We start from the raw sequence: 53864 nt of genomic DNA on the forward strand, positions 1-53864 counted from the left end.
CGGGTTCCGGCCCGCGATCAGGCGTTCGGCGACTTCCTCGGTCGCCCCGATCAGCTCGGGCACCGGTGGCTCGTGAGAGATGCCGCCGGACCCGACGACCAGCACGCGTTTGTCCGTCTGCGCAAAGAATCGCCCGATTGCGTCGCCAAGCAGACGGGCGCGGCGCAGTGGCGCCATCGGCGGCGCAACACAGTTGATGAAGACCGGCACCACAGGATAGGTATCGAGGCCGCCGGTGAGCACTTCGAGCGCATAGGCGAAACCATGATCCACCTGCATGCGATACGACATCGCAACGTCGATTTCCGACGACAGCACCCACTCGGCGAGCGCATGCGCGGTCTCCGAAGGCACGGGCAATGTGCCGGCCAGACTCTTGAAGTCGCCGATGGCCGTGGCCTGTGCGCCGATGCAGAACGGCGGCATGACGTCGTAGAAAAAGCCATTGAAGTGATCGGGCGCGAACACCACAACCAGTTCGGGATCGAACGCGCGTACTCGCGCTCGCGCGGCTTCCTGCACGCGTGCCACTTCGGCCACGACATCGTCGGCCGGATCGAAGTAGCCGTGCAGGGGGGTATGCGAAAGACACTCAAGATGAATGGGCATGCTCAGGCTCCAGCGACGGTCGCGATGGCCACCACGGCGTCGCTCGACACCGGTGCAGCAGCGGGTCGACAGGCCGGGCGATGCGCGGCCCCCTGCGTCAGTGCGAGCTTGTCGGCCAGCTCGATCAAGGCCTGTGAGACGTCTTGCGGCGAGCACGCGCCCGCAACGAAGCGATCCGGACGCAGCAGCACGACCGAGGAAGACAGACGGCCGAACCAGTCCTTCAGGCGGTTCGACGGATCGCCGATGGCAATGACGCCCTCGGGGACATCGTCGGTGTGTGGCAACTGCACGTCGGGCTTGGCAAGCACGAAGCACACGCCGAGCGCCGCGGCACACGTCCGTGCCTGTGCACTCAGGCCGAAGGTCGGATCGGTGCCCCAGCCGAGCACGGCGAAGCGGTTGCCGATGACGTCGTCAAGCCGCTTCATCTCGCCCGCACTCGTGCGAACCGTCGGTTGAATGAAAAGCCGCCCGACCGGAGAGCTCGCCAGCGGATCGCGGCCATACACAAGGCGACCGAGCCACGACTCCCGCTTTTGACTCATCAGACCCAACAGGCGCCCCGGTGCGGTGCTGCCCGAACGCTCCAGCAGGCGGGCCAGCCTGCCGCCGCGATTGCGCGGCGGCGGCAGCAGCACGGCACCGTCCTCATAGCGCGGCATGGGTTTGAAGCGCATTTCCACGAAATAGCGCTTGACCGACGGGAACAGGTTGAAACTACGCACCAAGGTGTCGCGAAAACGCACGCCGATGCGCGTGGTCGGGGCGAAGATGTCGCCCGCCACCTCCGACAGGTGGATCATCGAGCGGGCATGCGCGCGGCGCTCTGCTGTATACGTATCGAGCAAGCGGGCATCGCACGTGCCCTTGGCGACCATCGCAAGCTTCCAGCCGAGATTGTTGGCGTCGCGTATACCGCTGTTGTAGCCCTGCCCTTGCCAGACCGGCATGATGTGCGCGGCGTCGCCAGCCAACAGCACGCGATCGACCCGGAAGGTATCGGCCAAGCGCGCGTTATGTGTATAGACACGCTTACGAATGTAATCGACCTTCTCCGGATACGAAACCACCTTGCGAATCAGCGCTGCCATGTTCTCCGGCCTGGACAAGGCTTCCTCGGTCTCGCCCGGCATCACCATGAACTCGAAGCGCCGAATACCATGCGGTAATGCGGCAGATACGTACGGGCGCTCCGGATCGCAATGCATGTAGACGTGCGGCGAGCCGACCGGATCGTTGCGGACATCGACGACAATCCACTGGTTGGGCTTCGTGCGCCCTTCGAACGGGATTTGCAGTGCCCGGCGCACGAGGCTGTTGCCGCCGTCCGCGCCAACCATATAGCGCGCGCGAACGGTGCGTGTCCGCCCGTCGTTCGTCTTTACGCAGAGCGTGACGCCCTGAGCATCTTGCGTGAATGCGTCGACACCGTGGCCAAACAGCACCTGCACATGCCCGAAGCGCTTGAGGCCCTCGAACAACACCCGATCGGCGAGCGGCTGAATGAACGCGTTGCGGCGTGACCAACCGAACTCGTCCGTACGCGGTTCGATCGACGCGAAACACAGGCCGTCACGTGTCACGAAGCGCATCCAGTGATCGGGCGTCGTGTGGGGCAGCAGTGCGTCGGCCAAGCCCACGGCCTGGAACACACGCAACGCCTCGTCGTCGAGGCCGATGGCGCGCGGATAGTCGATGAGTTGATCGAGCTTCTCGAGCACGGTCACCTGTACGCCCTGCAGGCCGAGAATGTTGGCCATCATCAGCCCGACGGGGCCGGCGCCGACAATGACGACGTCAGTGGTGACGTCTGCTGCCGCGTTGGACGCATTGACGAATGCGCTCATGTGTCTCGCTCCTTTGCTGTTGTTGAGCGCGAGCACGCCCCCGCGTCGTTCGCGCGTATGTTTGGCGTGCTGCGTCGGTTGAATCGGTCGCGGATCGTGTCGTCCGCTCTGGATCGAGATCGGGCTCGGATCGGCCGCATGGCGACTTGCCCTTGGCAAAGTCTGCTCACGCGGTAAGGACGGTGTCTCCGTTAGCGCTCTGATTTGGTGTGGAGTCTAGGCACGTCGCACAATGCGCTCAACAATTTATCCAAAACGTGCATACAATGCACAACGTTGATTTATTTGGGAATTTCCGGTGAGCCAATACGTGAATGTCCGAGGCCTGTCGCGCGGCCTTCGGGTGCTGCAGGCATTGAATGCAATGGAGCGCGGGCGCGCGACGGCCCTGCAATTAAGCCAGGCGACGGGCCTTCACCGCACGACGGTGCGGCGGCTGTTGGAGACGTTGGTAGAGGACGGCTTCGTGCGACGCAGCACCTCGGATGACACGTTTCGTCTGGCGCTGGCCGTGCGCTCGCTCAGCGAAGGCTTCACCGACGACGAGCGCATCGCGACGGTCGCCCCGCCGATCATGGGGCAATTGATGCAGAGTGTGGTGTGGCCGTCGGACCTCACTACGCCCGACGGTGACGCGATGATCATCCGCGAGACGACGCACCGCTTCAGTCCGCTGTCGTTTCACCGCGCGATGGTCGGTCGTCGATTGCCCATGCTGTTTACGGCAGCGGGTCGCGCCTACTTCGGCACGTGTCCCGACGCCGAGCGCGAGGACATTCTCGAGCTGTTGCGCAGCGGCGCGGGGGGGCATTACAACAGCGCTTCGCCAACGACGATGCATTCATTCGCAATCTTGTGCGCCAGACGCGTGAAGACGGCTTTGGTTCGAACCATGGCGACTGGCTGGATCAGCGCAAGATTGGCGCGGTCGCCGTGGCGATACCGTCGGCGGGACGCGTGCTGGCGAGCCTGAACGTGATTTACCTCGATCAGGCGCTGAGTCCCGCCGAGGCCGTGCGCCGATTCGTGCCGCCGCTGCAGGAGGCCGCAGCGCGCATGGTTGCCGCCTTGCAGTGACCCGCCGCTATTCGAGCTTGAAGCTCAGCTTGGCGGTGATTCGATAATTGACGATCTTGCCGTTTTCCACTTCGGCGGAGAGATCCTTGATATAGACGGATCTGACGTCGCGCAGCGATTTTTGCGCGGCGGCGACCGCTTTGCTCGCTGCGTCCTCCCAGCTTTGCGGGGATTCGGCAAGAATTTCGATCACTTTGACAATATTTTTTGACATGACGACTCCCGCGAAGGCCAATGGCAGTTCATGGGAGGTATCCCGGCCGAGGTTTGTGGCTGCCATAAGCCAATCATGGTCGCTGGCCCGCCTGCCGTGTTGACCGATGTCAAACGAAGCCACCCGGCCGCCATCCTCACGGTTAGCGGGTGTGCGACACCTACAGCGAGACGTGTGGCGAGATGTACGGCGAGACGTTCTGCGAAGTCGGTCCGACTACGTGGAAGCTACTCAGCCGAGCCACTCGCCCCTGATGCGCGTCAATACGGAACGGCGCACCTGACGGGCACATGCGGCGCTTCGCTCAGCAATGGCACGCCGCGCGTGCTGTCGACGGCGGCAGCACCGACAACACGGCGTCGGCCAGCACGCGTGCGACGCGTCGGATACTGCATCGCGCCCGGCCGTCCCCGGCGCCAGATATCGATCCGCCAGGACGGCATCGCTCACGACGTACGTCGAATCCGGCATTGCCTGCGTGGCAACTCCTCGGGCGTCAGGATCGATGCCAGCGTACGTGCAACTCCGCTTCGGCGTGCGCGTAATCGATGTCCAGCTTCCCACCGTAGGCATGGTGAATCGCACTGCTGATGTCTCGCGCGATATGCATTCCGGTGGTCGTGATCGATGTGCCGTCCTCGCCCGACGTGATCGCCATCACGCGCTCCATGGGATGCTCTCGATGCAGTCTTTGCGCGCGGTGACGCACAAGCCCAAGAATTTCCTCCCGATGGGCTGCCTCGAAGGCGCCGTCCAACACCAGGCGCGCGGCGGGCACACCATCGGTGGTGCGATGGCACGCCGAACACATGAGGGACGCAGCACCTTCAGGCACTGCGCACCATTGCCAGTGGCCACGGAGGAAGACGGCATGACAGACGGGGCATGCCGCTGTGGAGGGTGCGGCGCTTGGTTGCTTGTAACTGTCGGGAACGTGCGTATCCGAGAATCGATTCCAACTGACGGGCCGGACCATGGCAGCCCTTGCTCTGATTTTCATGGTTGAGACTCCTCGAAACGATGGCGCAGGCTTGTGTCGAATACACGCCTGCCAGGCATTCGTCGGCGGCATGGGAACGGCCGGAATCGAGCGCAATGTGCCGCAACATGTCGCGTTGCGCCGTGCAGACCCACCCGATATTGATACAGTACGCGGTTGCGCTCGCCGCAGCTTGGCCTGGATCAAATCGCATGACATCTCGCATGGCGCATTTTGATCCTGGGCCGACGGCACTTCATCGCGGCTGGCCCGAGCGAACTGTGCGATTCGCCACGATCAGCGCGGCAAGGCCGCCGGATCGTAGCGGTTGCGTGGATTCCATAGCATCCATCCGTCGGTGCCCGCCGAGTCGGCGGCGTCGGTTTGTGCCCTAATCTCGGCGGCGCCGAAGTCGCGATGATCGAATGCATAGTCCCGGAATGCCTGTAGCCACGGCCGAAACCTTACGCCGGGCAATCCGGTGCGGCGCATGGCTTGCGCGAGGGAGCGCGACACGATTTCGTCGGCGTGCTGCGTCGGCCGCTCGCACCCCGGCAGGCCCCGGCTGAATCCCGACGGATACAGCATTGGGGAAATGTAATCGACAAGCTCTCCGAGGGTTTCGAGTTGCTGCCCAATGGCCGTATCGTTGAGATTCCAGCAGACGTAGCCGAAGATATCGACCGAGATGTAGACGTTGTAGCGTAGCAGGCGCTCGCGAGCGGCCGTCAGGAATCCGGTAATGGCGCCGACCCGGTTTTCGGCCGTGTCGGCCTCCTGAAATTGGAGACCTTGCGCGTCGGGGAATCTCAGATAGTCGAATTGAATCTCATCGAACCCCATGCGCGCGGCCTCCTCCGCGACGTCGATGTTATGCATCCATGCGGCGGAAATCGTCGGGTCGATCCACCTGAGTTGCTCTCGGTCGCGCCACACTGCGCCCTGTGCGTCGCGCACTGCCCACGCCGGATGGGCTTGCGCCAAGGGGTCGTCCTTGAACACCACGATACGGGCGATGAGGTACAAGCCGCGATCATGCAGCGATTTCACCAGCGCCGTGAGATTCTCGACCCGAGGCCCGTTGGAGGGAACATGCGCCTGTGCGCCGATCTGCTCGCGCGCCCGGCTTCGATATGGGGTGAGCCCGCGATCGCCTTTGACGTCGATCACGAACGCATTGACTGCGGTGCGTTCGGGCAACGCCAGCGCCGCGTCGCGCAACACACGGCTCGAAATGCCATAAGCGGAAAGGTAGACGGCTTTGGGCCGGAAGCGCGTCATCGCGATCGTCTCGCGCGCTGCGCGGAGGATCGATGTTTGCGCTCTGGCATATCCCGGCGCCCGCACCGAAACGGCAAGCGCCGTCCCCGGTGCCAGGTCGGGGACCAGGAACGATCCGTCGCGGTCACTGACCCAGACGCGCTCTGCACTGACGACGGTCGCGCCCGCGATCGGTTGTCCCGTCGTCGCGTCAACGACGCGCGCCGCCAAGCCGTCCGCTGCGGTTGACGTCAAGGGTTGCAGGAGCACCAGCGCGAGGCTCCAGAATAGCCATCGCCTAATCATGGTGTCCTCCCGCCCACGCCCGTCACTTGCCGTGATCGATCGCGTAAAGCTGCTCGTGGCGACGCTGACACGCGGTGCATCGCTTTGCCGTGGGATACGCTTTCAGCCGGGCATGCGGAATCGCCTCGTGACAATCGATGCAAACACCGTACTCGCCAGTGCGCATGCGCTCCCGTGCGGCTTCAATATCCGAGAGTTGTCCGCGATAGTGGTCCGCCAGGGCATCGTCCAGGCGTTCGGCGGTCTCCTCATTCGCCAGGTCGACTTCGTCGCCAGGCTCTGGCGCCGAAGTCTCACCCACTGGCGAATCGGCAGCGTCAAGGAGGGTGCGAATGCGCAGCTCTTCCTTGTCGATCAGCGTTGCCAGCGCCGCGAGTCCCGGCTTTGTCAGGGGATCCATCTTCGCACTCCGGTCAAAGACGCAGGTCGGAATCTTCCGCCGTATGCCGGCGTCGAGCGATCATGGGCGCCGTCATGGCGCCCGCTGCGGCGGCAAGGGCAGCAATCGACGCCGCTGCGGCAATGCTCCGCCAAGGGTGATCGTGCACGTAGTGATCGGTGGTCTGTGCCCACCCCGAGACGCGCTTCCGGCTCGTTTTGCGCAATGCGTCGAGCTGCGCGGTGAGTTGCTGTAGCCGGGCGCTGAGCGCGAGGTGCGTTTCATTGGACGCGGGACGCGCATCGTCGGCGACATCGCGCAGCAATGCCTTGATGTCCGCAAGGAGTGCGTCAGCGTCGTGGACCAGCGTCTGGCGATGATTCAAGTGTTCCCTACGGATGTCGTTCATTCTTCGCTCCCATCGAGTCCGACAATGCCCCGCCGTAATCGGCGCCAGCCACCTTCACTATAGGCATCCGGTGGTGGCACAACATGATTTGGAACAAGCCGACGCCATGTCGGGACGCCACATCCCCACGCCCGAATTCCATGCGTGTCGGCAACGCGATTGGTGCCCGACACCGGTGACGTCGGCGATCTGGGCAATCGGCCCGTCGACCTCGCAGGCCCTCAGCGGGAATTCAGGCAGGCGACGACCTCGTCATCGCTGACCTGAGGAAACTTTCGGTAAAAATCGCCCACGGCGTTGAAATCGGACTCAGCCTCCAGGCAAACCACCTCGTCGGCAAACGGTGCGATGTCGCGCAACGCGTCACGGGGAGCGACCGGCACGGCACACACCAATCGGGCGGGTTTGCGCTGTCGCACTGAATGCAAGGCAGCAATCATCGACGCGCCTGTGGCGATGCCGTCGTCCACGACAATCGCCAGCCGGCCGTCGGCGCTCGTTCGCTGACGCGACGGGGTAAAGCGCGCTCGACGCCGCCGCAGGGTATCGAGTTGCACCATCCGCTCGTGTTCGATGTAGGCGCTATCGGCGCCCGTCAGGCTCGCGTGCGGCGTCAGATAGGTCCAGCCGCTTTCATCCACGGCGCCGACTGCCAGTTCGGCATTGCCGGGGGCACCCAGCTTGCGCACGAGTACAACGTCCAGATCGCCCCCAAGGGCGTCTGCCACGAGGGCACCAATGGGGACACCACCGCGCGGTATGGCAAGAATCAAGGGGTGCTCGCCCGAGTATATTTTGAGTGCGTCGGCGAGCTGACGTGCTGCGTCTGCCCTATCGGCGAATGGCATGATGGGTCTCCTTGGCGTGCGGGCGTCCCCGATAGGCGCAGCCGAGCCGTTCCGACTGGGCTGACTGAGTTGACTGCGCTTCGTGGTGGCCCGTGCGACAGACAGCCGTTCGGCCCGGCGGGTCAGACCGCCGACGGCTGAGTGCCGGGCACAAGATAGCTTGGCGTCTGATCGGCCGGCATCTGCGCCAGCTCATCGGCGGTGAGTCGAGCATAAACCTCGATCAAGTAGCCGCTGGGATCGCGCAACCACAGCTCATGCAACGGCGTGCCGCGCCAGGTCGTGCGCGGCGGCTTGACAATGGGCGCCCCCACGGCCATTGCCGCATGGTAGGCCGCGATCACTTGCGCCTTGTCGGCTACGCCCAGTCCAAGGTGATAGAGGCTGTAGGTGTCCAGCGGCTCCTCACTGTCATTGACCAGCAGCACGAGATTCAAATGCAACTGAGGCACCACGAACGTGCTGTAACGCGGCGTGGTGTCCTTGGGCGGGATGTTGAAAATGGCCCGATAGAAGGTCGTGCTCGCGGCGAGGTCCGCCACGCGCAGACTGACGTGGAACTCGTGTGCCTGCGGGAAGGCGATGGAATCGTCCATCAGATTGACTCCTGAAGATGCATTGTCGTTTTCGCCCGGTTGCCACGCCGCGCAATGACCCGAATCGGTTGCGCAATGCGGCTGGTTCGATGCAAGTTCGTGCGGGTTCGATATCTGCGGTCACGCTGCGCGGGCGGGCCGCATGTCGGCATGCGTGCGCCATGCGGGACCGTCGAGCGTTATCCCACGGCCCCGAACAGCAAGCCGACCCCTGCGGTGATCGCCATCGCCAGCGCGCCCCAGAACGTCACACGCCAGATGCCTTTGAGTATTCCGGCACCACCGGTATAAGCGGCCAGTCCCCCCAGCACCACCAGAAACAGCAGCGATGTGACGCCGACCACCGGCGCCACAAGACGGGCGGGGGATAACCACGCGCTCAGCAAGGGCAAGCCCGCCCCGATGGTGAAAGCCATCGCGGAATAACCGGCCGCTTGCAGCGGCTTGGCGCTCGCCACCTCGGAGATGCCGAGTTCATCGCGAACGTGGGCGCCGATGGCGTCCTTGGCCATCAACTGCCGCGCCACCTCCTTCGCGAGCGTTGCATCAAGGCCGCGCTGCTCGTAGATGCCGGCCAGCTCGGCGGCTTCACGCGCGCCATCGGTGGCCAGTTCTTCGCGCTCGCGTGCCACGTCCGCCTGCTCGGTGTCGGATTGCGAACTGACCGAGACATACTCGCCCGCCGCCATCGACATGGCGCCGGCGACCAACCCGGCCACCCCAGCCACGAGGACGGCGCTCTGTGTGGCGCTCGAAGCGGCGACGCCGATGATCAGGCTGGCGGTGGAGACGATGCCGTCGTTGGCGCCGAGGACAGCCGCGCGCAACCAACCGATGTGCTGTGTTCGGTGGCTTTCAAGATGAATTCTGGACATGACCTGCCATATCAGGGGGGTGACGATCATCTGATCGATATTGAGGCCGCCCTCCCGCGCTGCCGACGAACGGCATGAATATTCGCCACGGCGCGCGGGCCGAGCTTCCACATGAGCATCCTAACCATTTGACGGCGCTTCGGTTTGGCGAATGTCAAAAATTCCAGAATTCGACATTGCTCGGCAGCATGAGCGCGGAGCAACGTGTGTCGAGCTTCCTTTTGAATCTCTCGGGACGGTTCGATCCGCGTGGAAATTCACCGCGCGAATTCGCGCTGCGGATCACGCGAGACGATACCGGCAATCCTCTCGGCATGAAGCTCGAGACGGTCAGCCGGGCACGCTCAAGGTTTCATTGCAACGGCATCATCGCCGTTTCGGGGAAGTGGGTCACACGCACGGACCGAGAAGCGCTTCGTGGCCTGTAGAACGTGCCGGCCTGCGAACCCATTCAACGACGGTCGAATGGCCAGCCGGCGCCGGGCCGGCGTAGGTTACAGATTTTCACCTTCTTCGAAGAGATGATGACGAAGTGCATAACGCACCAGTTGCACCTCATTGGGCATTTGCATTTTTTCCATGAGGCGCATCTTGTACGTGCTGACCGTCTTGGGACTCACGCACAACGCAAGCGCGATATTGGTGAGCGGTTCGCCACGCACCAAGCGCCGATAGACTTCCAGTTCACGATTGGACAGGCGCCGATGCGGTACTTCGTCGCTATTTCCTTGAAAGCTCGACGCCAATTTTTCCGCGATCGACAGGCCGACGTAAGTGCCGCCGGTTGCGACGTGGCTGACCGCCGTGACGAGTTCCTCCGCCGCGCTCTCCTTCGTCAGATACCCCGCCGCCCCCGCTTGAAAGGCGCGAACGATGTATTGCTCTTCAGAGTGAATGGTGAGTACCAGGATGCGCAACGCGGGGTAAGCCTCCCGCAACCGCCGAATCAGCTCCAAACCGCTTCGTCCCGGCATCGACAAGTCGAGCAACAGCACGTTTGGCGCACAATCCTTGACCATCATGGGAATCTGAGCGCCGTCCGCCGCCTCGCCCACGACGTCGAATTCGCCCGCCCGCTCCAGGATGTGTTTCAGCCCGTTGCGCACTACGGCGTGATCGTCCGCGATCATGACACGTGTCATGCCTTGCCTCCGAATTTGTGGGCAACATATCCTCGCCTTGCTGCTGTGGAGCAGGGCCATTGCCTCGAATATCAAGTGACGGCGGCAGGGGCGGACAAACCGCGGCAGGATCTCGATCTATTCAGCGACCTGTTTCCAAACTATAGCGCCCTAATCCCAGAGCGCAAAGCACGGCTTTACCCGAGCGCTCGCCGATGTGGACCATTCTCGCTTTCGATGTCCGGGCACACGCCGAGCGGCGGCGCATTTACCTTGGCTTTCGAGGGATATCGGCATCCGACGCCGAGACATGAACCAGTAAAAGCGAGACTTCCTTCCAAACTGGGTAATGGTTGGATGGCTCTACGTCGAACGACTCGCCATCGGGCCCGGCGCACAATTTTTCACCCGCCTGTGCGTGGGTCGCGGCCGTTCCGGCCATTAAAGCGACATCCATTAGCGAATCAAAGTCGCCAATCCATTGGAGGACGCTTTTTCAAATGAAGTCAATTCGGCAGTTTTGACCGGTACTTATGGCATTGCCGAACGGGACAGCCCGTCTCGCGCATTCGGGCGGAAAGTGGGGGAAGTGCACGGTAATTCTGCATCGGCAGCCCGTCGGCGCACCTGACGAGAGGGAAGCCCGACGGGCGCCCTCCCCCATGTGCCCGAATGGCTGCACCTGCCAAACGATTTACTGGATCGTCAGCTCCCGCTGGCCGGCGTCGGCCCGCTTCGGCAACACCAGTTCGAGCACGCCGTCGCGATAGCTTGCCTGGGCCTTGTCTCTGTCGACGGCCTGCGACAACGTGAAGCTGCGATACATATCGCCTTCGTAACGTTCGCGGTGCACGAAGTTTCCGTTGTCCTTCTTCTCCGTTGCGTTGCTGACATGCGCGCTGATGGAGACTTGATTCCCCTCCAACGCTACCTTGATGTTCTCTTTGGTGACGCCGGGTATGTCGGCACGCACGGTAAATTGCTTGTCGTCTTCCTCGATATCCAGCTTGATCTGCATGCGCTTGGAACTCTCCAGCGCGAGCGGACGCCAGAACGCGTTGCGAATGAGATTCTCGAAAGGCTCGTCAAAACTCAATGGATCGAATCGGGTAATGTTTGCCATGACTGACTCCGTGGGATGGGATGTTGCAGTGCGCCTGGCTGCGGCGGGTCGCGTCTGTCGAAGCGTTGCATTCGCCGCGATCCATGGTGCACGCTATTCAATCTATGACGTGGTGGCGTCGGCGGATTGACTGACATCAAGAGAAGACCGCGCGACGGCCGTCAGTGGGAAGGCGAGAAGGCAAACCCCAGCCAGACGGCGGCCATCACAAACACGAGTCCCGGGAGGACGATCCTCGCAAACTGCGGTCCGCCGGAAATCAGCGCTGCGATTCCCTTGGCCGCTGCGTTTGTGGTGGCCCCTGCGAGTATCGGCAGCCCGGCATCTGCAATGTCCAGATGCCCCTGCTGCGCCAGCGCCGAGATGCTTGCCGCAACGGAATGCGCATCGGCGAGCCCGCCCACCATCGCCACGACCAGCAAGCCCGTCTTCCCGAACCAGTGCGATAGCGCCCCCGAGGCCAGCATGACGAGCGACACACTCAGCGTCAACACCAATGCCGACTTCAGGTCGATGCCCGGACCGACGGGCACCGTTTGCGGCAAGGCCTGCCGACTCGCGCGCCAGAGCGCCCATAGCGCATATAGCAGTGCTGCGAACGCGCCAGCGCCGAGTGGCAACGCCAGATCGATCAGAACGCTCGGAAAGATCGTTCCGATAACGATCGCCAACTGAATCATCGTTGCGATGGTCGAAAGCACTGCACCCGCTGCAGCGGCGAGCAACAACTCAGGATTGCGCCTGCCTTGCGTCCCCATCGCGCCGATGGTCGCGATGCTCGACGCGAAGCCGGAAACAAAGCCCGTCACCGGAAGCCCCGCGCCTGGCCCGAGCGCGCGCTGCGCGAAATGTCCGATGACGGCGATTGACAACATGACGACCGTAAAGCGCCAGATCGTATGGGGATTGAGTGACTGGAACGTATCGATAGGCCGGTCCGGCAGGATCGGCAGAATGACCAACGCGGCCACCGCGAGCAACAGGAGGTCTTGCAACTCGGTTTCCGTCACGCCCCGGGTCACGAGGCGGTGCAAGTGAAACCGCACTTGCATCACGCTTGCGACGGCCACGGCGATCGCCATCGACAAGGCAGCGTGACGCAGGGCCATCGCGCCCAGCAACAGGGTGAGGATCAGCGAGATCTCGGTCGTGAGGCCAGGGTCGTCGTGTGGACGCATATACGCTGCGATCAACAGTGCCCCAAGCGCCAGCACGACGGCCGACACGAGCCAGATCCCGCCCAGCGACACTGCCACGGCCCCGAGAACGGCGGTCAACGCGAACGTCCTGATGCCTGCGGCCGCGCGTTCGTGAGTCGCGCCTTTGCGACGTTCGCGTTCGGCACCGATCAGCAAGCCGATCGCAAGGGCCGTCGCGTACGGCAAAGCGTCGAGCATAGGTTCGTTCATCGCGTGCCCGTTCGTTACCAATGAGTCCACCGATTAGCATAGCCGACCCGGATCGGCGAGCGCGCGCTGTCATCTACAATGTTGATCGAGCGCAACGGTCCCGGCCCGCAGGCGGCCTATGCTGGTAATGATGCATCATTTACAAGGAACGCCGTCCCCGGCGAGTTCGACCATGGAACCTGTCTCCCAACTGCTATCGCCTCACGGCTTTCCGAAGCCGTTCCGACGGATCCTTGTTGCCGTCGATCCGGGCGGCGCATCGCTGAACGCCATCCCCTACACGGCGCACCTCTGTTCGCGAGACACGCAAGTCTTGTTGCTCGGTTTCTTCGAGGACCCCGAGGCCTACCTTCGGCCGCACTCGCGAACCCAGGCGGAGGTTCACGACGCGTTCGACGAACTCAGGCGGGACGAGTTGGCGGCACTGAACGGTGCGCAAGCGGCACTGCAAGGGACCGGCGCTCAGGTCCATATGCGTCTGCTGGGCCCTGCGCTGGGAAATCGGGAAATATCGGCGGGCATCGCCCGAGTCGCCGACGAATGGAACGCGGAGCTGGTGGTCGTGGGCGCCGAGCCCGCCGCCGGGATCTCGGCCGTGTTTGCCACAAAGGTGTCTGCCGTGCTGGCCGAGCACACGCATCGCGCCATCCTCGTGATTCCCAGAGACGCGACGCCATCGTCATTGCACCACGCGCGCCGGATACTGTTTGCGGTCGACGGCAGCGACGCCTCGCTGCACGCGGTGCGAGTCGGCATGCAGCTTGCTCCGGCGCACGCCGATCTGTTGGCGGTGTACGTGGAGGACAGGGGCGTCGACGTGGCGGAATTGACGGACTCGCTTCTCCCGGCGTCGCACGGCACCCCCAAGGCCGCGAGCGCATTGACGCGCGCCACGGCGATCATGTCCGAACTGGGGTCGAAGCCGACAATCGAAAGCCGGGTGACGCATACACACCTGACGGAAGATGTCGCTGGCGCCGTGCTCCGAGCGTCGCGCGAATGGGATGCCGATCTGGTGGTCGTGGGCGCACAGGACCGCAACGGCATGTTTTCGTGGTTCACCGGCCACGAGAACGAGCGCATCGCCCGCACGATCGATCGTCCTTTGTTGGTCGTCAACGTGGCAGGCTGAGACCTTGTAGCGAGCCCGCGCGGGCGCGCTATGGATTGGGCGACTTGACGACGAGTACGGGCCGATCGGCGTGTTGCAGCAAGCGATTGGCCTCGCTTCCAAGCGCGAGCCGTGCGAGGCCTCGTCGGCCGTGTGAACCGGTGATCACAAGATCCGCGCCCACACGCCGCGCCTCCGTAAGCACACGGTCCGCAATATGGGTATGGTTGTCGATCAACGGCAACGTCGCGAAGTCGGCCGCAATGCCTTCGCGCGCCAAAATACCCAGGGCCGCTTCGCGAACCGCCAGCGTCTCGGCACCGAGCCCGTGTTGCATGTCGGCTACCGACGGCAGCGCGGCAGCCATCAAGGGGAAATAGAGTGCCGGGTCGACTTCGACATAGGCGACGCGAAGGCTCGCCCCTAGCGCGCGGGCAAGCCGGGCCGCATGGATCAAGGCCGTTTCCGACGGTTGACTGGCATCGAAGGCCACGAGAATGTTGCGGTACATGATGCCTTTACTCCCTTCCTTTATTGATTGATCGGCCAACGAGGCGCCCATGACTCGAAGCCGCGCTTCGACGGGATAGCAACGAGATCGGCACGGTCGAACCTGCGGCTGTAATCCAGTACCTGGACGGCCCACGACTCGAGCTTCAAGATCGCGGTGCGGCTCGACCCATGTTCCGGCACCCGTGTCCATGCGTTGGGAAAGCACTCGTCGAGCAGAATTTCGAACGAACCTACTCGACAGTCAGCCGATCCACGACGGCACACACCCCATGCGTGGTCATGGCCGCGCCCCGGATGGCTTCCTTTTCGGCCAGCGAATGCACCGTGCCTTTGAGGAGCACCTCGCCATTTCCCAATAACGAGATTTCAACGTGACGCGCTTCGCGCTGCGCCTGTCGCGCCAGCGCGGCCGCAATATGGCCGACGATTTCCGTTCGATGCGGTCCACTGAGCACCCGCATCTCGTTGATGACCCCCTTGACGCCGCGCAACGTACGAACAGCGCTCTCCGCCAGCACCCGCTGCGAATACGACTCGACGTCTCCCGCCAGCGTGACCCAACCGTTCTCGACCTTGACGTGCATGCCCTGTTCGGGCAAACCGGCATGCCATTTCAGAATGGCGAGCGCGGCTCTCGCGATATCGGTGTCGGTATGCCGGTCCTGGGAGGCGGGCTCGACCTCCAATCCGATCACGATGGCGCGGGCCCCCGCAACACGCGAAGCGACGCGCTCGGCCTCACATTTTTCATGGAAGCTCGCGACGTCTCCCGAGAGCGTTACGATGCCGTCCCTGACCTCGACGCCGATCTCGTTGGCGTGCACGTTGGTGTCGCGCGCCAGTTCGTCCATCACGTCGCGCTGCAGTTGAGAATCGGTCTTCATGAGGTGGGCTCCGTGCCAGGATGTCGGGGGTGTCGTTGCAGACTTCGCAGAAGTGGGTCACGCACCGGTTCATTTCACCTTAGCGGGTTGTGCTGTCTATTGCCCGCTTCTCTACGCACCGCTTGACTAGCGTCAATTTCCCCAAGCGCAACGCGTGCCGGGCGAGTTCGCTGTCCGATGCCGGCCAACGCCCCGGCACAGTCTCGACGCGAGCCGACGGCGTCGGCTTGCGCCACCCGACCTTGATTCGCATCAACTCGACGGCGGGATTGTCGCCGCCGCGCCGTGTCGGAGAGGTATAACAAAGCGTGCCTGCACACTATTGCGCGAAATCGCGCAGCGACGCGCAGGTGCTCTATGCGAGGAGGACGAAAATGAGCTTACGGAGAATTTGTGTCCATGTGGACGACACAGCAACGGGCGCCGCGCGCCTGCGCTTTAGCGGGCTGCTCGCCCACCAGCATGATGCCAGCCTCACTGGGCTCTACCTGCCCCACCGCCCGGGGAATGGCCATGCAGGGCAACCGGAGCCGTCCGGCGAGGGGCGCTCACCGACAGCGTTGCACGCGGCCGAGCATCTGTTCCAGGAAGTCTGTGCGGAACACAACATTGCCGGGGACTGGCATTCCCCTTACGGCGCGCCAACGGCGCTTCTCTCGAGCTTTGCCAAAGCCACCGATCTTTGCATCGTCGGTCAGCCGGATGCGCCCGGTGGCGTGGCCGCGCTCGGTGTCGACGGCATCGGCGACATCATCGTCTCGGCGGGCGTTCCCGTGCTGGGACTCCCCCACAACGTGACCCTGCCGCGCGAAATCCGCCGCATCGTGGTGGCGTGGAACGGCTCGCGCGAAGCGAGGCGCGCAATCGGTGACGCCTGGCAATTGCTAGGACGTGCGCAGGACATCTTCTTGGTGGGGATCAACCGTTTGCCAGCGGGCGACGATCCGTCACTCGCCGATATCGTCCATCTGATGGAAAAACATGGATTGCGCGCGCAAGCGGTATCGGTACGAGAAGACACCGAAGCCAGCGACGGCGTACAGTTGCTGGCCGTCTCCGAGCAATACGACGCCGACTTGCTCGTCATGGGCGCCTATGGGCACGGACCGACACGCGAGCGCGTCTTCGGCGGCGCAACACGCACGGTGCTCAAGCACATGTCCATTCCGGTGCTGCTCTCCCATTAATGCGCTCCGGCGGGTACGGCACCTCAACGCGCCCATTGACGACATCGACGTCCGAGTCATTCGGCGCGCCGACGCCCTGACACCCTGACGCCCGTTGCTGATCGGGGCAATGCCGCCGAGTCGGTTACGACACCACCGACTCGAGCGCGCGACGTGGCGTATGCGCCTGCAAGGGGCCGCGCCCCACGCGCAGCAAGAGTTGCGGATAGCCGACGCTCCCCGCCATCGCGCCGACGGCCTCGCGTAACGTGTCGATTTCGATGGGCTGATTGAGAAACGACGCATACATCCCCTGAGCCGTCAGGGTGAGCAACACCCGCTGCATCGCCTGCCCCGTCAGAAGCCAACTTTCAGGGCCGTCCGAGGTCGTCGCAAGACACACCAGCAAGGGCGAACCTTGAACCAGACGACGATGGCTGGCGGCAATACCGCCACCGACATCGAACGTGCGAACGATGGACGTCAGAATCGGCGAGGCAAAGTCGAGCAGTCCACCCGCGCTCGCCGAGTAACTCGCCATGCCGTCATCGCGCCGCGACGCACTGACCCATATCGCCAGCTCGCGGCGAAAACGCGGATCGCCCAGTTGAATTCGATCGGCCTGATCGATGAGATCGGCCAAGCGTAGACGTCCCGCTTCGTCGGCCGTTTGTGCGAGTTGAGCGCCTTCCGCCTCGGCGGCCGCGCGCAACGCGTCAATCGCCTCCTGCGGCAACGGTGCCGGATCGAACGCCTGCCGATTCGTCACCCGGTTCGGGATGGATGAGAAGAGTGCTGCAATCGACCCATCCACAAACCCCTCGTCCGCGAGTTGCACGCTTGCCAGCACGTCGGGCTCGGCCGTGGCGGGCATGATCCGGATCAGATAGGGGCAGCCGAAATAACTCAGGGCAACACGCAGATTGAACAATGCCGCCCCGCAACTGATGGCCAATTCGCGATCGTACGTGTCGCTGACAGGCAGTGCGCGGGTTCGGTCTGCGCACAGCATCACGGTGTCGTCGCTCATCACAAAGCGCCAGGGCTGCGTGTTGTGCGTCGACGGCGCGAGTATCGCGTATTGGAGGCAGAACCTCAACCGCTCGCGGGCCGTCCCGCGCTTGGGAAACGCCTGCTCGTCGACGTCCCACGCCTGGCGCAAGCTATCCTCGGATCGGGGCATGGCAACCTCCTTCAGTCATCAGATGACGGCGTGCGCAGAATGAGCGCGATACCGAATGGAATGGCATTCGTCGAGCCACTGGCTTGCATGAAGTCTGGTGTAACGGGGCAAATGCGCATTGACGAACGTCAATGCCGGATGGCGCCGGACGACTACGGCCCCTCAGCCCCTCAGCCACTCAGTCCCTCAGCCCCGGTTTGCATTTCGCCGCAGCGCGTCAGGATCGGCGAAAACGCGTCGCCAGGCTTTCTCCGCCGCATCGTACTGTTCGGCCCATACCGTGGGCCCTCGCGCGCTCATTTGCATCAGCCCCTGCCAAATGACGTTCTGCATAGCCAATTGAGCGTTGACGAACGCGAGCTGGCTAGCCAACACCGCGTTGAAATCCGGCGAATGCTCCAGCGTACTCGCGAAGTCCCGATCCGCCTGGAGCAAGCCGGCGGTCGTGTTGAGCTGCATCTGCCGCAGGCATTGCAGGTTCTCGAGCCAATGCTTGTGGAGGTCGAGCACGGCAAGCATTGGTGCCTTGCACAACCCAAGGGGCGAGTTCAGTTCGTTGGACATCATCACGTCTCCCGAATGGATGGCTGGTCACGCAACGTGGCAGCAACGCGCCCCCGGATGTGCACGACCCATGCGCTTCAAATCTAAGCGGGCGCAACGTTCGGCTTGGTGAAGCTTGCCGCCTCCCGCCGGTTCCACGTCGACCTCGTCAGGCGCCTATGCCCGCGCCCGCGCATGGGAAAAAAATTGCCCGCCAGAGCGGGCAAAAACCCAACTTGCTTGCGCCCTAAACGGGGCCGTATCCGAACGCAAGTGCCAATGACATTCATCGACAGTATCGGGTGTTGCTTGAGCCGGGGGTGTCCGCTCCGGCCACGTCTTCACGATACTGCGTCATCGCCATCGTCCCTTGACATACCTCAACCTTGACGGACTCGTTGCTCACAGGAAACACGTCTGCATGGCCGGTTTGACCCACGTCAACCTCACGCCAGACGCCCGCCGCGTAACGGATGAAGCGGCGCTACGCTTCGAAGCTAAGGCACATCCCGAGTTGGGCGCGCAATGCACGCGGGCGGGATGCGCGTCCTGAGATGCCTGCAAGGAACACGCACCGTGTCGGATGACATCGAGAAGTCACCTGAAGCCGAGGCGGCCGGCCGCCTCAACCCACGCGCCCCGCAGCCGGGGGAGGTCGCCACGGGTGCAATCGCCGATGCGCCGCTAACGGGGCGCCGATTACGGGCGCGACGCGTCCAGATCGATACGCTGCGCGAAGCCGTCGCCTACCTCCGGCGCGACAGCCTGATCTGCCGGTCGGAGGGGTTCGCCGCGCAGACACGGCTTCAACTCGAATACAGAGAAGCGATTGTCGTGGCAACGCTGCAAACCGTGACCGGGGACTGGGTGGAACTCGACGAAATCGGCTTGAGCGAAGCCGCCTTGGCCGCACTCGATGTGACCGAGGGGGAATGGGTTCGCGTGCGCCACATGCCACCTGTCGAGTCGTTTCGCCACGTGCGGGGGCGCATGTTCGGCGAAGCCTTCACGCCTGCCGCACTCGATGAAGTGGTCGGCGATATTGCGGCGGGCCGCTACTCGTCCATCCATATCTCGGCATTTCTGACGGCATGCACGGGCAACCGACTCTCCGACGATGAGATCATTGCACTCACGCACGCGATGGTCGAAACGGGAGGAACCCTGCATTGGCAGGCCGACTGCATCGTCGATAAGCACAGCATCGGCGGACTGCCGGGCAATCGAACCACGCCCATCGTCGTCGCCATCGTGACGTCGCAAGGGCTGATCATGCCGAAGACATCGTCGCGGGCGATCACCTCGCCTGCGGGAACGGCCGACACCATGGAGACGCTGGCGCCCGTCGATCTGGACGCCGACGAGATGCGCCGGGTGGTGGATGCCGTGGGTGGCTGCATCGTGTTCGGCGGCGCGGCCGGTCTCAGTCCGGCCGACGACATCCTGATTCAGGTGGAGCGCCCGCTCGATCTGGACAGCGAAGCGCAGATGATGGCATCCATTTTGTCGAAGAAGCTCGCGGTCGGCGCCACGCACGTACTGATCGACGTGCCGGTCGGCCCGACCGCCAAGATTCGCTCCCGAGCGGCAAGTGCGCTGTTCTCCGAGCGACTGCGCAGAATCGGGCGGGCCCTCGGACTCGATGTGTCCACGTACGTCTGTCAGGGCGAGCAACCGGTCGGGCGTGGCATCGGGCCCAGCCTGGAGGCACGCGACGTCTTGTCGGTGCTGCAGAATCGCACCTCTGCACCAGTGGATCTGGCGAACAAGAGTCTGGAAATCGCGGGGAGATTGCTGGAAATGGGCGGACAAGTCACGCCGGGCGAGGGCTTGGCGTGCGCGCGCAGCGTATTGTCAAGCGGGCTGGCCTGGCGGCAGTTTCAACGCATCTGCGAGGCGCAGGGCGGAATGCGCGAACCTTTGGCCGGGCGACACAGCCAGGTGGTCACGGCTCGCCACAGTGGCGTTGTCACAGCGATCGACAACCGCCATCTGGCCCGCGTCGCAAAACTGGCCGGCGCACCGGCCGCGCCTCGCGCCGGTGTGGTCTACGAGGCACCGATCGGCACGCAGGTGGTTGCCAGACAGCCGCTATTCACCATCTATGCGGAAAGTCAGGGCGAACTCGAATATGCGTACGAGTACGCTTGCCGCTTTCCCGCTATCGTCACCGTGGGGGAATCATGAACGATGTCGTGGTCTACGCGTTGCCCGGCAATGAGGACTTGGCACAGTCGCTCGCCCATGGGCTTGCCGCTTCGCTGCAGCGGCTCACCATTCATCACTTTCCCGACGGCGAGCAACGGGTCTCGCTCGAAGGACCGCTGACGGGACAATCGGTCGTGATGGTCTGTGCGCTTCATCGGCCGGACGCCAAGCTACTGCCGATCATTTTCGCGGCGGACACCGCGCGCGACCTCGGTGCGCAGAACGTGGTCCTCGTTGCACCGTACTTGTGCTACCTGCGCCAGGACGCGAGATTTCGCCCCGGCGAATCGGTCTCTGCAGTGAGCTTCGGAAAGCTGCTCAGCGCACACTTCGATGGGCTGGTGACGATCGAGCCGCACCTGCACCGGTTGCCGACGCTCTCTGCCGTGTACACCATTCCCGTGCGCGCGCCCCATGCCGTGGTCCCCATCGCCGAATGGATCCTGGCAAATGTGTCTGACCCGCTCATCGTGGGCCCCGACGACGAAAGCGAAGCCTGGATTTCACAGATCGCCGCGTGCATCAGCGCGCCTTCGGTCGTCGCGCACAAGACCCGGGAGGCAAGCGGGCGAGTCAGTGTCCGGCTGCAAGTGCCGCCGGTGTATGCAGCACGCACTGCGGTGATCGTCGACGATATTCTGGCGAGCGGACAAACCATGCTTGCCACCGTTGGGGCGCTCGTGCAGGCCGGCTTCGGCAACCCGGTGTGCCTGGCGGTTCACGGTCTGTTCGATGGCGCAAGCGTCGACGATCTCCTCGCCGCCGGGGCCGGCCGGGTTGTGACCGGCAACACGGTGCCGCACGCCTGCAATGCCATTGACGTCACGCCCGTGCTGGCCGACGCGGTTCGAGATCTGCTAGAGAGTCTTCCGACGCGCCCCTGACCGGCGGCGGCAGCCGGGTCAGACCGCCACGCTGCCGCCCGCTTCCCTGCCCGCTTCCCTGCCCACTTCCCTGCCCGCTTTTTCGTCGCCTCCCGCCGCCTCCCGCCGCCTACTGCGGCCTACCGCCGCCGCCCGTTGCTTCACGGCGAAATGATGACCTTCAAGGCATGGGTATTCGCCGCATCGCCAAACGTCCGGTACGCTTCGAGAATATCGGCAAGCGCGAAGTGGTGGGTTATCAGTACCCCTGGCGAGAGACGTCCCGATTCCACGGTTTTGAGCAACATCGGGGTCGCCGCCGTGTCGACCAATCGGGTCGTGATGCTGATGTTCCTGTCCCACAGCGATTCAAGATGCAGATCGACTTTGCGGCCATGCACCCCGACATTGGCAATGACGCCACCGGCAGCAACAATGGATTCGCAAAGCTCGAAGGCCGCCGGCACCCCCACGGCTTCGATTGCCGTATCGACACCCCGACCGCCGGTCAAATTCCGAATGGCCTCGGCGACGTCGCCTTTCGCGGAGGACAGCACGGTCGTGGCGCCAAGGCGCGTCGCCACTTCCAGGCGCGAGGCGTCAGGGTCCACAACGATCAGTTGGGCCGGCGTAAAGAACTGCGCCGTGAGCAGCGCGGCAAGTCCAATCGGACCGGCCCCGACAATCGCGACACTGTCCCCGGGCTTGACCTTGCCGTTGAGTACCCCGCATTCGAACCCCGTCGGAAGAATATCGCTCAACATGACGAGCGCATCGTCGTCGATGCCGGCGGGCGCGTGGTAAAGACTGGTATCGGCATGCGGCGTGCGGACATACTCGGCTTGCGTGCCGTCGATCCGATTGCCGAGGATCCAGCCTCCCGCCGCGCAGTGCGAATACATACCGCGTCGGCAGGCATCGCACTTTCCGCATGACGAAATGCACGAGATCAGCACCCGGTCGCCCGGCTTGAACGCCGTGACGGCGTCGCCCGTTTGAACGACATCGCCCACGCCCTCGTGTCCCAGGATTCGTCCGGGGTCAACGGTTGGCACGTCGCCTTTGAGTATGTGCAGATCGGTGCCGCAGAGGGTGGTCTTGCGAACGCGGACGATGGCATCGGTGGGTGCCAGCAGTTCCGGGACGGGTCTGTCTTCCAGCGCAATGCGCTGCTGACCGAGAAACACTAAGGCTTTCATATCGAGACTCCATATTGGGGAAACGTCAGTGCGACATCAGGACCGGCACCGTCATGGTTTCGAGGAGCTTGCGCGTCACGCCACCGAGCACCCACTCCTGCACGCGCGAGTGGCCATAGCCGCCCATCACGATGAGATCGATGCTCATGTCGGCCGCTCGGGACAGCAGATCGTCGCCCACGGCGATGTCGTTCGCGCCGCGCTCGGGTGTGACTTCCACGTGAACGCCATGACGGGCAAAGAACAGACCGATATCGAGCCCTGGAATCGGCCCGAGGGGGTCCGTTCGGTCGCCTCGGTTAACGTGCATCACGTGCACGGTCTTGGCTGCGCACAGCAGTGGCATGGCGTCGGCGGCAGCGCGCGCAGCCTCGCGCCCGCCGTCCCAGGCGAGAAGAATATTGTCGAAGGACCGGGGTAACTTGCCTGCGTATGGCAGAATCAAGACCGGCCGGCCCCCGGCGAGCACGACCGATTCGACAAATCCCCGGGCGGGTGTCGTTTCGGGGTCCGTGCGGTCTTCCTGTCCGACGATCACCAGATCCGCGTAACGTGCATGGGTTTGCATCTCGCGATTTGGGTCGAGAGATGGCGTGATCCATTCGGGGCTCAGCGCTTGCCGGCGGCAGATCTCCATGAACATCTGCTCTGCGCGCTCAAGGCGCTGGGCGTCGCTCTCCGGCGGCGGTGGGGGTGGCAGCCCGGCGCCTGCAATATCGACGACATCGGGAAACCCCGGTGGGTGGAAGGGTAAGTAGATACCCGTCAGATGGGCGGGTAGCCGAGAAGCGAACTCGACGGCAAGCTCGACGCGTGCGCGGCATTGTTGACTGTTGTCGACGTGGACCAGCAACGTCCGGTAGGTCATGGCGGCTCTCCAGTGGGGGCGGTCACTCTCTACTGTAGTTCGGGGCTGGGCTGCGTCCGTTGACCCCGATCAAGCGCATGTCGGGTGGCGCCTGCATTGGGACATCCGGCGCGGCGGCGGCGCGCTGGCGTCGGGGGGCGACTTACGGACTGACGCCGATGGGCAATTTGCACCATCGGTGCTACAACGGCACGATCCACGGCACACGAACCGATAAGGGGCAAACCACATGGTCAAGTTGACGTTGCGCGCAGCGCTGCGATCCCTGCCGCGACAATCGGGCAGTTTCTTCTTCGCCCTGTTGTGTGCGATCTGCCTCACGCTGGCGGCGTGGAACTGGTATGCGGTGCGCACTGCCATGCAGGACAACGTCGAAGCACGATTCAACCTGCGTACGAGCGCCGCGACGGACAAACTCGCGATCACCCTGTCGGCGTATCGAGACGCCGTACACACCGCGCTGGACCGCCTCGCGACGGCGCCCCGGCCTGACGAAAAGGCATGGGTGTCCTATACGCAAAGCACGCGGCTCACCGAGCGCCTGCCCGGCTTGGTGACGTTTGCGGCCTGTGAGCGCGCCGGGAACACGATCGTGCGCAACGTCGCCTATTCGATTGGCGACGAGGCCGTGCTCGGGCCGAACGGTTCGATGGCACTGCCAAGCGGCGCCCAAACGGCAGGCAATGTCTTTGCGCTCACCGCACCGTCGACGGGACGTACATATCTGGTTTTCCTGTCCGACACGGCCCGGCCGTCGGTATGCGCGTATGCGGTCGCAGACGTCGATGCGCTCGTCCATGTTGCGGTTGGCTCACTGCTGCATGACATCACGTTGACGATCGCCATGAAGGACGGTGCAGGCCACGCCATTCCTGTGTTTGACAGTCTTTATCCGCGCGCGCCGAACCAACCCCGGCCGCCGGTCGAGTATCGATCTAACGTGAGCGTGTCGTACGCGGAAAAACCCGCCCTGTATCTCACCTACACCGCTTCTGGAGAGTTCGCCACGCTGCGTGGCGCCGGCGTCGTCAATGGAGTGCTCGCGCTGGGCATTGCGATGAGCGCCGCGACGGCGCTTGCGTGGGCACTCGCCTTGGTGCTGCGACGCCGTGCAAAACAGCACACCGAGCGTCGTGCGGTTGAAAACCGGCGATCGGAAGGTCGCCTTTTCAGCGTGATCCAATCCGTGCGCGAAGCCATCATTACCATCGACGCCCATCAGCGGATTCAGATCTTCAATCCCACGGCCGAAACCATCTTCAAATGCAGCGCGATGGAAGCGATTGGCGAGCCGCTCGCACGCTTCATTCCGGAGCGGTTTCGCCACGCGCACTATCAACACATCGACCGTTTCGGCATGACGGGCGTCTCGGAGCGCCTGATGGGACGTGGCAGGCCACTCTGGGGCTTGCGCTCGGACGGGGAGGAGTTCCCGATGGAAGCGTCGATTTCCCAAAGCTCGGACGCTGCCGGCAAGTTCTATACGGTGGTGTTGCGCGACGTGACCGAACAGCGCCGAATTGCCAACGCGCTGCAAACCTCTCGCAACGAACTGGAAAAGCTGAACGCCCGCCTCGAAGAAGTTCGCGAAGACGAAAAGCTCAGGGTCGCGCGCGAGCTGCACGACGACCTTGGCCAACGGCTGACCGCGCTGAAAATGGATGCCGCCATGCTCAAACGGACGTTGGACGGTCAGAGCCCGGCGAACGGGGACGTGAGGCGAATCGAGCAATCGATCGACGGCATGGTCGCTGCGGTTCGCCAAATGGCGGCCGACCTGCGGCCTCCGATGCTCGACGACCTTGGCCTGGGCCCCGCGATCGAGTGGTATACCCGGGACTTTACGCGCCGCTATGGCGTAGCCGTCGACTTTACGGGGGCACACAGTTTGCCCGCCATTCCGCCAGCGGTGGCCACCGCGTTGTTCCGTATCGTGCAGGAGGCGCTCAATAATGTGGCCAAACACGCGAGAGCGACGTCCGTCACCATCGAGCTATCGTGCGATCGCGAATGCCGGCTTCGCATTTCCGATAATGGGCGCGGGCTGCCGCCGACGCGCCCGAAATCCGACTCGATCGGTTTCATCAGCATGCGTGAGCGCGCCCGCTTGCTGGGTGGCACGCTGGAGGTTCGCAGCCCCTCCGAAGGCGGGACCGTCGTCACCACCGTGATTCCCCTGGAGATGCCGACACCGGCCGACCGAACGCGCTCCTGAGGACCGCTACGCGTCTGGCATCTGGAGCACGGCCGCTCCAGAGAAGGCACCACTGCGCAGGTCGTTTAGCGCCTCGTTCGCTCGCTCAAGGGGGTACATGTGCGTGGTGACGTGCAGCGGCATTGTCTGCGCGAGCGCCAGAAACGCCAGTCCGTCTTCTCTTGTCAGGTTGGCGACGGACCTGATTTGCCGTTCGCCCCACAGCAGACGGTAGGGAAACGCAGGAATATCGCTCATGTGAATACCTGCGCACACGACAGTGCCCCCGCGGTCCACGGCGGCGAGCGCTTTCGGCACAAGATCGCCGACCGGGGCGAAAATGATCGCCGCATCAAGGCACACAGGCGCCGGGGCATCGCTGGCACCCGCCCAGCAAGCGCCGTTTGCCAAGGCAAATGCCATGCCCGCTTCGTCGCCGGGGCGCGTGAACGCGTAGACTTCACGCGATTGGGGGGCATGCCACGATAAAGGCAAAATTGCCACATAACACTAAAAGTAATATGGGGCTGGCGTCAATGTGATTTCCTCGAATATGCCGATGAGGAGTATTCTCGCCTGACGAACCTCCTCCGCACTGTGTGGGCGCCGTTGTCCAACCTACCGAGCAGCAAACGCTCCACTAATCTGCTTTGCTCGTTTCACATCATCGCTGTGCAAATAGATAGACGTCGTTGAAATTGATGCATGCCGGAGGTTGTCTCTGACCGTGGTCAATTCAGCTCCGCGCATCAGTGCATGCGTTGCGTGCGTGTGTCGCATCCAATGCGGACTGGCGCGCCGCAATTTATCAGCGACAGCCGGACTCTCGGTCTGGAGGATATCGGCTGCTTGGGTAAAGAACCGGCGCATCACACTCCATAGCCGCGTCGAGGTGATGCCCGTGGCGGAATCTCCACCGAGGTCACCGATCAATGACGTGATCGGGACCCAAAGTGTCCGTGACGTTGGTAATCCACGCTCCAAGAGATGGCGTTCGAGCGCCATGCGTGCCAACGGTGGCAGCGCTACTTTGCCAGTGCGTGCCCCCTTGCCGACCAACGTGAGCCACTGATCACCGTGGCCATCAACCTCAACACTACCGAGGGTCGCTGCGACGAGCTCACCAGCACGCAATCCCGTAGCGTAAGCAAAATCCAAGACGAATCGTAGACGCTGGGCGGCTGGCGCTTCCCATCCATAGGACCATTCAAGCCCGTCTGCGATAGTGCGTACGAGCAGCCATTCGCCTTCTCCAAATACATGTGACGCATCGATTGACGCGCGGCGCGCCCCTCCGCGCACTTTGATGCCTGCAAACGGATTGGCGAGCACGTATCGCTGTTGAATCAACCATCGGTACATCGCTGCAAGCACAGATAAGGTGTAAGCACTTGACACGGCGGACAGTCCACGCGCGAAAGGCCGCCACTCATGCGAGATGCGCGGCCGCGGCGGACCTACCCAGCGCTCGCGCGGCGTGGGTCGGCGTATGAAGCTTCGGTATGCGATCGCATCCTCCATGGTCAATGAAGACAGGGGGCGCTGGCGCTCGACGATCGCCCATAGAATTAACCGCTCAGCTTCTTTCCGATAGGCCCGTTGCGTAGCTGCCGATTCATGAAGCGCAAGCCAGGCTTTGACCGCTTCGTAGTCGTTTGCTGCTCTCAACGTGCACGTCTTGCGTGGGGCTCGAAATGTCCCCTGCGAGCCATCTATCTCGTGCGGAAGCCGCAATTGTTCCCAAGGCACTACCGTGTTGGGGGTGGTAGCGACAATCAGGGCGCGGGCGCGCTCCGTGAGTTGCGGGTGCTGCGCGAAGAATGCCTCGATTTGTCGGGCACTCATCGGCCCCAGCCCCGGCACAGCGCTCCACCAGCGACGTCTGCGCGGAATGCGTACTGTCAGATCAGCCAATGTCGCGATGCCGTAAGCGCGCAGCACCCGTACGGCCCGCGAGGGCAGCCACGTGGCGATATCGTCGCTAATTAGAGGCACTGGCAAAGGCAATACACGTAGCACTTCAATCGCCTGACTCGCAGCCCGTGCGCGCCGGATGCGCTCGCCAGCACTGTGCTCGAATACGGCGGCGAGATCCTCGCGTTGACGTCTGCGTGCCATCTCGCTTAACCGGCGCCGAATCTGCCCCAGCATGCCGCGCGAGGAAGCGCCGTTCGCTTTTCTGTCATTCAGATAGCGCTCGACCGCGGCGCGGGCGCTCAGTCCGGCATACCACGCGCGCAACGCGGCGAGTGACGCGTTATCGGGGAATTCCGGGCATATGGCGATTGGTGGCGGCATTGCGCATGCTCTCACGCATTCTCACGAAGACCAGTTTAGGACAGATTTGCGCCTATCGTGATAAGAAGACTTATCCTAATAGCCATCGAATGCCATCGTCATGCGCACGAGATTCGTATCTTCAGGCTGAATTTATATGAATGCGTATGCGTTGGCGCGGGCATCAAACAGCGCATGATGCTCACCGCCATGCTCTGTCACGTACTGCATGAATCGCTCGGGATTGATTTTCAGATACACGTTCTCGTGCCTCCATCCCTGAGGCAGAGATCCTCGCAAGAGACGAGTGACAAGCTGATAATCGCAGTCAGAATCGTAGCTGAGTACTGGTCGTGGCTTGAGCGGGACAGCACAAAGCCAGGCCATCAACGCTTCCCTCACGTTGCCGGTTGGCATGGAGCGTCCCGAAATCGTTCCGAGTTGTGGCAACACCGTTTCGCGGACGAAACTATTGCAGAGCGACAGATCAAAATCTGTGCACTCCGCATAGAATTCGTCTCCGTTCTCGCTCACGATCGCGATGCTAATGAGCTGACACGCGTCGGCCTTGAAATCAGTGAATTCCGTGTCGATAAAGTATCGAGTCCTCCAAGGACTCCGGGGACCTCTGCGTAGAAGGACACCTTGGGGCATTCAAAGCTTCCCGATGATGAGATTTCTTTTGTCAACAAAGTCGATACCTACACGGTGCTACGAGCCGTGCAGCACGGCGTTGCTAGATACTTCTCGTCGCTTCAAATCATAAGAAAATCAAACTCAAGCGAGCGATGTGGGGCGCGGCAAAAACCAGCACAGGCCTAATGGCACCAACACCAGTGCTGCGCCGGTAAAGAACGTGGTCGACGCGCCAAAGTATTCCCACATGGCGCCGGCAATGGCGCTGGCCAACAGCATGGAGAGCCCACCGATTAGGTTGAACACGCCAAACGCGGTGCCGCGCAACGCTGCGGGCGACGATTCCGAGACCATTGTTGCGAGAATGCCCTGCGTAAAGCCCATGTGCAAGCCCCACAAGGCGACCCCGACGAATGTTGACGAAATCGTGCGATTTGCTCCGAGTATCAGATCCGCAGAGATCAGCAGTAGCATGCCGATCGCGAGCAGCGTGCGCCGATCCATTCGGTCTGAGAGCGCACCGACCGGCCATGCTGAGACGGTGTACGTGAGGCTCATAACCGCCATCACGCCCGGTATCCAGGCGATACTCAGGCCGCTTTGCTGCGCTCGCAACACGAGAAACGCTTCGCTAAAGCGGGCTAGCGCGAAGGCGGCACCAACGGCCACGACCATCCAGTAGCGGCTTGAAAGCTCGGTCAGGGACCGCCAGTGCAGTGGCGAGCGGAACCCTTGTGCTCTCCCTACTGCGGGCGACTCGCGAACGCAGAATACGATCAAAGCAATTGCGACGAACGCGGGCGCCACCGCAAACCACAAAACCACCCGAATCTGATCCGAACACCAGAACATCAGCAAAATGGCGAGCAGTGGACCAAGGAAGGCGCCGACCGTATCCATCGACTGTCGCAGCCCAAAGCACGCACCTCGTATTTCTGCCGGGGCCACGTCTGCGATCAGTGCATCACGTGGGGCGCCGCGTATTCCCTTGCCTGCACGATCAAGTAGCCGTGCACTCACAACGATCGCGGGGGATGTAGCTAGCGGAAACAGCGGTTTCGTGAGCGAGGATAGCCCATATCCTAGGAGCAGTAGGCCTTTTCGCCGACCTAGCCAATCGCTGATTGCTCCTGAGAACACTTTTACAATCATCGCCGTCGCTTCCGCAACTCCTTCAAGCAGGCCAAATGCCGCGACGCTCATGCCCATCGTGGAGACAAGATAGATTGGCAGCAGCGCGTGGATAAGCTCCGATGAGAAATCCATAAAGAGACTCACGAGACCCAGCACCCAGACCGTGCGGGGTATCGATGCCTTCGGGGAAATTTGGAACTCAGTGGTCATCGCATATTTGTGCTTTGGCGCGCCGGAAACAATCTGCCGATGGAGGTATGGACAGTGCGCGGTCGCCATGCCTCATGCGCTATTTGAATCGATCTTCGTGCGCTATTGCTGCCGTACCATCCGGCGGCAACGTCAACCTCGCCGACATGCGTTGCTTGATATAGCGATACTCATGCCATGTCAGTGCAATGACGCCGAGATCAAGCACTGACAAAAGCAGTAACCAGATCGAATGCGTATATGTGTAGCGATACAACTGATAAGCAATGAACAGTCCGAATGCGACCATCGACACAGGGAAATACCAGAGTCGCTCGCGCAGCAGACCAATGATGAGCCACAACTTGACAACACCGTGAGCCAGCAAGTAAATCGCCGCAAATTTCTGCGAGCCAACCGAGAGATGCTGTACGGCATGCATCAGGAAACGCGCCACGACATCATGGGGGTCTTCAGTCAGTTCATTGCCGGAGAATCGGAGCACGATCGAGAGGAATACCTGCGTTGGGACAAAGTACGCCACAACGCCAGCGAGGATCTCGGAAAGCGCAAATAACGCCTTGATCCACAAGCTTGTCTCGAATACCCAGTGAAGCCGCTTTTCCGTAGCGCCTGATAGGCCTGTCACGCTTTTCCATCCTTAGGTGGCAGTGGCAATGCGAGCGGAACGACCAAGCAGACGCTCAAGCCACGGCAGGTATTTTCATCCGAGTAGGCGAGAGACAGGCTGGCTCCCATTTTGTCAGCAATCGCCTTCACAATTGACAGCCCGAGGCCAGAGCCCGATTGTGTCGTTCCCAGCACTCGGTAAAACGGGTCGAACACGCGGGCGCGCTCCCCCAGAGGTATTCCCGGCCCCGTGTCCTGGACGCGCAGTTTTACATGACACTCCGAGGCCTCAAGCATCAGGTCTACGCGGCCGCCGACGGGGGTATAGCGAATCGCGTTGTCCACGAGATTCTTCATCAAAACACTCAAATCGGCCGGGCTGACGCATAGCGACACGTCCCCCTTTGCCTCGATGCCAATATCGATTTGTTTGGCTTCTGCCAGTGGATACAGCGTTTCGAGAATGTGACGATACACCTGGAGAACAGACTCGGTTCTGGCGTTACCGTCGGGCGGCATCGCCTGCACGCTGGACAACGTGAGCAGATGTTCCAGCATGTGTCGCCCGCGCTCGATGCCGTGACGCAATTCGATGAGTCGCTCTTTCGCAGTGACCGACATTTGCGCCTCGGACAGTCGCTCCGCCTGCAACGACAGTGCGGTAAGAGGGGTACGCAATTCGTGTGCGGCATCAGCGACAAAGCGACGCTGCGCGTCAACGGACGTGGCAACGCGCGAAAGCAGATTGTTAATGGCGCGGATAAACGGGCGGATCTCGCTGGGCAGGTGGTCGGCGGGCACAGCATGCAACTCGCTGTATTGGCGCTGATCAATCTCCTTCGAAAGGCAGGCGACTGGCCGGAAGATTCTTCGCACGAGCCACCCGACCACAATCAGCAGGACCGGCACAAATGCCACCAGTGGCATGACGGTTCTAATTGCACTGGTACGGGCGATTTCGTCTCTGACATCCGTCTCCTGTGCTACCGCAATACGTGTGCCGGAGCGCAGTGTTTTGACCAATACCCGATAGGGCTCGCCGCCCGAGGTGAGCGTTGTCAGGCCGTCACGCATCGTAACGGGCAGCGGAAGTGGCAGCTTGTCGTCTCCATCTCCCGCGCTTGGCGGTATTGAGGCCCCCAGCCGCTGAACAATTACACGAGCTTCCTCGTCACTCGCTTGAGGGGTTCTAAGGTTGTGAAACTCACTGGTCGGAAGATTGTTGTTGTCGACGAGCGCTGCAACTTGTCGCAAGACGTCGTCTTGGAGCTCATGCGCTTCGTCGAATGCCGCCCCAAACGAAATCACACCAGCGATCACGGCGAAAAAGAGGATTGCCGCCGATAGCCACAGGCTCAAGCGCAGGCGGATGGAGTCGCTCAATCGCCCTTTAAGACCATCCATCCCGCCCCCCTGACATTCTTGATCGTGCTCGCCCCGAGCTTTTTGCGAAGCGAGTGAATCAGAAACTCGATCGCATTACTCTCGACTTCCTCTCCCCACCCGTAAATGCGGTCCTCCAGGTCACTTCGCGATAGGATCGCTCCGGGCCTGGTCAGTAACGCTTGTAGCAACGAAAACTCTCGGTTCGATAGCTGCACCGGTGACCCGTCAGGGGTACGGGCTTCGCGTGTACCGGGATCGAGCGTGACGATGCCGTTCGTCATGACCGGTGCCGCCTGTCCAGACTGGCGCCGCATGACGGCCCTTATCCGCGCCAGCAGTTCAGCCATCTCGAAGGGTTTGAGAATATAGTCGTCCGCACCGGCGTCCAAGCCCTTCAGTCGTTCCGGCAACGCATCGCGGGCGGTGACAATGATGATCGGAACACGTTGCCCTTGCGCTCTCAAGGTCTGCAAGACGCTGTGACCGTCTTTGCGAGGCAGTCCCAGATCGAGCAGCACCAGATCGTAGTGTTGGCAATCCGAGGCCGCTAAAGCCGCTTCGCCGTCGGTGACCCAATCCACCGCGAACGTCGCATCTTTGAGTGAGTCGCGCACGACGCTGCCCACCATCGCATCGTCTTCTACGAGCAGGATTCGCATGTCATGCCCTCTGAAGGAACGGCTCAGTGCGCTTTCGCCGCGGCGCGCTGCCTAAAGAGCAGCAGGCTGGTCAGAATGAATGCCAGCAACGCGAACGATGCAGAGTATCGACTCAACGCAAGACCGCCGGCACTCACGGGTTTGTCTAGGAAGTCTCCCACGACGGCACCCAGTGGGCGGGTCAAAATAAATGCGGCCCAGAAAAGAAATGTGCGCGATGTGCGGGTCCACAAATACGCTGCAACCAGAATCAGCAGGAGCGCGCCGAACACCACCGCCGCCCCCGTATAGCCGAGCCCTGCCGTATCTGCGGTCCAGTCGCCTAGGGCGGTGCCAAGCGTTTGGGAAAACATGATCGTAACCCAATAGAACACTTCCGCTTTGGGCGAGTTGACGGTGTGGACGGAGACCGAGCCCATCGTCCGGTACCAGATCCAGAGCGAGCCGAGCAGCAAGGCGAGCAGAATTGAAGAGCCCCCGGCATAACCGATACCCAGCGATCTGTCGGCAAAGTCTGCGAGCGTGGTGCCCACCGTTGTCGTCGCGATAATGGTCGCCCAGTACAGCATTGGCGAGAACTGCTTGGCACGGATCTGTGCCGTGACAGCGATGGCGAAGATCACCGCAAATATTGCTGTGCCGACAAGGTAACCGAGGTTCATCGACATCGACACCGCGTCGCCCCCCGTCTCACCAAGTGTCGTCGCAGCGATCTTGATCACCCAAAATAGCAGTGTGACCTCGGGCACCTTGCTCAGCGATTTCTGTATGGTTTCGTTCATGCTCAGAAATATCGATCAATAAATTAGGTTTGCTGACGTGCGGTTGCCCGCTCGGAAATCGAGAGGTAGAGCACCAGCACTACGATGCCCACCACGAATCCAGCACTTGTGCCGACCACCCCAAGCCCAAGGCCTCCATTGGACGAGGGTTGCGAGAGGAGATCGCCGCATGAGGCGCCGAACGGACGAGTCAGCACGTAGGCGACCCAGAACGTCGTGACGGCACTGCGATGGAACACAAAACGCGCAATCGCCGCAAGACCAATCAGCGCACCGAACACTAAGGCGGAGTTCGCGTACCCGAGATTCAGGCCCTCGGCCACCCAATCGCCGGCTGCCGTGCCCAAGGCGAAAGTCAGCAGAATAGCCGTCCAGTAGAAGAGTTCTCGCTTGATCGTGTCAATCGAATGAATCGACAAGGTGCGCTCCTTGGCGTACCAGATGCCGAACGTGAGGAGCAACGCGACGGAGAAGGCGAGCGTGGATGCCGCCAAGGGTACGCCCAGGTTGTCGCTCAGGTTATCGGTGACCAATGTTCCGAAAACACTCACGAAGACGACGGTACTCCAGTAGCGCCACGGAATGTACCGCCGCGCCGACACCTGCAAGCCCAAAAATACGGCCAGAAGCACGCCCATCACGGCAGACGTTCCTGTCAGCCCGAACCCCAGGTTGACGTTCAGGAAGTCGGCCGCGGTCTCGCCGACCGTCGTAGACATCATCTTGATGAGCCAAAACGTCAATGTGACTTCTGGCACCTTGTTCAACCACGCCGGACCTTCCGCATTGACACGATTCATGATTGCCTCCAAGTTCACTTGATAACGCGTGAATCTTCCAACAAAATGCTTAGGGCACACTTAGGTGTGGTCAGCGTCATTGACTTGATCCAGCAACGCCGGAAGTTCCTATGCAGAGCGCCGGAATACCCTCGCTGATTTCACCGGCACGTCCGCCCGGTAACGGGGCGCCCACTGAAATCGCGGCGTCTGCCTTGGGCTCATCAGCCGGCCGCTTGGGCATTGGTGTACGTCGGCACGGCGCATTTCACCGGCAAACTCAGCAAGATGGCCGCAAGATGGCCTCGTATCAGACGCAAAATCACCTATTGAATTCAGGCTTGAGCACAGCCTTGAGCAAGGCAGGCAGTGCCAGCAGCACAAGCGGCATCTGCACGATGAGCCCAGCAATAATGGCTATCGCCAGCGGTTGTTGCATAGCGGCGCCTTGCCCGATGGCAAACGCCAATGGTAGCAGCGCGAGAATGGCCGCCAACGTTGTCATGGCGATGGGACGCAGGCGGTTTTGCCCTGCTACGACCAACGCCTCTTCAAGCGGCGTCCCCTCGCGAATCAGGCTCTGAAGCTCCGACACGTAGAAGATTGCCACCTCGGTCACGATCCCGATGATCATCGTCATGCCCATCATGGCGGTGATGTTCAACTCGATGCCGGTTGTCCAAAGCCCGACGAATACTGCGCCGGCGGCGAGCATCGGCATCGCCAGCACCGCAGCCGCGACGCGGAAGCGCTCGTACAGGAACAGCAGCAGCGCAAAGACGAGCGCTACCGCCGCCGCAAACACCACCATCAGGCCGTGAAATGCAATCTGCTGCTGCTCATAGAGCCCCCCGAGTGCGTAGTATGTCCCTTTGGGCAGCAAGTGACGCGTGTCGAGCATCTGTCTCACGTCGCCGATGACCGACCCCAGATCGCGCCCGCTGATACGCGCGGTGACGGCGACCATCGGCTTGAGATTGTCGCGGCTGATCTCCGGCTGCCCCGTGACGGGAACGATCTTTGCCACCCGATCGAGCGGAAACAGATGACCGTCCGGCGCGCGCAAGAGCAGATGTGCGAGCCCCGTATCGGTCAGCGACTGCGCGGCTTCCAGTTGCACGCGAATACCGACATTCTTCACGCCTGCCTGATAGTTCGACGCCACGTTTCCGGCGAGCAAATCGGCCACCTGCTGCGCGACGGACTGCGGGTCGACACCCTGTGCCGCTGCGGCATCCGACTGAATCTGGATGTCGAGTGCATCACCGGCCGGATTGATACCGTCGTTGACGTCTACAACGCCGGACACATGAGCCAGCGCGCCTGCGACACTGCGCGCCGTGGCTTCCAGCGCGCTCTGATCGTCACCGTAGATTTTAATCTGCACAGGCTGAGGCACGGCCGTCAGATCCCCGATCAGATCCTCCATCAGTTGCGCGAACTCGACGCTCACGCCCGGCACCTTGGCTTCCACCTGCGCGCGGATATCGTTCATTACCATATCGATGGGTTGGCGGTCGCCGGCCTTCAGGCGCACGAAGAAGTCGCCCCGGTTCGGTTCGCCCAGTCCGCCACCGAGACCGGTACCGGTGCGGCGCGAATAAGTCTGCACGTTCGGATTGGCCTGCACGATCTGCTCGACCTGACGCACGAGACGATCGCTTTCCGTAACCGAAGTACCGGGTGCGGTGTGGTAATCCAGTACAAAACCGCCCTCGTCCATGCTCGGCATGAAGCCGCTGCCAACACGCGTGAACGCAAAGGCCGCCACGATCAGCAAAGGCACGATCCCGAGCAGCATTCGCGAAGGGCGAGTGGTCAGCGCCTTGACCACGCGCGTATATTGCGTGTCCACCCACTTCGCGACCTTACCGCCCCGTTCCGCATGGGCATCCTTGGCTGTCAGCCAGCGGTCGCAGAGCAGCGGAATGGCGAGCCACGTGACGCAGAACGAGACGAAGAGCGCACTGGCCATGGTGATCGACAGCGCCTTGAAGAACGCGCCCGTCACACCAGTGAGAAATGCGAGCGGGACGAAGATGATAAGCGTCGCCGCTGACGACCCGGCGAGCGGGCGCGTGAATTCCAGTGCGGCGGACATGATCCGCCCGTGGAATTTCTCCGCCCCATGCTCGTGCATGCGACGCACGATGTGCTCGATCATCACGATGGCGTCGTCAATGATCAGGCCAACGGCCGCTGCCATACCGCCCAGGGTCATGATGTTCAGTCCCATGCCGAACACGTGCAGCACGAGCAACGTGGCGGCCATGACGACGGGCACTTGCGCCACAGCGATTGCCGTGATCTTCCAGTTGCGCAGGAAAAGCAGCAACGTGAATGCCGCCAGTACCACACCGATGAGCATGGCATCGCGAACGCTCGCCGCCGAGGCAATGACCAGTTCGCTCTGGTCGTACCAATTCGAGAGCTTCACGTCGGCCGGCAACTGCGCCTGAAACGCGGCGAGCTTCGCACGAACATCGCGGGCAATGGCCACGCTGTTCGCGCCGGGCTGCTGATAGATGTTGAGCAGTACTGCGTCGCGGCCGTTCGCCGTCACACGCAGCCATTGCGGAACGGTGCCCTGTGAGACCTGCGCGACATCGGACAGATGCACCGGACCTGCCGGTGTGCTCGCCACGACAACATTCGCGAGCGTCTGCGGCGAGTTCACCGAGGCGCGAGCAATGGCGAGATACAGTTTGTCGTGATCTTCGAGCCGACCGCTGGCCAGCAAAACGTTGCTGGCCGCAACCGCTTTGACCACGTCACCGATCGCCAGCTTGTATTGCGTCAGCCGAAGCGGATCGATGGTGACTTCGAGTTCGTCGTGCGCACCTCCGACCGTGTCCACGCGGGCGACGCCACCTACGGCGGACAGCAATGGTCGCAGTTGGTACTGGGCGAGGTTATAGAGTTCGGACGGCGAACGCTTCGTGCTTGTCAGGCTGTACGCGATGATCGGGAACACCGTGGGGTCCATCCGGCGAACCTGCGTCGTGGTTCCGGCGGGCAACGACGGCAATGTTTCGGCGATGGCCGACTGGATTTGCAGCGTTGCCAGCGCCATATCAGTGCCCCAGTCGAAATTCACGGCGATTTCGGCACTCCCCCGGCTGGTTCGGGACTCCACGCCTCGCACGTTCGGTGCGCGATGCAGCGCCTCTTCGACCGGCATCGTCACCAGTGCGGCCATCTGCTCGGCGGGACGGTCGCCGGCATCGAGCGAGACGACGACGCGAGGAAAGGCGACATCCGGAAACAATGAAATCGGGAGCTGCGTCGACATCAACGCACCGGCGATGGCAATCATCGAGATGACGAACAGCAACGAGCGCCGGTGCGCTTGCATCCACTGGACGAAACTCATCAGTTGCCCCCAGCGATGGTCACCGCCATGCCTTCGGTCAACTCGTAGTTCCCGGCGACGACCACAGGCGCGCCTTTGAGCAGTTCGCCGTCGACACCGTACTTGTCGCCTGCGTCGACCTTGGGTCGAACGGCAATGCGATGGGCGCGGTGCAAGCCGTCGACCTGATACAGATAGGCGCCATCCTTGTCGCGTAGGACCGCGCTTCTGGGCACGACCCAGTGCTGGGCGGGCTGCGTCTGAATCGAGGCCGAGACACGGGTGCCGGGGATCAGCGATGGACTGTCCGGCACCATGGCGGTGACGACCACGGCCTGCGTAACCGGGTCGATCGCGGCGCCAATCGTGGCGACTTTGCCCGACACCGTCTGTCCCGACAGGTTAGCCGCAACAGCGCGCACTACAACGACGTCGCCCGGGCGGATACTGCCGGCCCGCGACGGCTCGACACTGAGCACGACGTTCGGCACCTGCGCACGCTGCCCGTCGCGCGCCAGCAGGCCCAGGGCTGTGCCAGCTGACACCTGGTCGCCCTGACCCGCATTCACTTGCACGACGACACCGTCGAACGGTGCGCGCAGCGTTTGTGTGCCGTTCGTTGCCCCCACGCGTTGCTGGACCGCGTCGGCCTGCGTTGCATCGTCCAGCGTCTTTTGCGCAGCATCGAGCTGAGATTGGGTGGCGAGATGCGCGTCGTAAAGCGCTTTTGTGTGCGTGAGGTCGCGCCGCGCCGTCGACAGCGACGTGCTCGCTTGATCGCGCGCGAGCGTCGCCGTCGCATCGGCGACCACATCCATCAGTGGCGTTCCTTTGGTCACACGTTGACCAGGGGCAATCCGCAAGGTCGCAACCCGTACCGTGTACGGCAACGTGATGGATTGAACCGCCGCCCCGGACGCCGAGACGGCACCGTAGGCGCTTACCGGTTGCGCGATGACCGCCTGTCGCACCGGTAGCGTGGTTACCGAGACCGCCGAGGTCTGTGCCGACGCACTGCCGCTGAAGCTCGTGAGCAGGCAGGTCAATCCCAACATGACCGCCTGGCCGAGGGAGAATGCGCTGGGCATGACGTTTGCCCAGCGGTTCATCGTGGAAGGTTTACTTTGGGTCATGATTCGATTCCTTAGGCGTGGCGTTCGCGGGCAACATGGCGAGCCCGGCCAGCGTTTCGATGGTGATGTCTTGTTCCTCGATCGCCTCGTGCAGTGACAAGGCCTCAACGGATTTCGTCAACCAAGCCATGCGACTGTCGGTATAGGCGCCCAGCGTCAAATTGCGGCTGCGGTATTGGCGCGTCGCCGCATCGCTCGCTTGCGAGAGCTTGGGCAGTGCCGTCTCGACCCCGAGCAGTTGCGCCTGCGAGATGGCGCGGTCGGCGCGTAGTCGTGAGATATCGGCGTAGGCTTGGTCCAACCGGATTTGATACTCGTCGTGCAAGCGCTTGCGCGTGGCCGACTCGATGGCCACGTTACCCTGATTGCGATTGAAGATCGGCAGACTCAGGTTGACCTGAAAGCCTGACGTGTAGACGTTCGAGGTGTCGCGCTGTCTGACGAAACCCACCGACAGGCTCGGGAATTGCTTGAGAATAGCCTGTCGATACTGGCCGTCCTGTGCGGCGTAGCCCGCTGCTAGCGCCTGCAAGTCGGCGCGTCGCCGGGCGAGGTGTGTCACGGCGTCGTCGAGCAGCGAATCCGACGGTGCGTTGGCGCGCTCGTCGCCGATCAGCGTCAATTCGGCCAGCGGTGACAGCCCCAGCAACGCATTCAGGTCTGCGTGTGCCTGAAGGTCGGCATGCTGCAAGTCGATGTATTGCTTGTGTGCGTCTTGCGCTGCGGTCAGTGCGGCGCTCACGCTGTCCGACGTCAGATTCCCGGCGTCTACCGCCTTCTGATAAGTCTCGTAGCGGGCCTGCGCCAGGTCGCTCGCTTCGCGCGCCAGCGGCAGCAAGGCGTCCTGCGTGCGAACCTTGGCGAACAGTCGCCGAGCCTGAGCAATCGTTTGCTGTTCTTGCCAAAGTAGTCCGAGATCCAGCTTCTGGACGTTGTGCTCTGCGGTGGCCTTCGCGCCGGGAATCGCGGCGATGGCCATCAAATCCATGCTGATGCCGTAATTGAAGGCACGCGTCGCATCGCTCGGCCCCGGACTAACGTAGTCGCTCGAAATGCCGACTTGCGGATCGGGAAGCAGACCCGCCGCAAACGATTGTGCGTGGGCGATACCCAGATCGTCGCGAGCGAGCTTCAGATCGGGGTTGTTCGACACGGCCAGCATGGCGATCTCGATGCTGTCCAAACCATCCGACGGATCGAAATGATGCGCCGCCAGTGCCGGAAAGCGCATTGCAGCGGCGTCGACATTGATGCGACTTATGTTCGTTGGTGCGTTGGGTTGGGTTGGCAGCGGCGCCTCGTGATACATCGTGCAGCCACTGAGCAGCGCAACGCCGAGTGCGGTAAGTCCCGCAGCGAAACGGCATGATATGGGGTGCAATCCGGGCCTCCAACGGCAAAGGGTGATGACGTTGGGGCGATTCTAGAAAGGGCAGCCTTAAGAACTGCTTAAGCCAAAGCGATGGGATCGACGGGGAATCGGCTGTCGCGCCTTATGGGTGTTGAGAAGTGCCGACTAAGCAACGCTTAAGAAAGGAGATGGCAGAATAGCCCCAGATTGGCCTCAGATTTGCCCTTTACCTGCGCGGTCGAATCGCGCACGAAGCACTTGGGAGTGCACACGGATGAGACTCTTGCTGGTCGAAGATGACCCGATGATCGCCGAGACGGTACTGGACGCGATGCGAAGCGCCGGCCACGCGGTGGACTGGGCCGCAGACGGCCGCGCAGCGGAGCTGTCTCTCGGCAATGCTGTCTACGAACTGGTACTCCTTGACCTCGGTCTGCCCAAGCAGGACGGTATCGAAGTGCTCAAGCGCTATCGCAAGTCCGGCGGCACCTCCCCGGTCCTCATTCTGACGGCACGCGACGCTCTGGCGAATCGTGTACAAGGTTTGGATGCGGGCGCCGACGATTATCTGGTGAAACCGTTCGAGCTGGACGAACTGGCCGCCCGTGTGCGCGCGCTGGGTCGCCGCCGGGTCGGGCAGGCAGCCCCACTCTATGTTCACGGCGCTTTGACGCTCGATCCTTCCGCGCATACGGTGCTGTTGGACGGGCAGCAGATTGATCTGTTGCCCCGCGAGTTCGCGCTACTGGCGGCCCTGATGGAAACGCCGACGCACGTCTTCACTCGACGGGAGCTGGAAGAGAAGCTGTACGGCTGGGGGGACGAGGTGGGAAGCAACACGATCGAGGTGCACGTCCATGGTCTGCGCAGGAAGATCGGCGCGCAACACATCGTGACCGTTCGCGGCGTGGGATATCGCATGGCGCGCGTCGAATGAATTCGATACGTTGGCGTCTTATCGTCTGGCTGCTCACCGGCCTCATCCTCCTCGCGCTGGTCGCGGGATATTTCCTCTATCGCACCGCGCGCAATGAAGCCGCAGAGTTGTTCGACTACGAACTGCGAACCGTCGCTTTGTCGTTACCCGTCACGTCCGAGGACGGGACGCAGGCGGAGGGGCCGGGCAAGGCTGACTGGGGGGGCCTTGCCGAGGATCGTCTGGTGATACAGCGGTGGGAGGGAAACAACATTCCCCAGTATCACAACGACGCAGCACTTTCGATGCCTCGCCTGACGCCAGGGTTCCACGACAAGGAGTGGGACGAGACACATTGGCGGGTCTACGGCATGCAACTGCCCGATCGATACGTGCAGGTAGCGCAGCCCATCGCGGTGCGGGATTCGTTGGCGGTCGGCATGGCGCTCAGAATCATTGCCCCCCTTTGGGTACTCGTGCCGGCCATCGTCATGTTCGTGTTGTGGGTTGTTTCCAAAGGACTCCAGCCGATTTCCGCCATTTCTCGATCGGTCGCGCAGCGTTCCTACGAGTCGCTGACGCCGCTGAGTTTCGACCAGCCGATTCCCAGCGAAATCTCGTCACTCGTCAATTCACTGAACGATTTGCTCCAAAGGCTGGATCAGGCCGCCTCGGCGCAACGGGTCTTCGTAGCCAATGCCGCCCACGAACTCCGCTCGCCACTGGCCGCGCTGAAGCTCCAGTTGCAACACGCACGCCAGCAAGGGGCGTTAGGGGGCGACTCGACCATCGCCGGCAAGCTGGAGGGCCGGCTCAATCGCCTGATCCATCTCGTGCAGCAATTGCTCGACCTCGCACGCGCAGACGCCGATCAGGTCGATATCACGAACGTCATCGATATTCGGTCACTGGCCGAACACGTCGTAGGGGACTACTCCTTCACGGCCGAGAGCCGGGAAATCGATCTGGGACTGGTCGGGCCGGAGGGCCCACTGTTTGTGCATGGCGACAACACCGGTCTCACGATGTTGATGGTCAACCTCGTGGACAATGCGCTTCGACACACACCGAATGGCGGTGCTGTCGATGTCCGCTTGTCAAACGAACCAAATGGTATCGCACTCGAAGTGATCGACAACGGCCAGGGAATTCCCCCGGAGGAACTCGAAAAGGTTACCACGCGCTTCTATCGGGGCACCGACGCCGTGGGGCAAGGCAGCGGTTTGGGTCTGTCCATCGTCAGTCGTGTAGCCGAACGTCACCACGCACGGTTGACGCTGGGAAACCGTCCCGGCGAGGCTGGCCTAATCGCGCGCGTGGCGTATCTACGCTCCGTCAAACGTTAAGGGAAGGAGACCTCGAAAACGTGGGTCAACTAAGGCCCCGCCATTCTTTTGAGATTCGGTAGGTTCGATCCTTGGCGTCAAGCCAACTGCCCTCGGCCATTTGCGAGGAAAACGAATGCCATCACGTCCCGAAGCGCTCCGACCATGTGTTCGAGATGATGTATCGCCAACTCAAGTCGTATCGGAAGATCTACCCCCAGACCATCTTCTGGTGGCCAAATGCTCCAACAGTTGCGTGACTTCGTCGTGGCCGCAGGCGCGTCGGCACGCAGTACATCCAGCGTCTGCCTGAGAACCTGCGTCACACCGAAGTGGTGCGCCAGAGTGTGATTAATGGCGCGGAAACTTTAGGGGCACCGGGGACGCAGAAGTACGCCGATGCGATTTGGGCATCAATTTCGCTCAAGCAAACGCACTCGCAATCACAAAGCCCGGCCGTCGCTGCACTGAGGTAAAAGTAGCTCAGGTGCCTACGCCTTCACCCAACCACGCTCGATCAATCGAGCAAACAATTTCCGGTGTACGCATAGGGCCACACGATACGCCGGGACTACCAGCCACAGCATTTGCCGCGTCACTAACCAGGCGGAAACAGCTGCGACGACCGCTGCACCCACCATATCCATCGGAAAATGCACGCCGAGAAAAATGCGCGCCCACGCGACTAACAGTCCGAGTAGCGCGGCGCTAACTCCCACCACCCGCGTACGCTGCTCCAAGGCGAGCGCGAAGGCAACCGACCAGATCAATGTGAGATGGTCGCTTGGGAACGAGCTATCGGAGGCATGCGACAGATAGGTGTGACCGATTCCCATCACAAACGGTCGCGGGTGTTGCCACACCCAGCCTATCGCTTGGTTCATCGCCAGTCCGACGGCGCCGGCAACTGCGGCGCCAACCAATGCTCGGCGTTGTGGTTCGTCGGCGCGCAGCCACGCCGCTACCAGCGCAATCGGGACGGCAAGTATTAGGTACTGAGCTAGGAATATCGCTAGCGCAAGCACGGGCGGCGACGGCAAAGCGTGCGCGTTCAGCATTAAAAATAGCGTAGTGTTAATGGATTCCATATCGCTCGTCTGAAGTTCTCGCTCGCATTGCCGTTACGTCGCTATGCTGCGCCATCGGCAGCTCAATCGTCCTTGTCCTGCGTCGACGAGATGACCGCCCCCGTATCCGCATTCACCTTCACGTCAAACACCTTGCCGCCACCCGCCACCTCGACTTTGTAGAGGTTGCCCTGCTTTTCCTGATCGAACTCGGCTTGTGAGGCCTTACCGCTGACGTGTTTCTCCGCGATACCTACGGCTTGTGTCAGCGAGATCTTGGCGCTGGCGGCAGCCATGGCATCGTTCTCTGAACGCTGGCCGGCATACGCGAGCGTGCCAAGTGTCGCAAGGGTGACAGCTGCAAGGGAAAGTTTGGTAAATCGGTACATGATTGAGTTCTCCGAAAAAATGCGCGACCTTTCGCGCAAGAACAAGCGTATGCGCCGACACTTAGCGGGGCATTAGCGGGTTCAGATCAGCAATCGAAAAGTCGGTCAATCTCGCCCTTATTCGTTTGGTCTTCGGCGCGATGGCGTGGGAAGGCAACGCAAAAGCCATCTCGCCCCCACATGCGTGATGGCATGTGCGGGCGAGGCAGAGTTAGCGTGTTGTCGACGAGCGGCGCAGAGCTGCCGCTGTAGTGTGGCTAACGGAACGTACCGGGTTCGGGTTGATTCTGTAGGGGGAGCATCTTGTGCAAGGTGCCGTCGCGCAATACCCAGTGATGGTAAAGGGCTGCACAGACGTGCAACGCCACGGCGCCGAGCAACACGTAGGCAAGCAGGGAATGCACGTCGCCCATGGCATGGCCGAACGACGACCCTGGTGCGGACAATGCGGGCAAAGGTACGATACCCATTAGCTTGACGGGGAAGCTACGTGCCGACGCATTTATCCAACCTAAGATGGGCACGAGGACCAAGAGCGTATATAGCCCCTTGTGCGCAATAGCGGCGAGCGTGTGAAATATCGACTTCATACTTCTGGCAGGCGCGGTGCGGCGACGCGCCCATACTAACCGGATGGCCGTAAGCCCAAGAATCGTCACGCCAAGCGAGAGGTGCCACGCGACGAGCCCGATGGCGGGCGTTTGTCGCGTGATATCGGGCATCGCCCAAGCCACAACAAATTGTGCGCCTAGCAGTGCCGCAGTGAGCCAGTGCATATGGCGGGACGCAGCGTCGTAGCGGGTAATGACTTGTTTCATGGGAGCCTCTTATCCACAGATTAAACATCATCTGGCGGGCGGTACGGCTAAGCGCCGTGGCCCATGAGCGAATTCTGAGGCACGACACTTAGCAAAGACTTAGCGACTGCTTGGCTGCCGGGCTTGTTTTCGGCGCGCGGCAGGCTGAGCCACCATGTTGGTTACGGGTTTTCATAGAGCCGCTGGATCGTCGCCTCGCCCGCCACCTGCATTTTCGGCGTCCAAACGGCGTGCTTGCGAGCCGCGACAGGGACTACCGGATAAGCGTTTCCGGGCTGGGTGAGCAGGCCGTGGCGCTCCGCTTGAGCCAGACGGTTGTCGACGGCCTGTCGCGTGATGTGCATACGTGGTTCATGACTCATCGCCGTCTTGGGATAGACAGTGTCGCCTTGCTGCAAAAGCCCATGCTTTTCGGCACTGACGAGTTGTCGAACCACTTGCGCGCGCGTGAGCGAGTCAGAGCTCGCAATGCTGGGTTCGGCAGAATGGCTTGTCGCGGCTTGAGCGCTCGTTTGCACGGCGCCGATCAAGCCCAACACGGCAACCAGTGCAGCAACATATGAATGCTTCATGATTGAACTCCTAAGGTTGACGATCAATATGAAGGTGCGATCACAAGCGCGTCGCAGAACCTTCAATTTCATCGTAGGCGTGAAGCCTTAGCAGACCCTTAGCGCGAAGCATGCGTTGATACGCCCTCGGCATGGCGAATCCGTCGGTGCGATCAGGCTCCTGGCGGACTGATGACTTCTCAGGAAGCCACTGCGCAAACGGACATGGAGGAGGTGTCTGATCATTCTCGCAATTCTAGAGACACCCGTTGGCACACAGTGAAGTGGCTATAACAACATGATCACAGCGCGGGCAATCGCAGCGAGTGCGACCAGCACGAGCGCAGGACAAATCGCAGCGGCGAAGAGGACGGCAATCATGTGTCCCGGACGGACGCGCCACGGGCTACCTGTTGCCATGCGCCAGCGGATAGCTTCCGGGTCATATCCGGCAGCGCGCAATAATTCGTCAGAGCGCATCGGCCACGCATATTCCGCGCTCGGTAATCCCGGCACTGGCCGCCCCGCAGCAGAGTCCATGTTGACGAAAAGTTAGGTGATTTCGATCCCTGCCCAACCTATGCCCACGCTCCGCGCAGGCGAGGGATACGATGTTTGGTGTGGGCGCAATTGGGATACTACGCCGCCACGGGCAGCGTCTGGCGCTCTGAGAGTTCAATCGGCCCCACCTTGGCTTAACCGCAGCTCGCATGTCCTTCGGTGCTGGCTCGTCGGTTGCGGTGCAATAAGCCTAGAATGCACCTCGTAATGATCGATGCAATCCATCGAGGCGGTAAGCTACTCCATGCAGTTCCAATGCCGCTGCCCATACGCATGAGCCGATGGAACACACCCACCGTCACTCTCACGACGAACACCATCAGCACGAACACGACTTTGACTGGGACGGGAGCGCGCCCCATACGCATTCCCACCGCCACGCCCAAATTTCGCATACGCACGCTCATTACCTCGATGTTCATCATCGGCATGTTCACTGACGCCTGACGATAATGCCGAGCATGCGATGAACGCACTACCCAAGACGGCAAAAGCTGGCGAGTCGGCGTCAGACAAGCTCGCTCCTGGCACACTCGGGCAAGCTCAGTCGCCACCATCGCCGGGCGGCCGCAGTGCCGCCAACGGCTGGAGGTCCGCAAGGATGGCACGCAGTACTTTAATGTTGTCCTCCAGTTCCTCAAGTATGTCCTCGGTTTGGTCCACCAGCATTGCTTTGGTCGTTGCTACCGTCAGACATGCACCATTGAAAACGGTGTGCGCCATGCCGTGAAGGTCTAGTAGATCGTCGCGCAGCCCTTCCGGCGGGCACAACCGTGCACGCAGGGCGTCGAGTTGGTCGACGGCGCGCAAAATGGTGCCCGTGTCGAAATTCTCGGCTAGATGGAGTAGTGCGACCGCGTCCACTGCGCCGTACGCCGTCTGCTTCACCATGGGACGCTCCTTCATGTTTGAGACCGCCGAGCCGAGGACCGAGCGCTCCCGCCGAATAGACTGTCGCTGATCCATGATTCCGGCAGCTTGTTCAAATGCAGTTGGTAGTCGCCAAAGCGCTTGACGTTACTCGTCAGGTAGGGACTCAGGAAGCCAATGTCATCAGCATTGACCCGAGTACCCTCGTTGGCCATCTCGCGTAGCACCCGCATCATGTCGACGGTGTTTTGTAGGATCACGGACGATGCAATCAAGTCGTTGTAGCGCAAACGCTTTTGCTGCTCGTCAGGATCGTTTTCCGCAATCACATCGCCGCCAAACGAGAACCATTTGGCAAACCCATTGTATGACTCAATCTTGTTTGTCGTAGCGGTGACTTCTTGGCGCAGCTCGCGGCTGCCAATCCATTCAAGCAGGAAGACAGTGCGTACGACCTTGCCCAGCTCTTGCGCGGCGAGAAAGAGTCGGTTCTTGCGACTGTACGAGCCCAGTTTGCGCAGTAACAGCGGTGACGATATGGTGCCGGCTTGAATCGACAAGGCCACCTGCATCAGGTCTTGCCAATGCGAGGCGATCAGCTCCCAGTTCACGGGATCGCCAAATAGGCGGTCGATATGGCGGTAAGTGGTGTCGGCGTCGGGTCGGGAAAAGCTGAGATCGTGCCAGTTTCGAATGCGTGGCATCAGTTTAATGCCTAGCAAATGCGTGAAGGCAAATACGGCGGCCGACTGGCCTTGCGTGTCCGAATGCACCGTATCCGCCTCGACTGAAAGTCCGGCCTTAAGTAGGCCTTCGATCACATAGATGGCCTCCCACACGCCAGGTGGGATGAAATGGCGAAAGACCGCGATGTAGTTGTCGGCCACATGCCGGTACGCGACTGCGCCCATCTTGCGGTATCGGAAGTGATAACCGGCCAGCAGGTTATCGTCGTAAAAATCGTATTGCGTGCCGTCGGCCGCAACGGTTTTGCCGTCCCCCCAATGTTTGGGTAAATCCAGTCGAAGATATAGCTCGATCAGCTCGCGCTGCGCCGTCTCGAGCTTCTCCAGACTCATGTGGCGGCGATTGACGAAAGACAGCATGTGCGGAGAGACTCCCCCAGCGATGTGCCGTGCCGCTTGGGTCGGGCCCAAGTTGCAACCCATCGCGAAGATGGCCAGTAAATAGCGCTCGGCCGCACGTTTAAGCTTAGGATCGCTGCCGGAGAGCGGACCGAAGTGGCGGGTGAAGTGCGTCCAATGCTCGATATTGGTGAGAATGTCCAAGATGTGCCGAGTCGGCATACGTTGGAGCAACGCCTGTTGCAACGTGATGACGCTCCCAGGAATGTCGCGAGCCACGGTGCGCTTAAGCACAGGCTCGCCGCTGTGGCCAATCGTCACATGCTCGCGCTGATGGGGAAACGTCTGGTCGAGCGTGAGTGCCGTCTGTGATAACCACTCTCGGAGTTGCGCAACAAACTCTGTGGCGCTGCTGGGTATGCCGACTTTGGCACAGTAGTCAGGCAGGCGTCGTTCGCACTCCTGCCAGGGCAGCAAGTGCGTCCGGTAATCGGCAAACGCCTCAGAGCCGACCACACATAAATCGCCCGAGCGCAATTCATTCGCCATATAGGAGAACACGCAAACTTCCAGGTATCGACGATTTGTAGGAGGGCCTTCATGATGCGGTCTGCGTACCAATTTTCGCCAGCGTTCCGAGGCGAAGCTCAGGTCGACCTCCGCGTCGATCCATTCTCGGTGCAACGACTCGTTCTCGAGCATGATCTGCAATGCGCGCACGAGTGAGCGATCCTGTGTGGTCGAATCTAGTTCGAGTGCCTGCGCAAGGCGTAGCAACATGGACCGGTGGGCACGGAAGTGCTTCCAAAGCAGTGGTAAGTGATTTCCACCGCTAAACGCGCGCACCGCCGCGCAACTCTCGCGCAGCGGCTCCAGGTCTCCCTCGGGTGCAAGAAACCTGCGGATCTGCTGTCCGATCTCCACGTCGCTCGGGGCATCTGTCAGGATATCGACTACGCCGTCAAGGAGGCCAACTAAAGCTTCCATTTGACCACGCTGTCGAGCCTGAATATCGGCGAGTTCTTCACGCGCACGCTTGTGGATGGTGCCTATGCGTCGGATGAACATCTCCGCCAGGTCGTCACGTGTGCGCACGCGCATGCGATCGATCAAGGCCAGCATCAGCGTGTAGCGCTTCTCAGGTCTCGTTTCCTTGAGGTTGGCAGCGTCGAGCTGCATGGCTTGGTTGGCCAGCGAACGCAATTTGGTCGCGGGGATGCCAGATAGAGGGCGCGAGAAGTCTCCCAGTCCTTCCAACCAGCTCAGATGATCAAGCAGGATTTCGAGATGTTTGCGCGATGGCCGCTGCGCATTGCGCTTGATGCCGTGGTAAGCGCTCTGGCGGCGAGTGAAGTCACGAGACAACAGCCTATCTAGGCGTGTTTTGTCCTCCGGCGCTAATCGGCGCGCCACGCGCCGGAACAACGTGGTCTGTGTCGTGGCGTGCACCTGCTCGGCGATCTTATTGAGTGTGGAGAAAGCTGGCAGCTCAATGTGGCGCGCGATCAACTCATCGATGGTCGCATTGATGATGTCGACTTGCTGATCCATGATTGCCGCGGCTTCGTGTGCTGCACGAATGGCAATCTCTTCGGCCTCGGCGCCATAGTACGGCGTCACGCCGAGGTATTTTCGAACGGTGTCGAAGTGCCGGTAAAGCGTTGTCGAACCTTTCGATTCAAGGCGTACATCTGTCCCGATTCCGGCAGCCGAACGCACATGCGCGACAATTTCTTCAGGGAGAGCTTCCGGCGGAGGAAAGTAATGGAGTTGCCCGAAGACTTTGAGAAACACAAGGAGTCGCAGCCGCCCGGCTGGAGATCGCCCCGAGCGACGCACCCACTCAAGTTCTTCCACAGTCGGCGTGTAGAAGGCCTTCAATTCCCCGTTGGATAGGGTTTTGGGTAGCCGCGGGTAAGCCGTGCGTTCAAGAGTGGCCATATCGGATATCCATGATCGCCGAACGGCCGCTCAGTCTATCCGAAGACAGTACGAGAAAATATTACGCTCAACTAGGGAAAAGTTGCATAGAAACAAAAGTCAATATAACTTTTGGTGTTATGTGCGAATTTCGCCGTTATCTTGGCATACCCCCATTGGGCCTGGGCAATCTGAGCGATCAGATGCGCAGCGGCCCCGAAGCCGTAGATGCCGATTCGTCGCGCATCGCCCGCCATACTGAGCGACCGATAGCCAATCAGACCGGCACACAACAAGGGGGCAGCGGTCGCGTCGCTGTAACGATCCGGCAACTTGAATGTGAAGTGCGCCTCCGCTACGGCGTACTCGGCGTAGCCGCCGTTGAGCGTATACCCGGTAAAACGCGCCGCCTCACAAAGATTCTCCCGGTAGCTCAGGCAAAACCGGCAACAACCACACGTTGCACCGAGCCACGGTACGCCCACCCGGTTCCCGATCTCAAGGTCGCGAACGTTTTCGCCTATCGCGATCACCGTCCCGACAATCTCATGGCCGGGGATGATCCCATCGGGAACCGCCGGGAGATCGCCGTCGACGACATGCAGGTCGGTGCGGCAAACGCCGCACACGCTCACGCGGATCAGCACCTGTGTGGGACTGGGGACAGGTATCGGTATCTCCACAAGCGTGAGCGCCCCTGCCCTTTTTGACAGTTGCATCGCCCGCATGCGTGGCCTCCGCTCGAAAGGCTTGCCGCCGCTAAGTCAGACTCGCCATTTCGCCGAGGCGTTTCGTATCGAGGAGCGTTATTTCGCGTTGCCTGACACGCAGCGCGTTCTGTGCCTGCATGCGGGAAAGCATCCGGCTGACCGTTTCCAGTTGCAGGCCCAGATAGCTGCCAATCTCCTCGCGTGTCATGCGCAGCAGGAACGAGCTGGGTGAATATCCACGCGCGGCAAGGCGCGCCGATACGTCCAGCAGGAAGCTCGCGAGCCGCGCTTCACCGCGAACGGTTCCCAAACGCAGCAACTGGTTTTGTTCCCGCACGATTCCTGCGGCAATCAACCGATGCATTTGTCGCATGATGACGGGCATTTGCCCCGCAGCGGCTTCCAGATCAGAGAACCTGATCGCGCAGACCTGGCTGTCCTCGAGCGCCACCGCTTCCGAAACATGTCGTCCGGTCGCGATGCCACCTAGGCCAAGCAGTTCGCCACCCAACATATACCCGGTGACTTGCTCTCTGCCGTCCGGATGCATGATGAGTGTCTTGAACGACCCGGCGCGCACAGCATAGATATGCTCCATCGTATCGCCCAGCCGAAAAAGCGACTCCCCTCGGCGAACCGTGCGACGCACCCGGGTGACACCGTCCAAGCTACGCGCCGACGCATCGGAAAGTCCTTCCGGGAGGCAAAGCTGGCGCAGAAGGCACGTGCTGCACCGGTGCACTCCGAAATCGCTATCGTTGAAAGCGCGATGCACACGAATGGTCTGTACGACGGCCTCTGGTGGAGGGGGGGCGAACTGACGTGGTGAAGCATACATGGCGGGCTCCGGCGGATTAGCCTCAGAAAACGGACACCCTTAGTATTGGAGACGCGCAGCGGAATGGAAATAAGCGGGCGGCGCGATATGTTGTCAGCCGATACGTCGACGTGTAGGCCGCGGCTTACAAGGCGCGCCCCCTAAAGGACATCGCGCAGGAGATTGTGCCGAATCGCGTAATGCACCAGCTCGGTCTGGCTGTTGATCTCGAGCTTCTGCAACACGCGCGCCTTGTAGGTGCTGACCGTCTTGGTGCTCACACACAGCGTATCGGCAATGTCGCTCAGGCTCAGGCCACGGGCGAGCATCAGGAACACGTCGAACTCCCGGTCGGAAAGCCGCCGATACCCCAGACCGTCGCCGGCGCCCGTTGCCAGATCCTGCGCAATGCGCTCTGTCATGGCCGGGCTCAGGTACACGCCGCCAGAGACAACCTTCTTCACTGCCAGCACCAACTCCGCCGGCGCGCATTCCTTCGTCATGTAACCAGCGGCCCCGGCTTTGAGCGCCCGCACAGCGTACTGTTCCTCGCCGTGCACGGTCAGTACCAGAATGGCAAGGCGGGGAAACGACGCCTTGATCTGCGCAATGAGGTCGATGCCGCTGCGTCCGGGCATCGACAGGTCAAGGAGAAGCACGTCGCACGGCGTTTCCTGAAGCAGCGCAATCGCCTGCGCTCCGTTCGAGGCCTCACCCACGATCTCCAGATTCTCGCTGCCCGACAGGATACGCTGCAATCCGGCCCGCACAAGCGTGTGATCGTCCGCGACAATGATGCGAATCATGCACCGGCCCCCGGGGTCGAATATTGCATAAAAATATATCGCGTTCGCGATAGGTGCACGCGCAAAAGGTTACGCCTGCGTGTCACCGATTCTACACGCCTCACCTCTGGGCGGGCATCCGACGCGGCGCAATGCCCATGCGAGCGCCCACCGATCGGGCAGAAGTGTCATGGCACGTCGCCGACGGCCTCGGCTGGATCGGACGGAACGAGTATCACGGGACGCCGTGCTTGTCGCACGCAGTTCTCCGCCACACTGCCCAGTGCCAGACGGCGAAAGCCGCGCCTGCCGTGTGTGCCGAGGACGATCACATCGGCCTGGTACTCGTCTGCGGCAACGTTGATCTGGTGCGCGACATCGCCGCCGATTGGCATGACCTCCCGAATCTCTACGTCCCCCTCGACAGCCGCCCCTTTGAGCCGCTGTGCGGTGCGTTCGCGAATGCTTTCACCCTGCAGCCGCATGGCGTCGATGAAAGGGAACGGATCGACGTCGGCAACGTAGGCGACCGGGATGTCGACGATAAACAGTGCGCGCACGTAGGCCTTGCGCACTTTGGCGAGTTCCAGCGCGTAGGTAAGCGCCTTGTCTGCCGTAGGGCTACCGTCGACAGCGACCAGGAAACGTTCGAACATGCTCTCACCCCTTCGCGCCAGTCATTGGCGTCTTGGACGGCGTCGGTGCCACGTCGACCGCGCCGGTGACCAGCATGACTGGCCGATGGGCTTGCCGCAGCACCTGCTCGGCAACACTGCCGATCAACAGCCGCCTGACACCCTTACGCCCATGCGTGCCGAGAATCAGGAGATCCGCGTGCCACCGTTCGGCTTCTCTGACAATGGCGTCGGCGACGGTTCCGCCCCATGCGCGCAGATCGATCGAGCGGGTGTCGACCTGAATACCTTCGTCGTGCAATTTTTTGTAGGTATCGCTCAGCGTGCGCTGGCTCTCGGAGATCAAACCTTCGCGAAGCGATTCCAGATCGATGTACGAGGCGAATGCGGACTGATAGTGGGCGAACGGGTCATCGATAATGGTCACTGCCCGAACGATATCGTCGGGCATGGCGAAGCGGATGGCTTCGCGCAACGCATGCCACGAGGTTTCGCTACCGTCCGTGGCGAGCAAGATTCGATGAGACATTTAAGGGTCCTGGAGACTGTCAGCGGGGGAAATGGGCACAACCCGAACCCGAGCGTGGATGACGCGCAAACACGCGGTGAAGTCCGAATCGGCCAGTTGCCATTGCGGTGATTACACGGTAGCGCAGGCGGCTAATCGGCGTATCGACACGCGCACGGTCCTTGACTCACATCAACGTCGGCACCTGCGTCAGGCCGCGATCGAAATCGTTCGGGCTATGCTGCGAATACCGGGAACCCACTTGCGCCCGGAACTTGCACGAGGTGCGTCCATGCAGATGAGCTTCTTGGGGGCAGCCGGCACTGTCACCGGTTCCAAGACCCTACTCACGGCCGCCGACCGGCAGATCCTGATCGATTGCGGCGCCTTTCAAGGCGTGAAGAATCTGCGCGCGCGAAACTGGGCCGCGCCGACGTTTGACGTTCATCGTCTCGATGCCGTTGTCCTCACGCACGCGCATATCGACCACAGTGGCTATCTGCCTGTGTTGGTACGTTACGGGTTCGCGGGACCTGTCTATTGCACGGCGGCAACGCGCGACTTGTGCGAAATTCTGCTGCTCGACAGCGCGCGACTTGAAGAAGAGCAAGCGGCGTTTGTGAACCGTCACGGAAAATCGCGGCACCACCCTGCACTTCCGTTGTTCACCACCGAAGACGCGCACCGTGCCATTGCCCTGCTCAGACCGGTGCGCTTCGATAGCCCGTTTCAGATCTCGCCCCAGATCGCGCTGACGTTCTGGCATGCCGGTCATATTCTTGGCGCGGCAATGGCGCAGATCGACGTGGACG

The 53864-nt window shown here is 61.6% G+C and carries 48 protein-coding genes and 6 pseudogenes (1 of these 54 only partly in view); 12 read left to right on the top strand and 42 right to left on the bottom strand.

The genetic code is table 11. From position 1 onward, the window contains the following. Positions 1-609, bottom strand: the 5' portion of a protein-coding gene (locus tag ACE3UG_RS00240) for a 3-carboxyethylcatechol 2,3-dioxygenase (protein ID WP_374618234.1). The gene continues 351 nt to the left of window position 1, outside the view; only the first 609 of its 960 coding nucleotides appear in the window; it begins with the start codon at positions 607-609; its stop codon lies beyond the left edge, outside the window. Positions 610-611: 2 nt separating this feature from the next. Next, complete coding sequence (locus ACE3UG_RS00245; protein WP_374618236.1) at positions 612-2459, bottom strand: bifunctional 3-(3-hydroxy-phenyl)propionate/3-hydroxycinnamic acid hydroxylase; 1848 nt, start codon at positions 2457-2459, stop codon at positions 612-614. Between the two features lie 298 nt (positions 2460-2757). Here ACE3UG_RS00245 and ACE3UG_RS00250 point away from each other — a divergent pair. Further along, positions 2758-3536: pseudogene (locus ACE3UG_RS00250) on the top strand (DNA-binding transcriptional regulator). 7 nt (positions 3537-3543) lie between these two features. Here the strand turns inward: ACE3UG_RS00250 and ACE3UG_RS00255 are convergent. Both ACE3UG_RS00255 and ACE3UG_RS00260 read right to left on the bottom strand, forming a co-directional pair. Beyond that, positions 3544-3816 (bottom strand): dodecin family protein, encoded by a 273-nt coding sequence (locus ACE3UG_RS00255; protein ID WP_374618237.1) that lies wholly within the window; start codon positions 3814-3816, stop codon positions 3544-3546. A gap of 430 nt (positions 3817-4246) precedes the next feature. Next, the gene (locus tag ACE3UG_RS00260) at positions 4247-4822 is read right to left on the bottom strand and encodes a BCAM0308 family protein (RefSeq protein ID WP_374618238.1); all 576 of its coding nucleotides are present in this window, start codon (positions 4820-4822) and stop codon (positions 4247-4249) included. Here ACE3UG_RS00260 and ACE3UG_RS00265 point away from each other — a divergent pair. Continuing rightward, a complete protein-coding gene (locus ACE3UG_RS00265; protein ID WP_374618666.1) occupies positions 4725-4967 on the top strand; it encodes a hypothetical protein in 243 nt (80 codons plus the stop codon). The two genes, ACE3UG_RS00260 and ACE3UG_RS00265, sit on opposite strands and share 98 nt — an antisense overlap. Before the next feature lie 59 nt (positions 4968-5026). On the opposite strand, the gene ACE3UG_RS00270 is transcribed toward ACE3UG_RS00265, so the two are convergent. From ACE3UG_RS00270 to ACE3UG_RS00295, 6 genes are all read right to left on the bottom strand, one after another. Continuing rightward, the gene (locus ACE3UG_RS00270; protein ID WP_374618239.1) at positions 5027-6295 is read right to left on the bottom strand and encodes a putative glycoside hydrolase; all 1269 of its coding nucleotides are present in this window, start codon (positions 6293-6295) and stop codon (positions 5027-5029) included. Between the two features lie 22 nt (positions 6296-6317). Continuing rightward, positions 6318-6695 carry a TraR/DksA family transcriptional regulator gene (locus ACE3UG_RS00275; RefSeq protein WP_374618240.1) on the bottom strand — a complete coding sequence of 126 codons (378 nt, stop codon included), beginning with the start codon at positions 6693-6695 and terminating at the stop codon, positions 6318-6320. 13 nt (positions 6696-6708) lie between these two features. Then, on the bottom strand, positions 6709-7083 hold the full coding sequence (locus ACE3UG_RS00280) for a YqjD family protein (protein ID WP_374618242.1): 375 nt from the start codon (positions 7081-7083) through the stop codon (positions 6709-6711). A gap of 221 nt (positions 7084-7304) precedes the next feature. Continuing rightward, positions 7305-7931 carry a phosphoribosyltransferase gene (locus ACE3UG_RS00285; protein WP_374618243.1) on the bottom strand — a complete coding sequence of 209 codons (627 nt, stop codon included), beginning with the start codon at positions 7929-7931 and terminating at the stop codon, positions 7305-7307. Positions 7932-8053: 122 nt separating this feature from the next. Then, positions 8054-8527 carry a VOC family protein gene (locus tag ACE3UG_RS00290; RefSeq protein ID WP_374618245.1) on the bottom strand — a complete coding sequence of 158 codons (474 nt, stop codon included), beginning with the start codon at positions 8525-8527 and terminating at the stop codon, positions 8054-8056. A 179-nt stretch (positions 8528-8706) separates the two neighbouring features. After that, positions 8707-9402, bottom strand: coding sequence for a VIT family protein (locus ACE3UG_RS00295; protein ID WP_374618246.1), 696 nt, complete (start codon positions 9400-9402; stop codon positions 8707-8709). Between the two features lie 176 nt (positions 9403-9578). Between ACE3UG_RS00295 and ACE3UG_RS00300 the strand changes: the two are divergent. Continuing rightward, positions 9579-9830, top strand: a pseudogene (locus tag ACE3UG_RS00300) (helix-turn-helix domain-containing protein); the annotation flags it as partial. Positions 9831-9896: 66 nt separating this feature from the next. Here the strand turns inward: ACE3UG_RS00300 and ACE3UG_RS00305 are convergent. The 3 genes from ACE3UG_RS00305 to ACE3UG_RS00315 all read right to left on the bottom strand — a co-directional run bounded on the left by ACE3UG_RS00305 (position 9897) and on the right by ACE3UG_RS00315 (position 13055). After that, positions 9897-10544, bottom strand: a complete 648-nt coding sequence (locus tag ACE3UG_RS00305; RefSeq protein WP_374618248.1) for a response regulator — start codon at positions 10542-10544, stop codon at positions 9897-9899. Between the two features lie 673 nt (positions 10545-11217). Further along, positions 11218-11646 (bottom strand): Hsp20 family protein, encoded by a 429-nt coding sequence (locus ACE3UG_RS00310; protein WP_374618250.1) that lies wholly within the window; start codon positions 11644-11646, stop codon positions 11218-11220. A 161-nt stretch (positions 11647-11807) separates the two neighbouring features. After that, a complete protein-coding gene (locus ACE3UG_RS00315) occupies positions 11808-13055 on the bottom strand; it encodes an MgtC/SapB family protein (RefSeq protein WP_374618251.1) in 1248 nt (415 codons plus the stop codon). A gap of 172 nt (positions 13056-13227) precedes the next feature. Here ACE3UG_RS00315 and ACE3UG_RS00320 point away from each other — a divergent pair, with 172 nt between their 5' ends. Further along, entirely contained in the window at positions 13228-14187 is a 960-nt protein-coding gene (locus tag ACE3UG_RS00320) for a universal stress protein (protein ID WP_374618253.1), read from the top strand. 28 nt (positions 14188-14215) lie between these two features. Here the strand turns inward: ACE3UG_RS00320 and ACE3UG_RS00325 are convergent, their stop codons facing one another. Continuing rightward, a complete protein-coding gene (locus tag ACE3UG_RS00325) occupies positions 14216-14677 on the bottom strand; it encodes a universal stress protein (RefSeq protein WP_374618254.1) in 462 nt (153 codons plus the stop codon). A 232-nt stretch (positions 14678-14909) separates the two neighbouring features. Continuing rightward, a complete protein-coding gene (locus ACE3UG_RS00330) occupies positions 14910-15563 on the bottom strand; it encodes a BON domain-containing protein (protein ID WP_374618256.1) in 654 nt (217 codons plus the stop codon). 401 nt (positions 15564-15964) lie between these two features. Here ACE3UG_RS00330 and ACE3UG_RS00335 point away from each other — a divergent pair, with 401 nt between their 5' ends. After that, positions 15965-16750, top strand: a complete 786-nt coding sequence (locus ACE3UG_RS00335) for a universal stress protein (protein WP_374618258.1) — start codon at positions 15965-15967, stop codon at positions 16748-16750. Between the two features lie 124 nt (positions 16751-16874). Here ACE3UG_RS00335 and ACE3UG_RS00340 read toward each other — a convergent pair whose 3' ends face one another. Continuing rightward, positions 16875-17912: a nitroreductase gene (locus ACE3UG_RS00340; RefSeq protein ID WP_374618260.1), complete on the bottom strand. Its 1038-nt coding sequence runs from the start codon at positions 17910-17912 to the stop codon at positions 16875-16877. A 186-nt stretch (positions 17913-18098) separates the two neighbouring features. Beyond that, positions 18099-18431: a hypothetical protein gene (locus ACE3UG_RS00345; protein WP_374618262.1), complete on the bottom strand. Its 333-nt coding sequence runs from the start codon at positions 18429-18431 to the stop codon at positions 18099-18101. Between the two features lie 600 nt (positions 18432-19031). On the opposite strand from ACE3UG_RS00345, the gene ACE3UG_RS00350 reads away from it, so the two are divergent. Further along, the gene (locus ACE3UG_RS00350) at positions 19032-20642 is read left to right on the top strand and encodes a thymidine phosphorylase family protein (RefSeq protein ID WP_374618263.1); all 1611 of its coding nucleotides are present in this window, start codon (positions 19032-19034) and stop codon (positions 20640-20642) included. Continuing rightward, on the top strand, positions 20639-21547 hold the full coding sequence (locus tag ACE3UG_RS00355) for a ribose-phosphate diphosphokinase (RefSeq protein WP_374618265.1): 909 nt from the start codon (positions 20639-20641) through the stop codon (positions 21545-21547). The genes ACE3UG_RS00350 and ACE3UG_RS00355 overlap by 4 nt, the downstream gene beginning before the upstream one ends. A 140-nt stretch (positions 21548-21687) precedes the next feature. Here the strand turns inward: ACE3UG_RS00355 and ACE3UG_RS00360 are convergent, their stop codons facing one another. Then, entirely contained in the window at positions 21688-22725 is a 1038-nt protein-coding gene (locus ACE3UG_RS00360; protein WP_374618266.1) for a zinc-dependent alcohol dehydrogenase family protein, read from the bottom strand. Between the two features lie 25 nt (positions 22726-22750). After that, positions 22751-23593, bottom strand: coding sequence for a universal stress protein (locus tag ACE3UG_RS00365; RefSeq protein ID WP_374618268.1), 843 nt, complete (start codon positions 23591-23593; stop codon positions 22751-22753). A 229-nt stretch (positions 23594-23822) separates the two neighbouring features. Here ACE3UG_RS00365 and ACE3UG_RS00370 point away from each other — a divergent pair, with 229 nt between their 5' ends. Continuing rightward, positions 23823-25808: an ATP-binding protein gene (locus tag ACE3UG_RS00370; protein WP_374618269.1), complete on the top strand. Its 1986-nt coding sequence runs from the start codon at positions 23823-23825 to the stop codon at positions 25806-25808. Positions 25809-25814: 6 nt separating this feature from the next. On the opposite strand, the pseudogene ACE3UG_RS00375 reads toward ACE3UG_RS00370, so the two are convergent. The 12 genes and pseudogenes from ACE3UG_RS00375 to ACE3UG_RS00430 all read right to left on the bottom strand — a co-directional run. Beyond that, positions 25815-26258, bottom strand: a pseudogene (locus ACE3UG_RS00375) (alcohol dehydrogenase); the annotation flags it as partial. Positions 26259-26405: 147 nt separating this feature from the next. Further along, positions 26406-28085 carry a phage integrase family protein gene (locus tag ACE3UG_RS00380; protein ID WP_374618271.1) on the bottom strand — a complete coding sequence of 560 codons (1680 nt, stop codon included), beginning with the start codon at positions 28083-28085 and terminating at the stop codon, positions 26406-26408. A 132-nt stretch (positions 28086-28217) separates the two neighbouring features. Beyond that, positions 28218-28598 carry a hypothetical protein gene (locus ACE3UG_RS00385; RefSeq protein ID WP_363324593.1) on the bottom strand — a complete coding sequence of 127 codons (381 nt, stop codon included), beginning with the start codon at positions 28596-28598 and terminating at the stop codon, positions 28218-28220. Between the two features lie 243 nt (positions 28599-28841). After that, positions 28842-30044 (bottom strand): MFS transporter, encoded by a 1203-nt coding sequence (locus ACE3UG_RS00390; RefSeq protein WP_301233110.1) that lies wholly within the window; start codon positions 30042-30044, stop codon positions 28842-28844. Positions 30045-30123: 79 nt separating this feature from the next. Continuing rightward, entirely contained in the window at positions 30124-30615 is a 492-nt protein-coding gene (locus ACE3UG_RS00395) for a DUF2127 domain-containing protein (RefSeq protein ID WP_301233109.1), read from the bottom strand. Between the two features lie 53 nt (positions 30616-30668). After that, entirely contained in the window at positions 30669-32057 is a 1389-nt protein-coding gene (locus ACE3UG_RS00400) for an ATP-binding protein (protein ID WP_374618274.1), read from the bottom strand. Then, on the bottom strand, positions 32033-32698 hold the full coding sequence (locus ACE3UG_RS00405; protein ID WP_301233084.1) for a response regulator transcription factor: 666 nt from the start codon (positions 32696-32698) through the stop codon (positions 32033-32035). The genes ACE3UG_RS00400 and ACE3UG_RS00405 overlap by 25 nt, the downstream gene beginning before the upstream one ends. A 23-nt stretch (positions 32699-32721) precedes the next feature. Next, complete coding sequence (locus tag ACE3UG_RS00410; RefSeq protein ID WP_374618276.1) at positions 32722-33480, bottom strand: hypothetical protein; 759 nt, start codon at positions 33478-33480, stop codon at positions 32722-32724. A 23-nt stretch (positions 33481-33503) separates the two neighbouring features. After that, positions 33504-34280, bottom strand: coding sequence for a hypothetical protein (locus ACE3UG_RS00415; RefSeq protein WP_374618278.1), 777 nt, complete (start codon positions 34278-34280; stop codon positions 33504-33506). A 301-nt stretch (positions 34281-34581) separates the two neighbouring features. Then, complete coding sequence (locus ACE3UG_RS00420; protein WP_301233102.1) at positions 34582-37632, bottom strand: efflux RND transporter permease subunit; 3051 nt, start codon at positions 37630-37632, stop codon at positions 34582-34584. Further along, positions 37632-38744 carry an efflux RND transporter periplasmic adaptor subunit gene (locus tag ACE3UG_RS00425; RefSeq protein ID WP_301233103.1) on the bottom strand — a complete coding sequence of 371 codons (1113 nt, stop codon included), beginning with the start codon at positions 38742-38744 and terminating at the stop codon, positions 37632-37634. Before ACE3UG_RS00425 ends, ACE3UG_RS00420 begins: the two co-directional genes overlap by 1 nt. After that, a complete protein-coding gene (locus ACE3UG_RS00430; protein ID WP_374618280.1) occupies positions 38731-40125 on the bottom strand; it encodes a TolC family protein in 1395 nt (464 codons plus the stop codon). The genes ACE3UG_RS00425 and ACE3UG_RS00430 overlap by 14 nt, the downstream gene beginning before the upstream one ends. Before the next feature lie 244 nt (positions 40126-40369). Here ACE3UG_RS00430 and ACE3UG_RS00435 point away from each other — a divergent pair, with 244 nt between their 5' ends. Next, positions 40370-41032: a response regulator gene (locus ACE3UG_RS00435; protein ID WP_301233105.1), complete on the top strand. Its 663-nt coding sequence runs from the start codon at positions 40370-40372 to the stop codon at positions 41030-41032. After that, a complete protein-coding gene (locus tag ACE3UG_RS00440) occupies positions 41029-42357 on the top strand; it encodes an ATP-binding protein (RefSeq protein WP_374618282.1) in 1329 nt (442 codons plus the stop codon). The genes ACE3UG_RS00435 and ACE3UG_RS00440 overlap by 4 nt, the downstream gene beginning before the upstream one ends. Positions 42358-42827: 470 nt before the next feature. Here ACE3UG_RS00440 and ACE3UG_RS00445 read toward each other — a convergent pair whose 3' ends face one another. The 4 genes from ACE3UG_RS00445 to ACE3UG_RS00460 form a co-directional block, all read right to left on the bottom strand. Beyond that, positions 42828-43424, bottom strand: a complete 597-nt coding sequence (locus ACE3UG_RS00445) for a phosphatase PAP2 family protein (RefSeq protein WP_374618284.1) — start codon at positions 43422-43424, stop codon at positions 42828-42830. A gap of 62 nt (positions 43425-43486) precedes the next feature. After that, positions 43487-43792 (bottom strand): PepSY domain-containing protein, encoded by a 306-nt coding sequence (locus ACE3UG_RS00450; RefSeq protein ID WP_301236943.1) that lies wholly within the window; start codon positions 43790-43792, stop codon positions 43487-43489. A 257-nt stretch (positions 43793-44049) separates the two neighbouring features. Next, positions 44050-44610: a cytochrome b gene (locus ACE3UG_RS00455; protein ID WP_268567784.1), complete on the bottom strand. Its 561-nt coding sequence runs from the start codon at positions 44608-44610 to the stop codon at positions 44050-44052. A 161-nt stretch (positions 44611-44771) separates the two neighbouring features. Continuing rightward, complete coding sequence (locus ACE3UG_RS00460; protein ID WP_374618287.1) at positions 44772-45182, bottom strand: DUF4148 domain-containing protein; 411 nt, start codon at positions 45180-45182, stop codon at positions 44772-44774. An 806-nt stretch (positions 45183-45988) separates the two neighbouring features. Between ACE3UG_RS00460 and ACE3UG_RS00465 the strand changes: the two are divergent. Further along, positions 45989-46162, top strand: a pseudogene (locus tag ACE3UG_RS00465) (EamA family transporter); the annotation flags it as partial. 103 nt (positions 46163-46265) lie between these two features. Here ACE3UG_RS00465 and tnpC read toward each other — a convergent pair. From tnpC to ACE3UG_RS00500, 7 genes and pseudogenes are all read right to left on the bottom strand, one after another. Then, entirely contained in the window at positions 46266-46613 is a 348-nt protein-coding gene (gene tnpC / locus ACE3UG_RS00470) for a Tn3 family transposase post-transcriptional regulator TnpC (RefSeq protein ID WP_301236948.1), read from the bottom strand. A gap of 11 nt (positions 46614-46624) precedes the next feature. Further along, positions 46625-49618 carry a Tn3 family transposase gene (locus ACE3UG_RS00475; RefSeq protein WP_374618288.1) on the bottom strand — a complete coding sequence of 998 codons (2994 nt, stop codon included), beginning with the start codon at positions 49616-49618 and terminating at the stop codon, positions 46625-46627. Between the two features lie 155 nt (positions 49619-49773). Then, a pseudogene (locus tag ACE3UG_RS00480) lies at positions 49774-50325 on the bottom strand (alcohol dehydrogenase catalytic domain-containing protein); the annotation flags it as partial. 31 nt (positions 50326-50356) lie between these two features. Further along, positions 50357-51145: a helix-turn-helix domain-containing protein gene (locus ACE3UG_RS00485; protein ID WP_374618290.1), complete on the bottom strand. Its 789-nt coding sequence runs from the start codon at positions 51143-51145 to the stop codon at positions 50357-50359. A gap of 140 nt (positions 51146-51285) precedes the next feature. After that, positions 51286-51930, bottom strand: a complete 645-nt coding sequence (locus ACE3UG_RS00490) for a response regulator (RefSeq protein ID WP_374618291.1) — start codon at positions 51928-51930, stop codon at positions 51286-51288. Between the two features lie 167 nt (positions 51931-52097). Beyond that, positions 52098-52565, bottom strand: a complete 468-nt coding sequence (locus ACE3UG_RS00495) for a universal stress protein (RefSeq protein ID WP_374618293.1) — start codon at positions 52563-52565, stop codon at positions 52098-52100. Positions 52566-52569: 4 nt separating this feature from the next. Then, the gene (locus ACE3UG_RS00500; RefSeq protein ID WP_374618294.1) at positions 52570-53073 is read right to left on the bottom strand and encodes a universal stress protein; all 504 of its coding nucleotides are present in this window, start codon (positions 53071-53073) and stop codon (positions 52570-52572) included. A 271-nt stretch (positions 53074-53344) separates the two neighbouring features. Between ACE3UG_RS00500 and ACE3UG_RS00505 the strand changes: the two are divergent. Then, positions 53345-53864 (top strand): annotated as a pseudogene (locus tag ACE3UG_RS00505) (MBL fold metallo-hydrolase); the annotation flags it as partial.

It is taken from the genome of Pandoraea sp., assembly GCF_041919235.1.
Taxonomy (GTDB): domain Bacteria; phylum Pseudomonadota; class Gammaproteobacteria; order Burkholderiales; family Burkholderiaceae; genus Pandoraea.

What these genes read in the sequence shown, in the direction of transcription:
- ACE3UG_RS00445 (WP_374618284.1), bottom strand. Translation starts at nt 43,424, where the DNA reads ATGGAATCCATTAACACTACGCTATTTTTAATGCTGAACGCGCACGCT.
- ACE3UG_RS00255 (WP_374618237.1), bottom strand. Translation starts at nt 3,816, where the DNA reads ATGGCAGCCACAAACCTCGGCCGGGATACCTCCCATGAACTGCCATTG.
- ACE3UG_RS00450 (WP_301236943.1), bottom strand. Translation starts at nt 43,792, where the DNA reads ATGTACCGATTTACCAAACTTTCCCTTGCAGCTGTCACCCTTGCGACA.
- ACE3UG_RS00295 (WP_374618246.1), bottom strand. Translation starts at nt 9,402, where the DNA reads ATGTCCAGAATTCATCTTGAAAGCCACCGAACACAGCACATCGGTTGG.
- ACE3UG_RS00280 (WP_374618242.1), bottom strand. Translation starts at nt 7,083, where the DNA reads ATGAACGACATCCGTAGGGAACACTTGAATCATCGCCAGACGCTGGTC.
- tnpC (WP_301236948.1), bottom strand. Translation starts at nt 46,613, where the DNA reads ATGGTGAAGCAGACGGCGTACGGCGCAGTGGACGCGGTCGCACTACTC.
- ACE3UG_RS00420 (WP_301233102.1), bottom strand. Translation starts at nt 37,632, where the DNA reads ATGAGTTTCGTCCAGTGGATGCAAGCGCACCGGCGCTCGTTGCTGTTC.
- ACE3UG_RS00245 (WP_374618236.1), bottom strand. Translation starts at nt 2,459, where the DNA reads ATGAGCGCATTCGTCAATGCGTCCAACGCGGCAGCAGACGTCACCACT.
- ACE3UG_RS00460 (WP_374618287.1), bottom strand. Translation starts at nt 45,182, where the DNA reads ATGAAGCATTCATATGTTGCTGCACTGGTTGCCGTGTTGGGCTTGATC.
- ACE3UG_RS00310 (WP_374618250.1), bottom strand. Translation starts at nt 11,646, where the DNA reads ATGGCAAACATTACCCGATTCGATCCATTGAGTTTTGACGAGCCTTTC.
- ACE3UG_RS00390 (WP_301233110.1), bottom strand. Translation starts at nt 30,044, where the DNA reads ATGACCACTGAGTTCCAAATTTCCCCGAAGGCATCGATACCCCGCACG.
- ACE3UG_RS00455 (WP_268567784.1), bottom strand. Translation starts at nt 44,610, where the DNA reads ATGAAACAAGTCATTACCCGCTACGACGCTGCGTCCCGCCATATGCAC.
- ACE3UG_RS00500 (WP_374618294.1), bottom strand. Translation starts at nt 53,073, where the DNA reads ATGTCTCATCGAATCTTGCTCGCCACGGACGGTAGCGAAACCTCGTGG.
- ACE3UG_RS00270 (WP_374618239.1), bottom strand. Translation starts at nt 6,295, where the DNA reads ATGATTAGGCGATGGCTATTCTGGAGCCTCGCGCTGGTGCTCCTGCAA.
- ACE3UG_RS00315 (WP_374618251.1), bottom strand. Translation starts at nt 13,055, where the DNA reads ATGAACGAACCTATGCTCGACGCTTTGCCGTACGCGACGGCCCTTGCG.
- ACE3UG_RS00355 (WP_374618265.1), top strand. Translation starts at nt 20,639, where the DNA reads ATGAACGATGTCGTGGTCTACGCGTTGCCCGGCAATGAGGACTTGGCA.
- ACE3UG_RS00345 (WP_374618262.1), bottom strand. Translation starts at nt 18,431, where the DNA reads ATGCTTGCCGTGCTCGACCTCCACAAGCATTGGCTCGAGAACCTGCAA.
- ACE3UG_RS00320 (WP_374618253.1), top strand. Translation starts at nt 13,228, where the DNA reads ATGGAACCTGTCTCCCAACTGCTATCGCCTCACGGCTTTCCGAAGCCG.
- ACE3UG_RS00285 (WP_374618243.1), bottom strand. Translation starts at nt 7,931, where the DNA reads ATGCCATTCGCCGATAGGGCAGACGCAGCACGTCAGCTCGCCGACGCA.
- ACE3UG_RS00325 (WP_374618254.1), bottom strand. Translation starts at nt 14,677, where the DNA reads ATGTACCGCAACATTCTCGTGGCCTTCGATGCCAGTCAACCGTCGGAA.
- ACE3UG_RS00365 (WP_374618268.1), bottom strand. Translation starts at nt 23,593, where the DNA reads ATGACCTACCGGACGTTGCTGGTCCACGTCGACAACAGTCAACAATGC.
- ACE3UG_RS00260 (WP_374618238.1), bottom strand. Translation starts at nt 4,822, where the DNA reads ATGCCGCCGACGAATGCCTGGCAGGCGTGTATTCGACACAAGCCTGCG.
- ACE3UG_RS00405 (WP_301233084.1), bottom strand. Translation starts at nt 32,698, where the DNA reads ATGCGAATCCTGCTCGTAGAAGACGATGCGATGGTGGGCAGCGTCGTG.
- ACE3UG_RS00485 (WP_374618290.1), bottom strand. Translation starts at nt 51,145, where the DNA reads ATGTATGCTTCACCACGTCAGTTCGCCCCCCCTCCACCAGAGGCCGTC.
- ACE3UG_RS00340 (WP_374618260.1), bottom strand. Translation starts at nt 17,912, where the DNA reads ATGCCCCGATCCGAGGATAGCTTGCGCCAGGCGTGGGACGTCGACGAG.
- ACE3UG_RS00305 (WP_374618248.1), bottom strand. Translation starts at nt 10,544, where the DNA reads ATGACACGTGTCATGATCGCGGACGATCACGCCGTAGTGCGCAACGGG.
- ACE3UG_RS00330 (WP_374618256.1), bottom strand. Translation starts at nt 15,563, where the DNA reads ATGAAGACCGATTCTCAACTGCAGCGCGACGTGATGGACGAACTGGCG.
- ACE3UG_RS00380 (WP_374618271.1), bottom strand. Translation starts at nt 28,085, where the DNA reads ATGCCGCCACCAATCGCCATATGCCCGGAATTCCCCGATAACGCGTCA.
- ACE3UG_RS00475 (WP_374618288.1), bottom strand. Translation starts at nt 49,618, where the DNA reads ATGGCCACTCTTGAACGCACGGCTTACCCGCGGCTACCCAAAACCCTA.
- ACE3UG_RS00290 (WP_374618245.1), bottom strand. Translation starts at nt 8,527, where the DNA reads ATGGACGATTCCATCGCCTTCCCGCAGGCACACGAGTTCCACGTCAGT.
- ACE3UG_RS00400 (WP_374618274.1), bottom strand. Translation starts at nt 32,057, where the DNA reads ATGGATGGTCTTAAAGGGCGATTGAGCGACTCCATCCGCCTGCGCTTG.
- ACE3UG_RS00410 (WP_374618276.1), bottom strand. Translation starts at nt 33,480, where the DNA reads ATGAACGAAACCATACAGAAATCGCTGAGCAAGGTGCCCGAGGTCACA.
- ACE3UG_RS00425 (WP_301233103.1), bottom strand. Translation starts at nt 38,744, where the DNA reads ATGACCCAAAGTAAACCTTCCACGATGAACCGCTGGGCAAACGTCATG.
- ACE3UG_RS00360 (WP_374618266.1), bottom strand. Translation starts at nt 22,725, where the DNA reads ATGAAAGCCTTAGTGTTTCTCGGTCAGCAGCGCATTGCGCTGGAAGAC.
- ACE3UG_RS00490 (WP_374618291.1), bottom strand. Translation starts at nt 51,930, where the DNA reads ATGATTCGCATCATTGTCGCGGACGATCACACGCTTGTGCGGGCCGGA.
- ACE3UG_RS00435 (WP_301233105.1), top strand. Translation starts at nt 40,370, where the DNA reads ATGAGACTCTTGCTGGTCGAAGATGACCCGATGATCGCCGAGACGGTA.
- ACE3UG_RS00495 (WP_374618293.1), bottom strand. Translation starts at nt 52,565, where the DNA reads ATGTTCGAACGTTTCCTGGTCGCTGTCGACGGTAGCCCTACGGCAGAC.
- ACE3UG_RS00415 (WP_374618278.1), bottom strand. Translation starts at nt 34,280, where the DNA reads ATGAATCGTGTCAATGCGGAAGGTCCGGCGTGGTTGAACAAGGTGCCA.
- ACE3UG_RS00265 (WP_374618666.1), top strand. Translation starts at nt 4,725, where the DNA reads ATGGCAGCCCTTGCTCTGATTTTCATGGTTGAGACTCCTCGAAACGAT.
- ACE3UG_RS00440 (WP_374618282.1), top strand. Translation starts at nt 41,029, where the DNA reads ATGAATTCGATACGTTGGCGTCTTATCGTCTGGCTGCTCACCGGCCTC.
- ACE3UG_RS00275 (WP_374618240.1), bottom strand. Translation starts at nt 6,695, where the DNA reads ATGGATCCCCTGACAAAGCCGGGACTCGCGGCGCTGGCAACGCTGATC.
- ACE3UG_RS00370 (WP_374618269.1), top strand. Translation starts at nt 23,823, where the DNA reads ATGGTCAAGTTGACGTTGCGCGCAGCGCTGCGATCCCTGCCGCGACAA.